Below are 57,671 nucleotides of genomic sequence, written 5' to 3' on the forward strand. Positions count from 1 at the left end.
GGTCTACTTCGACGCGCTCAACGCCGCCGGCGGCGTGAACGGCCAGACCGTGGAGCTGCGCACGCTGGACGACGGCTACGAGCCCGACCGCTGCAAGGCCAACACCGAGCGTTTCATCGACAAGGACAACGTGTTCGGCCTCTTCGGCTACGTCGGCACGCCCACCTGCCTGGCCGCGATGCCGCTGGTGCAGGAAAACCGCACCATCTTCTTCGCGCCCTTCACCGGCGCCGAGTCGCTGCGCGAGCCCTTCAGCCGCAACGTCTTCCACGTGCGCGCTTCGTACTTCGACGAGACCGCGCTGATCGTGAAGCAGCTGCTCTCCATCGGCCTCACCAAGATCGCCGTCTTCTATCAAGACGACGCCTACGGCCAGGCCGGCCTCGCCGGGGTGAACCGCGCGCTGAAGGCGGCCAACCTCGCGCCCGTGGCCACCGGCACCGTGCAGCGCAACACCGTCAACGTGGCCCAGGCCGTGAAGACCATCACCGCCGCCACACCCGAGGCCGTGGTGCAGATCAGCGCCTACAAGTCGTCGGCCGCGTTCATCCGCGAGGCGCGCAAGGCCGGCTACGGCGGCACCTTCTACAACGTGTCGTTCGTGGGCACGCAGGCGCTGGCCGACGAGCTCGGCCGCGAAGCGCGCGGCATCATGATCAGCCAGGTGATGCCCTCGCCCTTCTCCACCACCTCCGCGCTCTCGCGCGAGTACCTGGCCGCCGTGGCCAAGGCCGGTGGCGACGCCACGCCCAACTACTCGAGCATGGAAGGCTACGTGGCGGCGAAGGTGTTCGCCGAGGGCCTCAAGCGCGCCGGCCGCAACCCCACCCGCGACAGCTTCATCACCGCGATGGAGTCGATCCAGAACCTGAACCTGGGCGGCTTCCCGGTGAATTTCGGGGCGCGTGACCACGTGGCCTCGCACTTCGTCGAGCTGTCGATGCTCACCGAGGACGGCAAGGTCCGCCGCTGACCTCTTAACCGCATGGCCGCAGGCTTCATGGCGGGTCAGTAAACTGGCCCGACCCCCAAGGAGCCCGGCATGCAGTTGATCGAATCCATCCTCGCCGACGCCGCCGCCGTCACCGCCCTGCGGCGCGACATCCACGCCCACCCGGAGCTGTGCTTCGAAGAGAAGCGCACCTCCGACCTGATCGCCAAAGCCCTCACCGACTGGGGCATCCCCATCCACCGAGGCCTGGGCACCACCGGCGTCGTCGGCATCGTCAAGGGCACCCGCGGCCACAGCTCGCGAGCGGTGGGCCTGCGCGCCGACATCGACGCCCTGCCCATCACCGAGCACAACACCTTTGCGCACGCGAGCCAGCACCCCGGACGCATGCACGCCTGCGGGCACGACGGCCACACCGCGATGCTGCTGGCCGCCGCCAAGCATTTCTCGAACGAGAAGAACCGCGATTTCGACGGCACCGTGTACCTCGTCTTCCAGCCCGCCGAAGAAGGCGGCGGCGGTGCGCGCGAGATGATCAAGGAAGGGATCTTCGACCTCTTCCCGATGGAAGCCATCTTCGGCGCGCACAACTGGCCCGGCATGCCGGTCGGCCACTTCGCGGTGAAGAACGGGCCCTGCTTCGCGTCGAGCAACGAATTCAAGATCACGATCCGCGGCAAGGGCTCGCACGCCGCCATGCCGCACCTCGGCATCGACCCGGTGCCCGTCGCCTGCCAGATCGTGCAGGCCTTCCAGACCATCGTCTCGCGCAACAAGCGGCCCATCGACCCGGGCGTGATCTCGGTGACGATGATCCACACCGGCGAGGCGACCAACGTGGTGCCCGATTCGTGCGTGATGGAAGGCACCGTGCGCACCTTCACGCTCGAGCTGCTCGACCTTTTCGAGCAGCGCATGCGCGAGGTGGCCGAGCACACCTGCGCTGCTTTCGGTGCGGAGTGCGAGTTCGAGTTCGTGCGCAACTACCCGCCCACCATCAACCACCCGGCCGAGACGGCCTTCGTGCGCGAGGTGATGGCCGAAGTGGTGGGGCCGGAAGGCGTAGAGGAGTTCGAGCCCACCATGGGCGCCGAAGACTTCAGCTACTTCCTGCAGGAAAAGCCGGGCTGTTACTTCCTCATCGGCAACGGCGACGGCAGCCACCGCGTCGGCGGCCACGGCCTGGGCCCGTGCATGCTGCACAACCCGAGCTACGACTTCAACGACGAGCTGATCCCGCTCGGCGCGACGCTGTGGGTGCGGCTCGCGCAGAAGTGGCTGGCCACGCCACGGCCCTGACGACACGCTCACGGCCCTGTCCGGAACTGATCGGTTCTCGTCGCATGCCGCGGCGACAGAACTGATGCCTGCGCCTACGCTGGCAGGCATCATCACTTCCGGAGGATTCGATGCTCGACCTGCGACCCGTCTGCGAACACTGCGCGAAAGCCCTGCCCCCGGCGGCCACCGACGCGATGATCTGCAGCTTCGAATGCACCTTCTGCCGCGACTGCGCGACCGGGCTGCTGCACAACGTCTGCCCCAACTGCGGCGGTGGCTTCAGCGCACGGCCGGTGCGGCCGGCGCAAGACCGGAAAGGCGGCAACTTCCTCGGCGCCTACCCGGCCACCACGAAGGTGAAGCACCGGCCCGTGGACCTCGCGGCACACGCACGACTCGTGGCCCAACTCGAAGGCATCGCCCCGGAGGCCCGCTGATGAACACCGCACTTCTCGTGATCGACGTGCAGGAATCGTTTCGCCACCGCCCCTACTGGCAAGACGAGCACCTCGACGCCTTTCTCTCGCGCAGCAATGCGCTGATCGATGGTTGCCTCGCCCGCGGCATTCCCATCGTGCGCATCCTGCACGTCGACGGTGACGCCTCGTTCTCGCTCGCCTCGGGCCACGTGCGCCCGCTCGACGGGCTGGCCCGATTCGACGCCGCGGCCGAGTTCCACAAGCAGCGGCACAGCGCGCTCGTCGGCACGGGCCTCTCGGTGTGGCTGCAGCAGCAGCGCATCCACCGGCTCATCGTGAGCGGCATCCGCACCGAGCAGTGCTGCGAGACGACCGCGCGCCACGCCAACGACGAAGGCTACGAGGTCGACTTCGTGCCCGAAGCCACATTGACCTTCGACCTCGCGTTCGCCGATGGCTCGACCTTCAAGAGCGCCGATGTCGTGGCCCGCACCGCCGCCGTGCTGACCGGCCGCTTCGCGACGATCTGCACGGTGGAGCAAGCGCTCGCACGCACCACGTGATCCGATGATCGACGTCCTCATCGTCGTGCCGCCCCGCAGCCTGCTGCTCGACGTGGCCGGCCCGGCGGAAGCGTTTCGCCTCGCCAACCAGCAACTGGAACGCCAAGGCGAGGCGGCACGCTTTCGCCTGCGCTTCGCCGGCCCGCGCGCAGAGGCGACCACCTCGGTCGGCCTGCCGCTCGCACAGCTGGAGCCGTTGCCCACGACGCTGCCGCGGCCGACCTGGCTGCTGCTCGTCGGCCAAAGCAGCGACACGCTGCGCACGCCCGATGCGGCCAGCCGCACGACCATCGACTGGCTGCGGCGCGACATGCGGCCCTTGCTCGCCGCACCCGACACACCGCACCGGCTGCTGACCGTGTGCGCCGGCACGCTGATGGCCGCCCGCGCCGGCCTGCTCGACGGGCAACGCTGCACCACGCACCACGACTACCTCGACATGCTGCGCACCCTCGCGCCGGCCGCCGAGGTGGTCGACAACCGCGTGTTCGTGGTCGACGGCCGCGTGGCGTCGAGCGCGGGCGTCACGGCCGGCATCGACCTCGCGCTGCACCTCATCGCCGACACCTGCGGCGATGCCGTGGCCGCGGCGGTCGCGAAGACGATGGTGGTCTACCTGCGCCGCACGCCGCAGGATCCGGAGCTCTCGCCGCTACTGGCACACCGCCACCACCTGCACCCGGCGCTGCACCGCGCGCAAGATGCGGTGTGCGAACGGCCCGAGGCCGAGTGGACGCTGGAGTCGCTCGCCGATGCCGCGCACGTGACGAGCCGCCACCTGCTGCGGCTCTTTGCCGAGCATGCGACGGTGTCGCCGATGGTCTATGTGGAGAAGATCCGCCTGGAGCGGGCGCGCCAGGCGCTGCAGCGCGGGGCGAGCGTGACGCGGGCGGCGGAGGCGGCAGGGTTCAGTTCGGACTTGCAGTTGCGGCGTGCCTGGGGCCGTCACCTGAGCGGCACGCCAAGCGCCGCGAGGCTCTCGCCGCCGCGAGCCCGTTCGGGCTGAGCCTGTCGAAGCCCAAGCTCGAAAGGGGCTTCGACAGGCTCAGCCCGAACGGTGATGGATCACGCCCGCAGCGCTTCGACTTCCTCACCATCGCGCCAGCTGGCGCGCATCTGGTTCGCGTTCGCCGCGGCCAGCTGGTCGCGCACCCGCACGATGCTCTGCGGCTCGCTCAGGAGGCGCATGCGGTGCTCGGCGCTCAGTTGCTCGGCGTCCTGGTTCGCGAGCAGCCCGCTCAGCATCAGCTTGCGCGCCTTGCCACGCGAACCCCAGCTGGTGTTGCGCGGGCCCATCGCGCCGCGCACCACGTCGAAGAGCCACGGGTCGGTGAGCGCATCGCGCCACTGCGGGGCCGGTTGGGCCCGCTTGGCATAGGCCCACGCGCGGCGCAACACCTGCGGCGCGCTGTGCTCTTCGGGGATCAGCAGCAGGCGGCTCGCCAGCAAACGTTGGCCGAGGGCCGAGCGGCTGGTGAGCACCGTCAGCGGCACGGCGAGCATCAGCGGCAGCGCCATCGGCGCGAGCCAGAGCGTGATCTCGGGTTGCAGCGCGAGCACGGCTGCGGCGCCGGCCGCCACCACGCCGGTGGTCGGGCCGAAGCGGTGCAGCGCGTCGCGCCAGCCGATGTCGTTGGCTTCGCGCGGGGGCGACTTCCAGTCGAGCTTGAGGCCGGTGAGCGCCACCACCACGAAGATGGTGTGGGCCAGCATGCGCACCGGCGCTTGCAGCGCCGACAGGCCCGCTTCGAGGACTGCGCCACGGATCAGCGCGCGTGTGCCGCCATAACGGTGCTGCTGCTTGGACATCACGATCACCGCCACGCCCATCACACGCGGCAGCAGCAGCATCAGCACGGTGACAAGCCAGAGGCCGGCGATCTCCATCGGCAGCGCACCGCCCCCGAGCGGGCGCTCGCCGAAGAGCCACAGCCCCGCACCCACCAGCACCGAGGCCAGCCACAGCGGCGCCGAGAGGTAGGCCATCGCGCCGGTGCCGAGCATCGCGCGGTGCACGCCGTGCAGGCCGGGCTCGGCGATGAGGCGGGCGTTCTGCAGGTTGCCCTGGCACCAGCGGCGGTCACGCTGCAGTTCTTCCAGCAGATTCGGCGGCTGCTGCTCGTAGCTGCCGTGCAGGTCTTGCACCAGCCACACGTGGTAGCCGGCGCGGCGCATCAGCGCGGCTTCGACGAAGTCGTGCGAGAGCAGCGTGCCCGAGAGGCCACCGTGGCCCTTCAGCGGCGCGAGCGAGCAGTGCTTCATGAAGGGCTCGATGCGGATGATCGCGTTGTGCCCCCAGTAGTGCGACTCGCCGAGCTGCCAATACGACATGCCGGCGGTGAACAAGCGCCCGGCCACGCGGCCCGAGAACTGCTGCGAGCGCGCGTGCACGGTGTCGAGACCACAGGCCTGCGGCGCCGTCTGCAGGATGCCGGCCGTGGGGTTGGCTTCCATCAGGCGCACGAGCTTCACCAGGCAATCGCCGCTCATCACGCTGTCGGCATCGAGCACGACCATGTAGCGGTAGAGGCGGCCGAAGCGGCGGCAGAAGTCGGCCACGTTGCCCGACTTGCGCTTGGTGCGGCGCTGGCGCCAGCGGTAATAGATGCGACCCGCCGAGCCGCACTCGTGGCGCAGCTGGCCCCACGCGGCCAGCTCGGCCGCGCGGATTTCAGGATCGCTGGTGTCCGACAGCACGTAGACGTCGAACAGACTCGAGGCGCCGGTGGCAGCGAGCGACTCGCAGGTCGCGCGCAGGCCGGCGAAGACGGAGGCCACGTTCTCGTTGCAGATGGGCATGACGATCGCGGTGCGCGCGTCGCGGTGGATGGGCGCGTGGCCCACCGACGCGGCCGACATCGCATGCTTGTCACCGCGCCACAGCACCCAGAAGCCCATCATGGCCGTGTAGAAGCCCGCCGAGACCCAGGCGAAGAGCAGCCCGTAGAGCCCGATCTGCACGCCGCGCGCCAGGCCCGTCTGGTCGCTGGGCAGCATGTTGGACAGGAGCGTGGTCGCACCCGCGGCCGACAGCAGCACGAGCAGCATCAGCACACGGCGGCGCAGCTTGGCGGCGCGTTCCCATGCCTGCGGCTCGTGCGCCACCGGCGCCGGGATGTCGGACGGCCGGCCCAGGAGCCGGTCGGCCAGGCTGCCCCAGAACCCGCGCCACGGCCGCGCGACCATGGACCCACGGAGCATGGCGGGCGTGCTGCGGCCGGGCGCAGCGCTCAATCCGGCTGAATGATGTTGGTCCATGTTTCGGTCAGGGCGCTGTCGCCGTTCTGGAGGAAGGCCCGCAGTTCCACCGGCTGGGTGGGCTGAAGACGGGTGACGCGCACGGTCATGCGCCAGGTGTTGGTGAGCGGGTTGCGGTACGCATTGCGCTCGACGATGCGGCCGGCGGCATTGCTGCTGACGACCGCTTTCACCGGCGCATCGGCCGGCAGGTTGCGCAGTGCGGGGCCGTCGAAGTCGACGACGTACTGCAGCTCGTTCGGGTCGCGCTTGGCCTTGCGGTCGATGAAACCGTGGCCGAGTCGGCTCTGCACCGCCCAACCGGCGGGCGGGCGTTGCTGCTGCTCGCCTTGCCAATGCAGGCGGTAGGCGAAGTCGAAGGGCCGGCCGGGGGCGGGCAACGTCGATGGCACCCAATAGGCGACCACGTTGTCGTCGGTCTCGTCGGGCGTGTGCAGCAGCATCAGCTCGACGCGGCCCGGGCCCCAGGTGCCCACCGGCTCGACCCACGCGCTCGGGCGCTGGTGGTATTGCGCTTCGGTGTCTTCGTAGTTGGCCGCGCTGCGGTCACGCTGCATCAGGCCGAAGCCCTTGGGCTCCTTCGATGCGAACGAGGTCACCAGCGTCCGCTGGGGGTTGATCAGCGGGCGCCACAGCCACTCGACGCCGCCCTGGCCGTCGCCGCTGGCCACCATCAGGCCATCGCTGTCGTGCACCTCGGGGCGGAAGTCGGCCACGCGCGGGGTGTTTTCGCCGTGGTGGAACATGCTGGTGAGCGGGGCGATGCCCAGCGTGGCGACACCAGCGCGCAAGAAGAGGCGGGCCTGCACGTCGGCCACGCTGTTGTCACCGGGGCGCAGCGTGAAGCGGTAGGCCCCGGCCGCGCGGGGTGAGTCGAGCAACGCGTGGATCACGAGCGAGGTGGCGCCGGGCGCGGGCCGCTCGATCCAGAACTCGCTGAAGCGCGGGAACTCCTCACCACTGCCGCCCACGGTGTCGATGGCCAGGCCACGCGCCGACAGGCCGTAGTGCTGGCCCTTGCCCAAGGCGCGGAAGTAGCTCGCGCCGAGGAAGACGACCAGCTCGTCCTTGTAGGCCGGGTTGTTGAGCGCGTAGTGCACGCGGAAACCGGCAAAGCCGAGGTCGCCCCACTTCGAGGGCGTGAGCTTGTTCTTGCCGTAGTCGAAGTCGTTCTTGTCGAACGCGATGTGGCGCACGCCCTGCGGCGTGATCTCGTGGATCTGCACCGGCAACGTCTGGAACTTGCCGAGGTGGAAGAAGGCCAGCTCGAAGGGCAGGCCGTCCTTGCGCCACAGCGCGCGCTCGGGCTTGAAGCGGATGTCGCGGTAGCCGTCGTAGTCGAGGGCTTTCAGCTCGGCGGGCAGCTGCTCCTTGGGGGCCACGTAGGGCTGGGCGGCGAGTTGGCGGGCGCGCTCGGCGACGTCGTCGAAGCCGAAGGCGCGGGCATCCCACACGCAGAGCACGGCCAGCGCGAACAGCAGGAGCGCACGTGTCGCCGTGCGGCGAACGCCCGACTCGGTGGGCGCAAAAAGTGTGAGGGCGAGGAACAAGGGCGCGGGGTGTCGTTGGAAAAAGCACAGCCCCAAACCAGGCTGCGAGCTTCCTTGGGCAACGCCCGTGCCAATTCAGAAAAAGGCTTGTGGATCAAGCACTTGGCCGCATGCGAACGGGGCGCATGCTGCAGCGCACGCCAAACGGGGCGGAATCGGCGGGTTTTTGTCGCCGTGCGGCGACAAGTCCTCACGCCGGCTGCTGCAAGTGCTTGATTTTGCTGAGGTACGCCGCTGTCTCTACTCAGCGACAGGCGGCTCGGCCTTGAACTGGCCGGGGGTCAGGCCGTGCCGCTGCAGCAGCCGGTAGAACTCGGTGCGGTTGCGGTCGGCCAGGCGCGCGGCGTCGGCTGCGTTGCCGTCGGTGAGCTTGAGCAGGCCCACCAGGTAGTCGCGCTCGAAACGCTCGCGCGCCTGCGCGTAGGTGAGCACCTCCACGCTCGGCACGCGCAAGGCCCGCTGCACGAGCGTGAGCGGGATCAGCGGCGTGGTGGTCAGCGCACAGACCTGCTCCACCACGTTGTGCAGCTGGCGCACGTTGCCCGGCCACGGGGCAGTGGTGAGCGCCTTCATCGCATCGGGGGCGAAGCCGGTGAGGCGCTTGTCGTACTTCGCGGTGAGCTTGGCGAGGAAGTGGTTGGCCAGCAGCGGGATGTCTTCGCGCCGCTCGGAGAGCGTGGGCAGGTGCAGCGACACCACGTTGAGCCGGTAGTAGAGGTCTTCGCGGAACTGGCCCTGCGCCATCAGCGCATCGAGGTCGCGGTGCGTAGCCGACAGGATGCGCACATCGACCGGCACCGACTGCGTGGCGCCCACCGGGCGCACCGAGCGCTCCTGCAGCACGCGCAAGAGCTTCACCTGCAGGGCGGGCGGCATGTCGCCGATCTCGTCGAGGAAAAGCGAGCCGCCGTCGGCGGTGACGAAGAGGCCGGTGTGGTTCGTCACCGCGCCGGTGAAGGAGCCCTTCACATGGCCGAAGAGTTCGGACTCGAGCAGCGCCTCGGGAATGGCGCTGCAGTTGACGGCGACGAAGGGCTTGGCCGCGCGCGGGCTCGCGCGGTGGATGGCCTGCGCCAGCAGCTCCTTGCCGCTGCCACTCTCGCCGCGGATGAGCACGCTCGCGTCCGACGCGGCCACCATCTTCGCCTCCGACAGCAGCTCGGCCATGCGGTTGGAGCGGCTGACGATGGCCTCGCGCCAGCCGTCGTGCCCGGTGGCGGTGTCGACGGCGGGAGCAGCGAGCGCGAGCGCTTCGTTGACCTTGTCGAGCAAGGCCTTGCCGTCGAAGGGCTTGGTGAGGTAGCTGAAGACCCCGCGCGCGGTGGCGTCGACTGCGTCGGGAATCGTGCCGTGCGCGGTGAGCAGGATCACCGGCAGCGCCGGGTGGCGCGCGTGGATCTCGTCGAAGAGTGCGAGGCCGTCGCGCCCCGGCAGCTGCACGTCGCTCACCACCAGCTGCGGGCGCGCCACGGCCAGTTGCGTGAGCGCGGCTTCGGCCGACTCGACCGCGGTGACGCGGTGGCCCGCCGCGCTGAGCCGCATGGAGAGCAGCTTCAGCAGGTCGGCGTCGTCGTCCACCAGCAGCAGGTTGGCCATGGCGTCGCGTCGCTCGCGGTCAGGGGGTTTTCGGGGCGGCGGGGGGCTGCGCCGCGGGAGCGGGCGGCGCGGCCGGGGCCGGCCCGCCGCTCGGCGGCCGGTTGGCCATGCTGCGCTCGATGGCCTTGAGCGCTTCGAGCTTTTCGTTGAGCTGCTGCAGGGTGCGCTGCTGCTCGCGGTTGCGCGTGGCCTCGCGGTTGAGCGCGTCTTCGAGGCGGCGCTGCTCCAGCACCCGGCCGAGCAGCAAGCGCGCGAGCGGCTGCCAGGGCGCGAGTTCGGGTGCGCTCGACTTGGCGATCGGCTCCAGCAGCGCCACGGCGCGCGCCACGTCGCCACCGTTGTGCTGCTGCGCGAGCGCGAGCGCCAGTTCGAGCACCGCGTCGGGCGGCGCAGCAGTGGGGGTGGCCGACACCGCGGCGTTCAATCGGTTGATCTCGTTGGCCAGGTCTTGCGGCGACAGCTGGCGGAGCTGCTCGTGGTACGCGAGCAGCCGCCGCGCCGCCACGTCGGCCGGCTCGGGCTGGGCGGGCGGTGCGGGCAGCACCACGACCTTGGGTGCCGGGGCCTCGACCGACACGGGCGCCGCAGGGGGCACGGGCTTGGGAGGCGGCGACATGCAGGCCTGCAGCAGCAGCACCCCCACCACGCTCGATGACAGACCCAGGATTGATTTAACGCGCATGCGGCAATTCGATGTGAAAGTGGGCCCCCGGGCCGTCGTCCTGCAGTTCGACCACACCGCCGTGCGCGGTGATGTACTCGTGCACGATCGACAGGCCGATGCCGGTGCCACGCACCGCATCGCTCGGCTGCCGCTCGCCGCGGTAGAAGGGCTCGAACACACGGGCCCGGTCGGCGGCGGCCACACCGGGGCCCTGGTCGACGATGTCGATGCAGGCACGACCCGGCACGCGGGTCACGCAGAGGCGGATGGTAGCGCCCGGGGGGCTGAACCTGATCGCGTTGGAGAGCAGGTTGCCGAGTGCGGTTCCGAGCTTGTCGGGGTCGACTTCGGCCCAGAGGGCCTCGCCCTCGACCTTCACCGCCAGCTGGCGGGCCTGCCATTGCAGGCGCTGGCGGGCGACCAGGTCTTTCAGCAGGCCGATCAGCTCGACACGCTGGCGCACGAGCTTGCGCGCCTCGAAGGCAGCGGCGTTGAAGCGCAGCAGGTCTTCGATCTGGCTCTGCAGCAGCGCTGTGTTCTGGCGCAGGATGCGGGCGACCTCCTTCTGGTCGTCGCTGAGCGCGCCGGTCACGCCCTCTTCCAGCAGCGACACGCCTTCGCGCAGCGCGGCCAGCGGCGTCTTCAGCTCGTGCGACACATGGCGCAGGAAACGCGACTTGTCGGAGTCGAGCTCGGCCAAGCGCAGGCGCAGCCATTCCAGGCGGCGGCCGAGCAGGCGCACGTCGGACGGCCCGCGGATCTCGATCGGCTGGTCAAGCCGGTTTTCGCCGAGGCCGATCACCGCCTGCTCCAGGCGCTTGAGCGGCCGGGCGAGCCAGAGGCCGAAGATGAACGCCAGCCCGACGGCCACGACGATGGCGATCAGCATCTGCCGGCCCAGCTCGGCGCGGCCGGCTTCCAGCTCGTCCATCAGCACCTGGTTGCGCTGCTCGGTGGTCACGCGCACCTGGTTGGCGATGGTGTCGTTGATGCCTTCGAGTTCGCGGAAGGCGTTGGTGATCGAGGCCTCGCGCTCGCGCAGGTCGGCCGGCGTGCCCTTGAGCTGGTCTTCGATGCCCGACTCGTGCGCGTTCCACTCGGCGGCAAGGTTGGCCGAGACGAGGTTGTCGGCCAGGCGCTTGAGCGCGTCGCGCGCATCGCGGCCGGCTTCCTCGAAGCGCTGGCGCAGCACCGGGTCTTCGAGCACGAGGTACTGGCGGGCCGAACGCTCCATCGCCACCGTGCGCTCGGCGAGCAGCTGCGCATCGGCGGTGTGGGCCACGGCGCGGCGGGCGCCCTCGCTGCTCTGGCGCAGCAGCTTCTCCAGCGTGAAGAGGCCGCGCAGCGAAGCGGCGCTCAGAAGCGCAGCGATCAACAGGAAGGCGACCAGCAGCAGCTGGCGAAAGGAGTAACGATGCACGGGGCCCGACCTTAGTCGAAGACCGGCAGTACGTCGTCTTTCAGGGTACTGCGCACCTGCTCATAGTCGGGCATCACCGAGCGCACCACGTCCCAGAAGCGCGGGCTGTGGTTCATCTCGCGCAAGTGTGCGAGTTCATGCGCGACCACGTAGTCGATCTGCGGCATCGCGAAGTGGATCAGGCGCCAGTTGAGGCGGATCGAGCCGTCGGCCCCGGCGCTGCCCCAGCGCGTCTGTGCCGACGACAGCGAGAGCCGCGTGTAGCGCACGCCCAGCTGCTGCGCGAAATGCGTGAGGCGCTCTTCGAAGATGCGGCGCGCCTGGCGTTGCAGCCAGCTCTGCACCACGTCGCGGATCTGATCCGGCGTGGCGGTGTGCGGCAGGCCCACGTGCAGCGTGAGGCGCGGCACGCCGGGCAGAGCGTCGCCATCGGTGTTGAGCACCGCGCCACCGCGCGTGAGGCCGGCGCGCACGTCGAGCACCACGATCACGGTCTCGCCGAGGAAGGGAATGCCGGTGCCGTCGCGCCAGTCGACCTTGGCGGCCTGCAGGCGCTGGGCGCGCTCCTGCTGCTCGGCGAGCTTGCGCAGGATCCAGTCACCCTTCTCGCGCAGCGCCGATTCGATCTCGCCGAGGCCCACCCACTTGGGCGCGGCCACGCTCAGGCCTTCCACGCCGACGACGAAACCGATGCTCTTGCGCCGCGCACGGCGCAGCGCATAGGCGACCGTGTGCTCGCGCAGGCGGATCTCGCGCTGGGCGTTGGGGTGGCGGAAGACGGCGGGGGCCAGCACGTCGGCGATCGGGACTGCAGGAGGGGCCGCGACGGGCGGCGCGGAGACGATGCGCGGGGCCGCCGGAGCCGGAATGTCTGCCGGCGTCGGCTCATCGAACAGCGAAAGCTGCGAGGTCGATGGGGCCGGGGTGCCGCGGGTCATGGGCCGTGATTCTAGGTTCTGGGTTCCGCGGTTTTCGCTGGGTACGCTTCGGGGTCGAGCCGATGCATCTCGCCCTCGATCCAGGCTTCGACTTCACGCATCAGCTCGTCGGGCTCGCGGCCCACCGAGGGGATGGGCTTGCCGATCGAGACGTCGACGATGCCCGGGCGCAGCAGGAAACTCTTGCGCGGCCAGCAGCGCGCGGAGGTCACCGCGATCGGCACCACCGGCCGGCCGGTCGAGCAGGCCAAGCGCGTGCCACCGGCCTTGTAGGTGCCCTTCTGGCCGCGCGCTGCGCGTGTGCCTTCGGGGAACATGATGACCCAGTTGCCTGCGTCCATGAGGCGCTTGCCCTGCTCGGCCACCTTGCTCCACGCTTCGTTGCGCTTGCTGCGGTCGATGTGGATCATGTCCATGCGTGCCATCGCCCAGCCGAAAAAGGGGATGTAGAGCAGCTCGCGCTTGAAGACGTAGGCGAGCGGGTGCGGCATCAGCGAGGGGAAGAAGAACGTCTCCCACGTCGACTGGTGTTTGGGCAAGAGGATCACGCCGGTGTCGGGCAGGTTCTCCATGCCGGTGACACGCGGCTTCACGCCGCAGACCACGCGGCAGATCCACATCGACTGCATCAGCCAGCCGGCGCAGGCCCAGTACATCTTGTCGCCGCGCACGAAGGCTGAGTAGATGATGACCGCGATGGCCCAGGGGATCACCGTGACCGACATCCACAGCACGAAGAAGGCCGAGCGCAGGGCATACCAGAGGGTGCGCATCAGTCGAGCCTCCCGAAGCCGGAATCGACCTTGCCGCTGCGCGCCGTGCGCTCGCGCTGGATCATGTGTTCGGCGAAGGCCGCGAGGTCGGCGTGCACCTGCAGCTCGGGGATCTGCTGCTCCAGGAGCGCGATCTGCGCATCGCTGAGCGCCGCGCCTTTGCCGGTGCGCACCAGGTGCGGCGGGCAACCGGCGGCCACGGCCGCTTCGAGGTCGCGGGCCGAGTCGCCCACGACCGGCACCTTGCGCAGGTCCACGCCATAACGCTCGCCAATCTGTTCATAGAGACCCGGCAACGGCTTGCGGCAGCTGCACTGGTCTTCCGGGGCGTGCGGGCAGAAGAAGACGGCGCCGACGCGGCCGCCCACGCGCGCGAGCGCGGCGTTCATCTTGGTGTGCATTGCGTTCAAGGCGGCCATGTCGAAGAGGCCGCGGCCGAGGCCCGATTGGTTGGTGGCGATCACGGTCTGCCAGCCGGCCTGGTTGAGGCGGGCGATGGCCTCGAGCGCGCCCGGCAGCGGCACCCACTCGTCGGCCGACTTGACGAAGTCGTCGCGGTCTTCGTTGATGGTGCCGTCGCGGTCGAGGATGATGAGGTTCATCATCGTGTCAGGCCGCGAGCTTGGACAGGTCGGCGACGCGGTTCATCGCGGCATGCAGGGTGGCCAGCAGGCCAAGGCGGTTGGCGCGCAGCGCGGCGTCTTCGGCGTTGACCATCACCTTGTCGAAGAAGGCATCGACCGGCTCCTTGAGCGCGGCCAGGGCCTGCAGCGAGGCGGTCTGGTCGCCGGCGTCGAAGGCGGCATCGGCCTTCGGACCGACCTGCTGCAACGATTCGTACAGCGCGGCTTCGGCCGGCTCCTTCAAGAGCGCGGTGTCGACCTTCGCGTCGACCACGCCCTCGGCCTTCTTGAGGATGTTGCCCACACGCTTGTTGGCGGCGGCGAGCGAGGCCGACTCGGGCAGCGACGCGAAGGCGCGCACGGCGGCGAGGCGCTTGGGCACGTCGCTCGGGGCGGGGCGCAGCGCGAGCACGGCGTCGACCTCGTGCGCGCTGTAACCCTGCTCGCGCAGCGTGCCGGCGAGGCGCTCGTAGATGAAGGTGGCGAGTGCCTCGGTCGGGTCTTCGATCAAGGTGCCGAAGGCCGGCACCGCCGCCTTCACCAGCTCGGTCACCGACAGGTGCAGGTCCTTCTCGATCAGGATGCGGATCACGCCGAGTGCATGGCGTCGCAGCGCGAACGGGTCCTTGTCGCCGGTGGGCAGCTGGCCGATGCCGAAGAGGCCGACGAGCGTCTCCAGCTTGTCGGCCAGTGCGAGCACGGTGCCGGTGTGGTTGCGCGGCAGGGTGTCGCCGGCAAAGCGCGGCTTGTAGTGGTCTTCGATCGCGATGGCCACGCCGTCGCGCAGGCCTTCGTGGCGGGCGTAGTAGCCGCCCATCACGCCTTGCAGCTCGGGGAACTCGCCGACCATGTCGGTCAAGAGATCCGCCTTGGCCAGCTGCGCGGCTTCGCGCACCTTGCTGTCGAGCACGTCGAAGTGGTCCTTGTCGTCGACCGAGTAGGGCACCGTGCTCAGGCGCAGCAGGTTGATGATCGCGTGGCCAATGGCCTGCACCCGCTCGGCGCGCTCGCCCTGGGTGCCGAGCTTGCCGTGGTAGACCACCTTGGCCAGGCCGGGCACGCGCGAGGCGAGCGTCTTCTTGCGGTCCTGGTCGAAGAAGAACTTGGCGTCGGCCAGGCGCGGGCGCACCACACGCTCGTTGCCGCCGATCACGCGGCTCGGGTCTTCGGGGCGGATGTTGCTGACGATGAGGAACTTGTTCGTCAGCTTGCCGTGCGCATCGAGCAGCGGGAAGTACTTCTGGTTGGCCTTCATCGTGAGGATGAGGCACTCCTGCGGCACGTCGAGAAACTCTTTCTCGAACTCGCACAGCAACACGTTGGGGCGCTCCACCAGCGCCGTCACTTCGTCGAGCAGCGCCGGGTCGTCGATGGGGGTGAGGCCGAGCTGGCCGGCTGCGTGCTGCAGCTGGCGCACGATCTCGGCATGGCGGTGCTCGAAGCTTGCGATGACGGCACCCTGCTCCTCGAGCTGCTTGGCGTAGTGGTCGGCGTCCTGCACCACCACCGGGTCGACCTTCGCTTCGAAGCGGTGGCCGTGGGTCTCGCGGCCGGCGGTGAGGCCGAGCGCCGAGATCGGCACCACGTCGGCACCATGCAGTGCGACGAGGCCGTGTGCGGGGCGCACGAAGTTCACGCTGCTCCAGCCGTCGGCCAGCTGGTACTGCATGACCTTGCGGATGGGCAGTTGCGCAAGCGCCTTGTCGAGCGCTTCCTGCAGGCCGGCGGCGAGCGTCATGCCCTTGGCGGTGCTGTCGTAGAAGAGGGCTTCGGCCTTGCCGTCCATCTGGCGGCGAAGCGTCGGCACGACGGACGCATCGGCGCCGACGCTCGCGAGCTTCTTCAGGAGCGCGGGGGTCGGCTGGCCGTCGGCGTTGAGGCCCACGCTCACCGGCACGAGCTTGAGCGACACGGCCTTGTCGTCGGCCTGCGCCCGCACGGCGCTGATGTGCACGGCCAAGCGGCGGGGCGATGCAAAGGAGGTGACGGCGGAATGCTCGGTGCCGAGGCCGTTGGCCTTCAGGCTCTCGGCGAGCACCGAGGAGAACGAGGCGCCGAACTTCTTCAGGTCTTTCGGCGGCAACTCTTCGACGAAGAGTTCGAGCAGCAGGTTCTTGGTGGTCATCAGGCGGCCTTCTTGTTCTTGTCGAGCTGGGCCACGACCTCGTCGGCCCAAGCCTTCGGTGCCATCGGGAAGCCAAGGCGAGCACGGCTGTCGAGGTAGCTCTGCGCCACGCTGCGCGAGATGTTGCGGATGCGGCCGATGTAGGCGGCGCGCTCGGTCACGCTGATCGCGCCACGTGCGTCGAGCAGGTTGAAGGTGTGGCCGGCCTTGAGCACCTGCTCGTAGGCGGGCAAGGCGAGCTGTTGCTCCATCAAATACTTGGCCTGCTTCTCGTGGGCCGCGAAGGCGTGCAGCAGGAAGTCGACGTCGCTGTGCTCGAAGTTGTAGGTGCTTTGCTCGACTTCGTTTTGCAGGTAGACGTCGCCGTAGCTCAGCGTGTCGGTCCACTTCAGGTTGTAGACCTTGTCGACGCCCTGCAGGTACATCGCCAGCCGCTCCAGCCCGTAGGTGATCTCGCCGGTGATGGGCTTGCACTCGACGCCCCCGACCTGCTGGAAGTAGGTGAACTGCGTGACCTCCATGCCGTTCAGCCACACCTCCCAGCCCAGGCCCCAGCAGCCGAGCGTGGGGTTCTCCCAGTCGTCTTCGACGAAGCGCACGTCGTTGCTCTTGAGGTCGAAGCCCAGCGCTTCGAGCGAGCCGAGGTAGAGGTCGAGGATGTTGTCGGGCGCGGGCTTGAGCACCACCTGGTACTGGTAGTAGTGCTGCAGGCGGTTCGGGTTCTGGCCGTAGCGGCCGTCTTTCGGGCGGCGGCTGGGCTGCACGTAGGCGGCCTTCCAGGGCTCGGGGCCGAGTGCGCGCAGGAAGGTGGCGGTGTGGCTGGTGCCGGCGCCGACTTCCATGTCGTAGGGCTGCAGCAGGGCGCAGCCCTGGCGGTCCCAGTAGTCTTGCAGGCGCAGGATGATTTGCTGGAAGGTCAGCATGGGTGGCATTCGCGACGGAAACGCGCGATTTTAGGGGCCACCCTGCCCTGCACCCCTACTCTTTGCGGCGCAAGGGCAAGGTCATCAGCATGAGCGCTACAGCCAGGGCAACCAAAGGCCAGAGCCCATAGCGCGACGCCCACCAGGCATACGGCGTCAGGCCCTGGCGGCCTTCGACCTGCGCGTCGAGCACACCCTGCGTGAAATACGGCAGCGCATGCGTCACCACGCCGTGGTGGTCGATCACCACCGTGGCGCCGGTGTTGGTGGCGCGCACCATCGGGCGCTGGAATTCGAGCGCGCGCATGCGCGAGATGCCCAGGTGCTGGTTGACCGCGATGCTGTCGCCGAACCAGGCGATGTTGCTGATGTTGGCGAAGATGGTGGGCGCTTCGTCCATCTCGGCGAAGCGCGCCGCCAGCTCCTCGCCGAACAAGTCTTCGTAGCAGATGTTGGGCGCGATGCGCTCGCCCTTGAAGGCGAAGGACGGCGGCACGCGCAGGCCACGGCTGAAGTCGCCGAGCGGGATGTTCATCATCTCGGTGAACCAGCGAAAGCCCGTGGGGATGAACTCGCCGAAGGGCACCAGGTGGTGCTTGTCGTAGCGGTAGTAGCCGCCGGGCCACTTGAGCGTGTCGCGCGAGAGGCCGACCACCGAGTTGGTGTAGCCCGCCTCGAAGCTGCCGAGCGGGCGCCCGATCAAGGCGGCCTGCTCGCCCTGGAAGTGCAGCGCGAGCGGCTTCCAGTAGTTGGACGGCAACTGCTCGGGCAGCAGCGGCACCACCGTCTCGGGGCCGATCACCAGCTGACCCTTGGCCGCGAGCAGCTGGCGCTGCGCCCATTCCAGTGTTTGCGGCAGGGTGGCCTCGGCGAACTTCTGGTCCTGCGGCACGTTGCTCTGCAGCAGGGTGAGCGTGAGCGTGCCGGTCGGGCGGGTGAAGGGCACGGGCTTGATCAGCGCCAGCGCCACCAGCGCGGTCACGCTCAGGCCAAGGCCAAGCACGCCACCCGCGGCCTGGTGACCCACGACCCTCATGCCCAGCACCAGGCCGGCCCCGAGCGCCGCACAGACGAAGCCCACGCCGTAGACACCGATCCACGGCGCCAGGTTGGCCACCGGGCTGTCGACGTGGGCATAGCCCGACGCGGCCCATGGGAAGCCAGTGAAGATGACGCCACGCGCCAATTCGGCCAGCATCCAGCAGCCGGCAAAAAGCAGCGCGTCGAGCAGCGCACGGTGGCGGCGCAGCCGGGCGAATACCGCCATGAGCACCGCCAGGTACAGCCCGAGCACCGCGTTCAAGGCCAGCACCGCCATGCCCGACATCCACGACGGCAGGCCACCGTACTGGTGCATGCTGATGTAGAGCCACCACGTGCCGGTGGCCCCCCAGGCAGTGGCAAAGACCCAGCCCACCAGCGCGGCACGGCCGGGGCTCGCGCGGCTGACCTGCCACACGAACCCGGCCACACACAAGATCTGCAGCCACCAGACGGCCGGGTACGCCGTGGGCAGGGCGTGCCCCACGCCAAGCAACACGGCGAGCAGGATGTCGAGCCCGAACAGCAGACCGTCGGAACGCGTGCTGCGAAGCCCCCTGCGCCGCCCGGAAGCGCTCTTGGTCGGCGCCTCGCGGTCACGCGCCATCGGTGCCCACCGCGACTTCCGGTGCTCGCGTGACCTTGAACCAGCGCACCGCGCCGCCGCGGGTGAGCATCACGGTGAAGATGAGGCTGCCGAGCGGCACCGCCTCGCCACGCCGCGGCACGCGGCCGAGCGCCTGAGCGACCAGGCCGCCGATGGTGTCGAACTCGTCTTCTGGCAGCTTGACGACGAAGGCTTCGTTGACGGCCGAGATGTCGGCATCGCCCGCCACGCGGTGGCTGCCGTCGGCCAGGGTGTAGATGCCGGTCTCGCTGCTCTTGTCGTCGAACTCGTCTTCGATCTCGCCGACGATCTCTTCCAGCACGTCTTCGATGGTGATGAGGCCGGCGGTGTTGCCGAACTCGTCGATCACCATCGCGAGGTGGTTGCGGTTGACGCGGAAGTCGCGCAGCAGCTCGTTCAGGCCCTTGGATTCGGGCACGAAGACGGCGGGGCGCAGGAGCGTGCGCAGGTTCAGCTCGGGCGCGCGCTGCAGCTTGAGCAGGTCTTTGGCCATCAGCGTGCCGATGATGTTCTCGCGCTTGCCTTCGAAGACGGGGAAGCGCGAGTGGCCGGTGTCGATCACGACTTCGAGCAACTCGTCGTAGGGGGAGTCGATGTCGAGCACGTCCATGCGGGGCGCGGCCACCATCGCATCGCCGGCCGTGAGGTCGGCCATGCGGATCACGCCTTCGAGCATCATGCGCGACTCGGGCGCGATCAGCTCGCGATGCTCGGCATCGGCCAGCGTTTCGATCAGCTCGTCTTTCGAGTCGGGGCCGGGCGAGACAAATTCGATCAGGCGCTCGAACAGGCTGCGCTTGTCGGCATGGGACGCGTGTTTGTCAGCACCCTTGGGGTATCGACTCGGGTGAGGGTCAGCCATCAGGCCGCTTTGCGGGAAGTTCGGACCCCAAAAGCTTAACTGAAGCCGCGGCCCGCGCCGGCAGATGCTTGACACATCTGGTACCTTGAACCCTTTCCCGCGGCCCCCACGTGGGGCCTTTCCATCGCCAACCCGGGTTTCATCATGAGTCTCATCCCCGCCACCATCCTCACCGGCTTCCTCGGCTCCGGAAAGACCACCTTGCTCAAGCGGGTGCTCACCGAAGCGCATGGCCAGAAGATCGCCGTGGTGGAAAACGAGTTCGGTGACGAAAACATCGACAACGAGATCCTGGTGCAAGACACCCAGGAGCAGATCATCCAGCTCAACAACGGCTGTGTCTGCTGCACGATCCGCGAAGACCTGCGCACCACCCTCTCCGACCTGGCCGCCAAGCGCCGCAAGGGCGAGCTGACGTTTGACCGCGTGGTGATCGAGACCACGGGCCTCGCCGACCCCGGCCCCGTCGCCCAGACCTTCTTCATGGACGATGAGATCGCCGAGAGCTACCTGCTCGATTCCATCCTGACGCTCGTGGATGCCAAGCACGGCAACGACCAGCTCGATTCGCGCCAGGAAGCCCGCCGCCAGATCGGCTTCGCCGACCAGATCTTCATCAGCAAGACCGACCTGGTCGACGCGGCCGCGGTGGACGACCTCACCCACCGCATCAAGCACATGAACCCCCGCGCACCGCAGCGCAAGGTGCATTTCGGCGAGGTGCCGATCGCCGAGGTGTTCGACCTGCGCGGCTTCAACCTCAACGCCAAGCTCGACATCGACCCCGATTTCCTGAAGGCCGACGACCACGATCACCACCACCATCATCACGACCATGACCACGAGCATGGCGAGCACTGCGACCACCCGCACCACCATGCGCACGACGACGACGTGAAGTCCTTCGTCTTCCGCTCCGAGAAGCCCTTCAACCCGGCCAAGCTGGAAGATTTCCTCGGGGCGATCGTGCAGGTCTACGGGCCGAAGATGCTGCGCTACAAGGGTGTTCTCTATATGAGGGGGTCGGACAAGAAGGTCATCTTCCAGGGCGTGCACCAGCTGATGGGCAGCGACCTCGGGCCGGCCTGGGCCAAGGGCGAGAAGAAGCAGAGCAAGCTGGTCTTCATCGGGGTCGACCTGCCGCGCGAGATCCTCGAACAGGGCCTGGAGCAGTGCTTGGCCTGAGGCCCATCGCCTCAGGAAAAAGGGCTCGGAAGATGCACTTTGACCGGCAAACAACGTGGCTACAATCCGCGGCGCCCAAAACGGGGCTGCTGGCCAACCCAGGGCCCTGCAGAGCGGGTATAACCGCCGTTGCGAGGAGACTTCAGTGACCAAGACCCCGGTGAAGCGTCCCACTCCCACCAAGCCAGCGGCCAAAAAGCCAGCGCCGGCCGCCAAGAAGCCGGCCCCGAAAGCTGCGGCACCCGCGAGCAAGACCTCCGCCAAACCGGCCGCTCCTTCCAAGGCCAGCAAGACCTCCAAGGCCCCGGCCAAGGCTCCCGCCAAAACTCTCAAACCCGCCACCAAGACCCCTCCGGCCCCTGCAGCGAAGCCCGTCGCGAAGTCCGTCGCAAAACCTGCTGCGACACCGGCACCGAAGCCGGCACCCGTGAAAGCCGCTGCGCCCGCCAAGTCGGCGGTCAAGGCACCTGCAGCACCGGAAACCGTCAAGCCCCTCACCGTGACCAAGACAGCCGTACCCGCCCCTCCCGCCGAACCGCCCAAGCCCGCCAGAACAGCGCAGCCCAAGATGTCGGCCGCTGCGCGCGCTTCCGCCGCAGCCTCCACCCCGGCCCCGGTGCCGCCCGCCACGTCTCGCTTCGCAGACCGATTCGCGCCTCCGCGCCCTCCGGCCCGCATGGTCGACCCGATCCTGGCCGATGCCGTCAAGGCACCGCAGAAGTCCGACCCCAAGCTGGCCAACGCCTGGAAGTCGAAGTCGGGCCGCGAGTTGACGGAGGCCGAAGTGCTGGCCATGCCCGACTCGGAATACATGAACGAGAAGCAGCTGGAGTTCTTCCGCGTCAAGCTGCAGACGCTCAAGGACGACCTGCTCAGCAACGCCGGTGAAACCACCGAGCACCTGCGCGAAGACACGACCATCGTGCCCGACCCGGCCGACCGCGCCACCATCGAGGAAGAACACGCCCTTGAGCTGCGCACCCGCGACCGCGAGCGCAAGCTCCTGAAGAAGATCTCGCAGTCGCTGGCCCGCATCGACGCCGGTGACTATGGGTTCTGCGATGAAACCGGCGAGCCGATCGGCTTGGGCCGCCTCATCGCCCGCCCGACCGCTACACTGTCCCTCGAAGCCCAGCAACGGCGCGAGCTGAAACAGAAGATGTTCGGCGACTGATCTCGCCGCGCGACAGTCTTTTCTCATGGCGGATTCGAAAGACAGCAACAGCTTCTTCCGTAAGGTAGTCAAGTTCGTGGCCAACCCGGCCACCGACTGGGCGCAACTCGGCACGCCTGCGGAAGATGCTCGCGAAAGCGAATACGCCAAGTCCGAACTCAAGGCGATGATCGAGCGCAAGCGGCGAAACGACTTCGTCCGCAAGCGCGAGTTCGACATGCTGCGCAAGGTGCGCCGCGAAGGCCTGACCGGCGAGCAGCTCGCCGCGCTCGGCGGCTCGTCGCGCCTCGACGACTCCGAAGCCCGCATGCCCGAGTCGGGCGCCAAGCAGGACAGCGGCGTCAAGGCGAAGATCGACGAGATCGAGCAGCAGATGGTGGGCGACGGCCTCGCCTCGCCCTCGCCGCGCCGCACGCCCCAGTTCTACGAAGCGCCCACCCAGCCGGCGGCGATGGGCTATGCCCGCACGCAGCCCGACGAAGGTGGCGCACCACCCGCGGCCGAGCCACGCCCCGCCCCCGCCCGCCCAGCCGCGGCGCCGGTGGCGGCTGCTGCCCCGATGCAGCCCACGATGGCCCCGCTCGACCTCGATGCCGGCACTGGCAGCCAGTTCGCCGAGCTGAGCGAGGTGGCCCACGACCCCGAGCTCGACGAAGCCGTCATCGCGTTTGCCAACGCCGACTTCGAACTGTGCGAACAGTCCCTCGCCGGTCTCACGGGCCAGGGTGGCCCGCGCGCCCAGCACGCCGAGACCTGGCTCGCCCTCTTCGACCTCTACCGTGCGATCGGCCAGCAGCACAAGTTCGAGAGCCTCGCCATCGACTACGCGCAGGCCTTCGGCTGGTCGGCACCGCAGTGGTTCTCGATGCCCAAGATGGTGGCCGAAGCCGCGAGCGAAGAGCGCCAGCCGCGCACGCGTGTCGATGGCCAGGTCGGCTGGGTGTGCCCCGCCGCGCTCGATGCCGAAGCCGTGGCCAAGCTGCGCTCGCAGACGCTGCAGATGCCGCTGCCCTGGGTGTTCGACTGGAGCGGCCTGAAGAGCATCGACGTGGAAGGCGCAGCGCGCCTGTCCGAGCTCTTCCGCACCTGGATGCCACAGCAGCTCGACATGCGCTGGCTGAGCGGCGAGCGCCTGCTGGAAGTGATTCAAGACGCCGCACCCACCGGCGTGCGCGATGCCGACCCGGTCTACTGGCAGCTGCGCCTCGACGTGCTGCGCATCGCCAACCGCCCCGACCAGTTCGACGAAGCGGCCATCGACTACTGCGTAACCTACGAGGTGTCGCCCCCGTCGTGGGAGCCGGCGACCTGCCAGGCGCGCATCAGCGGGGCGTCGGTGAGCACGCAGTCGCCGCCGATGTCGGTGGTGAGCGATGTGTCGACCACCTTCCAGGAGTCGCAGATCATCGATGAGCCGGGTGTCGTCGAGGTGGCTCGCGTGGAACTCTCGGGCCAGCTGGTGGGCGACATCAGCGCCACCTTGACCAAGATGAACAACGAGCTGGGCACCGCCAGCATCGTCACCGTGTCGTGCGCCAAGCTGATCCGCGTCGACTTCATCGCCGCCGGCGACCTGCTCAACTGGGTGCTGGCACGCCGCAGCGAGAACCGCACGGTGCAATTTGCCGATTCGCATCGTCTCGTCGCCCTCTTCTTTGGCGCGATGGGCATCAACGAGCACGCCAAGGTCAAAGTCAGGGTGGTTTAGCCCCCCAGTCGCTCCCGCTCCTGCCCCCAAGGGGCGCCACCCATCGGGCCGGGAAACCCGTCCCTTGGGCGTGGCTTGATAAGCACCTCGCTTCGCTCGTGCGATGTTCTGCTTGAATCGGCACGAATCACCCGAATCTCATACACCATGGACCAATATCACGGCACGACCATCCTGAGCGTGCGCCGCGGCAATGTCGTCGCACTCGGCGGCGACGGCCAGGTGACCCTCGGCAACGTGGTCGTCAAAGCGACGGCCCGCAAGGTGCGCAAGCTCTACCGCGACCAGGTGCTCGCAGGCTTTGCCGGCGCCACCGCCGACGCCTTCACCCTCTTCGAGCGCTTCGAGGCCAAGCTCGAAAAACACCAGGGCCACCTGGTGCGCGCGGCCATCGAGCTGACCAAGGACTGGCGCACCGACCGCGTGCTGCGCCGCCTGGAAGCGATGCTCGCCGTCGCCGACAAAGAGGCCTCGCTCATCATCACCGGCAACGGCGATGTGCTGGAACCGGAGAAGGGCATCGTCGCGATCGGCTCGGGCGGCTCGTATGCCCAGGCCTCGGCCATCGCGCTGCTGGAGCACACGTCGCTCGCACCGAAAGACATCGTGAAGCGCTCGCTGGAAATCGCCGGCGACCTCTGCATCTACACCAACCAGAACCACATCATCGAGACCCTCGGGGACACGGCATGAGCTTCAACATGACCCCGCAAGAGATCGTCTCCGAACTCGACCGCCACATCGTCGGCCAGGCCGCGGCCAAGCGCTCGGTCGCGATTGCGCTGCGCAACCGCTGGCGCCGCCAGCAGGTCGACGAAACGCTGCGCGGCGAGATCACGCCGAAGAACATCCTGATGATCGGACCGACCGGCGTCGGCAAGACCGAGATCGCACGCCGCCTGGCGAAGCTCGCCGATGCGCCTTTCATCAAGGTCGAGGCGACCAAGTTCACCGAGGTGGGCTACGTCGGCAAGGACGTCGACACCATCATCCGCGACCTCATCGAGATGGCGGTGAAGCAGGAGCGCGAGCACGCGATGCGCCGCCAGCGTGCCCGCGCCGAAGACGCCGCCGAAGACCGTGTGCTCGACGTGCTGGTGCCGCCACCGCGCAGCGACTTCGGTCTCTCTCCCTCGCAGCCGACCGACAACACCGCCCGCCAGGTGATGCGCAAGCGCCTGCGCGAAGGTGCGCTCGACGACAAGGAAATCGAGATCGAGGTCGCCGACCCCAAGCCCACGCTCGAGATCATGGGCCCGCCGGGCATGGACGAGATGGCCGAGCAGCTCAAGGGCATGTTCGCCAACCTCGGCGCCGCCAAGCGCAAGCAGCGCAAGGTGAAGATCGCCGAAGCGCTCAAGCTGCTGGCCGAGGAAGAGGCCGCCAAGCTCGTCAACGAAGACGAGATCAAGACCCGAGCACTCGCCAACACCGAACAGAACGGCATCGTCTTCCTCGACGAGATCGACAAGGTGGCCTCGCGCCAGGAAACCGGCGGCGCCGACGTGTCGCGCCAGGGCGTGCAGCGCGACCTGCTGCCGCTCGTCGAAGGTACGACGGTCAACACCAAGTACGGCATGGTGAAGACCGACCACATCCTCTTCATCGCCTCGGGCGCGTTTCACCTGAGCAAGCCGAGCGACCTGATCCCCGAGCTGCAGGGTCGATTCCCGATCCGCGTGGAGCTGGGGTCGCTGAGCGTCGACGATTTCGAGGCCATCCTCACGCAGACGCACGCGAGCCTGGTGAAGCAGTACCAGGCCCTGCTCGCCACCGAAGGCGTGACGCTGGAGTTGAAGCCTGACGGCATCCGCCGCCTGGCGCAGATCGCCTGCGACGTGAACGAGCGCACCGAGAACATCGGCGCGCGCCGCCTGTCGACGGTGATGGAGCGGCTGCTCGATGAGGTGAGCTTCGACGCACCGAAGTTGTCTGGCCAGACCGTGTCTCTCGGCGCCGCGGAAGTCGACGCCAAGCTCGGCGACCTGTCGAAGAACGAGGACCTGTCGCGCTACATCCTGTGAGCGTTCAGCTCACAGGGCCAGACGGTGTGATTGCAGGGCCAGAAGCCCGTCGAACACCAGCCGCTCCACCACCTCGATCTTGAGGTCGGTGACGGGTGACAGCTTGGGCGAGGCCCCGCCCGACATCAGCAGCACCGGCTCCTGGCCGGTCTTCGCGCGCAGCTTGCGGTACATGCGCTCCACCGCGCCCGCCATCGCGTTGACACCGCCGCTCATCAGCGCATCGCTTGTGTTGGTGGGGAAGTCGACCACCTCGCCGGTCGGCACGCGCAGGCCGGCGGTGCCCATCTCCAGCGCGTTTTGCATCACACCGAAGCCCGGCAGGATCAGGCCGCCGAGGAAGTGGCCGGTCTCGTCGACCGCATCGACCGTGACCGCCGTGCCCACCATCACCACCAGCACCGGCCGCGGCGCACCGCGCGAGCACACGTAGTGCCACGCGCCGATCATCGCGACCCAGCGGTCGGGGCCCAGGCGGGCCGGGTGTTCGTAGCCGTTGGTCACGCCCGCAGCGTGGGCGGACGACACGACCCAGCGCGGGTCGATGTCCCAGATCTCCAGTTGCTCCTCGACCCGCCGGCGGATGCTCTCGCCGGCCACCACGCAGCCCAGCATGCTGGTGGGTGCAGGGAGTTTTTTCCAGTCGTGGTCGGCGAGGTGGTCGATGGTCTCGAGAAAGACAGCACCATGCGCCATCAAGGCGGCACCCGGCTGTGGCGAGGCGTACAAGCCCCATTTGAGGCGGGTGTTGCCGACGTCGATGGCGAGAAAGGTCATCAGGAAGAAGGAATGGACAACGGTGGTTGGGTGGCCAGCAGTTCGCGCACACGGGCCATGGTCTGCGAGGCCCACAGGCCCTTGAACGGCTTGAAGATACGGCCCTCGACTTCTTCGAGCAAGGCTTCCAGATCTTCGCGCGTGCGGGCGCGCCGCAACCGGAGCATGGTCAATGAGCCGGCGACCGGGGCTTCGGCCTTCACGGCACGCAGCAGGATGTCGCGCGCTTCTTCCAGCGCTTCGTCCTGTCCGCCCGATTGCCGCTCGGCCTCGATCGCGTCCATCGCCGCACCCGACACGCCCGACAACTCGTTGAGCGAGGAGTCGAGGTGCGACTCCGGCTGCAGGCTGGCGGCGGCGGGCAGGAAGCTGCTGATCACCGAGTCGGCCACGGGCACGGCTTCGGGAGCCGCCTGCGGCGCGGCCACCGCCGCGGCCGGCTCGGCCACGTCGACCTCCACGTCGACCGTCTCCAGCGGCATCGGCGCCGAATCGAGCGGCGCGGGGCGCGAGATCATGCCGAGATCGACCAACTCGTCGTAGCAGGTGTCGGGCGAGCCCGCGGCCTGGGCCAGCTGCCGTACCTCATCTTCCGGCCGGCGCCCGTCGACCAGCAACAGCACCGTGCGGTGGCGCTGGCTGAGCTTGCGCTGGCGGCTTTGCAATTCCTGGACGGCCTCGGACGTCTTGACGGGGACAAATGGCGTGGGCACGGCAACACTCCTCTGACTGCTTTTCTCTCCGGGCGCCCTCCAGCACCCGCTGTGGCCGGGATTTTGAGGCCAAACCCTTCTTTCGAGAGCGCCCGAAAACCCGCCCGAGCCCGCCTGCCCGCCCCGTGGACAGGGGTGTCGGGCCCGAGGGGGATACACTGCCAATTGACGTATACGTCAATTGGAGGCGACGTGCCCGGACCCACCCCGAACCTCAAGCCCTACCAGCACGCGACGGCGAACGGCAAACCCGCCCGCTTCGATCTGGACAAGGTTTCGCCGCAAGCCAAGCCTTACTCCAGCGGCGACAAAGCCGCCGACAAGGCCGCCGTGGAAGCGCTCGCGCAAGAGCTCGACGCGCTGCAAAACCTCTTCTTTGCCGACCGCCGCTTCAAGCTCCTGGTGGTGTTGCAAGGCACCGACACCAGCGGCAAAGACGGCACGCTGCGCGGCGTGTTCGGCCAGATGAGCGCGCTCGGCGTGCACACCGTGGCCTGGAAGGCGCCCACCGAGCCCGAGCGGGCGCGCGACTACCTCTGGCGCATCCACCAGCAGGTGCCGGCCGCGGGTGAGGTGACGATCTTCAACCGCAGCCACTACGAAGACGTGCTCGTGCCGGCGGTCAACCAATGGATCACCCCGGCGCAGGTGAAAGAGCGCTATGCCCACATCAACGCCTTCGAGCGCATGCTCACCGAGACCGGCACGGTGATCGTGAAGTTCATGCTGCACATCTCGAAAGACGAGCAGCGCAGCCGCCTGCAGGAGCGGCTCGACGACCCGACCAAGCGCTGGAAGTTCTCGGCCGGCGACCTCGAGGTGCGCAAGCAGTGGAGCGCCTACCAGCAGGCCTATGCCGACGCGATCTCGGCCACCGGCACGCCCTGGGCGCCGTGGACCATCGTGCCGGCCGACTCGAAGACCCACCGCAACCTGATGATCGCCAGCGTGATGAAGCAGGTGTTCGAGTCGCTGAAGCTGCGCTATCCCCCCGACGACCCGGCGCTCAAGAACCTCAAAGTGGTCTGACCCAGAACCACACCAGGAGACAAAGACATGACCGACCTCTCCGCCGAGCACAAGGCGCTCGCGAATTACCGCCCGACGAACAAGGTGCGCTTCGTCACCGCGGCCAGCCTCTTCGACGGGCACGATGCCGCCATCAACATCATGCGGCGCATCCTGCAGAGCATGGGCGCCGAAGTGATCCACCTCGGGCACAACCGCTCGGTCGACGAGGTGGTGACGGCGGCGCTGCAAGAGGATGTGCAAGGCATCGCGATCAGCTCCTACCAGGGCGGGCACGTCGAGTACTTCAAGTACATGGTGGACCTGCTGCGCGAGCGCGGCGGCGCGCACATCCAGGTGTTCGGTGGGGGCGGCGGCGTGATCGTGCCGAGCGAGATCGCCGAGCTGCAGGGCTACGGGGTGGCGCGCATCTACAGCCCGGAAGACGGCCAGCGCATGGGGCTGCAGGGGATGATCGGCGAGATGGTGATGCGTTGCGACCACGCGCTGTCGTCGCATGCGCCCACCTCGCTGGCTGCCATCCAGGGGCACAGCGAAGCGAACTGGCGGGCGCTGGCGCAACTCATCACGGCACTGGAGAACGGCGCGGCCGAGGCATCGATGAAGACCGCCTTGCACGACGCGGCCAAGAAGACCCGCATCCCCGTGCTCGGCATCACCGGTACCGGCGGTGCGGGCAAGTCGAGCCTCACCGACGAGCTGATCCGCCGCTTGCGGCTCGACCAGGGCGATGCGCTGCGCGTGGCGCTCATCAGCATCGACCCATCACGCCGCAAGAGCGGCGGCGCGCTGCTGGGCGACCGCATCCGCATGAACGCCATCGGCCCGTGGCACGCCCCCGTTCGCCCTGAGCCTGTCGAAGGGCCGGCGCAGGGCTCTGGGGCTTCGACAGGCTCAGCCCGAACGGAGGGAGGGCAGCGTGTCTTCATGCGCTCGCTCGCCACGCGCGACTTTGGCAGCGAGATCAGCCAGGCCCTGCCCGACGTGCTGGCCGCCTGCAAGGTGGCCGGCTTCGACCTCGTGATCGTCGAGACGTCCGGCATCGGCCAGGGCGATGCGGCCATCGTGCCGCTGGTCGACGTGCCGATGTACGTGATGACGCCCGAGTTCGGCGCCGCGAGCCAGCTGGAGAAGATCGACATGCTCGACTTCGCCGAGTTCGTGGCCATCAACAAGTTCGACCGCAAGGGTGCGGCCGATGCACTGCGCGACGTGGCCAAGCAGGTGATGCGCAACCGCGAGGCGTTTGGCCAATCACCCGATGAGATGCCGGTGTTCGGCACGATGGCGAGCCGCTTCAACGACGACGGCGTGACGGCGCTGTACCAGGCGCTGCTGCCGCGCTTGGCCGAGTTGGGGCTGAAGACAAGACAGAGCACGCTGCCCCGGGCCAACACCCGCCACAGCACGCACCAGGTGCCCATCGTGCCCGGCGCGCGTGTGCGCTACCTCGCCGAGATCAGCGACGCGGTGCGCCACTACAAGGCCGACGCACTCAAACAATCGCGCCTCGCCCGCGAGATCCAGCAGCTGCGCGAGTCCGGCCGCATGCTCACCGAAGACAACCCCGACAAGCGCAACGCCGTCAACGCCGTGCACACGCTCGCCGATCAGCGCGAGGCCAAGCTCGACCCGCACGCGAAGAAGCTGCTCGCCCAATGGCCTGATCTGCAGAAGGCCTACGCCGGCGACGAATACGTGGTGAAGATCCGCGACAAGGAGATCCGCACCGCGCTCACCACCACAACGCTCAGCGGCACCAAGGTGCGCAAGGTGGTGCTGCCGAAATACGAAGACCACGGCGAAGCGCTCAAGTGGCTGCTGCTCGACAACGTGCCGGGCAGCTTCCCCTACACCGCCGGCACCTTCGCCTTCAAGCGCGAGAACGAAGATCCGACGCGCATGTTCGCCGGTGAGGGTGATGCCTTCCGCACCAACCGGCGCTTCAAGCTGCTCTCCGAAGGCATGCCGGCGAAACGCCTGTCGACCGCCTTCGACAGCGTCACGCTCTATGGCCACGACCCGGCATTGCGGCCCGACATCTACGGCAAGGTGGGCAACTCGGGCGTGAGCATCGCCACGCTCGACGACATGAAGGTGCTCTACGGCGGTTTCGACCTCTGCAGCCCCAACACCTCGGTCTCGATGACGATCAACGGCCCGGCGCCCACGATCCTCGCGATGTTCATGAACACCGCGATCGACCAGCAGCTCGAGAAGTTCAGGTTCGACAACCACCGCGAGCCGAGCGACGACGAAGCGCAGAAGATCGTGGCCTGGGTGAAGCAGAACGTGCGCGGCACCGTGCAGGCCGACATCCTGAAGGAAGACCAGGGCCAGAACACCTGCATCTTCTCCACCGAGTTCAGCCTCAAGGTGATGGGCGACGTGGCCGAGTACTTCGTGCACCACGGCGTGCGCAACTTCTACTCGGTGAGCATCAGCGGTTATCACATCGCCGAAGCGGGTGCGAACCCGATTTCGCAGCTCGCCTTCACGCTGAGCAACGGGTTCACCTTCGTGGAGGCCTACCTCGCGCGCGGCATGCACATCGACGACTTCGCGCCCAACCTGTCGTTCTTCTTCAGCAACGGCATGGACCCGGAGTACACCGTGCTCGGCCGGGTGGCACGCCGCATCTGGGCGGTCGCCATGCGCGACAAGTACGGCGCCAACGAGCGCTCGCAAAAGCTCAAGTACCACGTGCAGACGAGTGGCCGCAGCCTGCACGCGCAGGAGATCCAGTTCAACGACATCCGCACCACGCTGCAGGCGCTGATCGCGATCTACGACAACTGCAACTCGCTGCACACCAACGCGTTCGACGAGGCCATCACCACCCCCACCGAAGACAGCGTGCGCCGCGCGATGGCCATCCAGCTCATCATCAACCGCGAGTGGGGCCTGGCGAAGAACGAGAACCCGAACCAGGGCGCGTTCGTGATCGACGAGCTGACCGATCTCGTCGAAGAAGCGGTGCTGAAGGAATTCGAGCGCATCGCCGAACGTGGCGGCGTGCTGGGCGCCATGGAGACCGGCTACCAGCGCGGCCAGATCCAGGAAGAGAGCATGCGCTACGAGATGCTCAAGCACACCGGCGAGTACCCCATCATCGGCGTCAACACCTTCCGCAACCCGCATGGCGACCCGGTGCCCACCCACATCGAGCTCGCGCGCTCGACCGAAGACGAGAAGCAGTCGCAGCTCAAGCGGCTCGCCGACTTCCACGCAACGCATGCGAGCGAGGCGCCCGCCATGCTCAAGCGCCTGCAGCAGGCGGTGATCGACAACCGCAACGTCTTCGAGGTGCTGATGGACGCGGTGCGTGTGTGTTCGCTCGGCCAGATCACGAGCGCACTCTTCGAAGTCGGCGGCCAATACCGGCGCAGCATGTGAGCCGCGCCAGGCCGCACCGCCGCGCGCGATTTCCCTAGTCGACGGTCTGGCCTCATCTCGTTACCCTCGCGCCTGAAAACGATTTCAGGAAGCCGGCACAACTGGCTTCCCTGCGAGGAGACACCCCCCATGCCCGCCATCCGTCGACGCCGCTTCGTCAGCACCACCCTGGCCGCCAGCGCCGCACTCGCCGCACCGGCCTGGCTGCGCGCGCAGCCCACGCTCAAGATCGGCCTCACGCTGCCGTTGAGCGGCGCGCCCGTGGTGCGCAACGCCATCCAGGGGGGTGGCACGGCCGACGTGGGCCTCGACTTCCTCGCCGGCTTCCAACAGGCGGTCGCAGCCGAGCGGCGCGGGCAGCCCATCGAAGTGATCGAACTCGACGACGCCTACAAGCCCGAGCAGGCCGCCGCCAACGTGGAGGCGTTGGCCCGCCAGGAGGTCGTCGCGATCAGCGGCCTCTGGTCCACCGCCCATGCGCAGGCGGCCCTGCCGGTGGCCGCGCGCCTGCGCCTGCCAGTGATCGGCATGCGCTCGAGCGCCGCCGAGCTGCGGCGTGGCGACAACCCTTGGGCCTTCCACCTCAAGGCGAGCGATGTCGACGAGCTGAACGCGGTGCTCAAGACCTTCAGCGGCATGAGCCTGCCGCGCGTGGGCGTGCTCTACGTCGACGAGCCTGGCCAGCGCGAGCTGCTCAAGCACATGCAGGCCTCGGGCGCGAGCATCGCCCGCGCCATCGCCGTCGACCCCACCAGCGCCGACAAGCTCGCCGCCGCCGCGCGCGAGGTCGTCGCCACGCCGGGCACGCAGAGCATGCTGCTGCTTCTGCCGACCGAAGCGGTGGTCGACACCATGATGGAGCTGCGGGGCCGCGGCAACGCCTACATGGCGCCGGTGTGCACGCTGTCGCAGGTGATCAGCCGCCCCTTCGCCGAGAGCCGCGAGCGTGCCCTCAACGGCCTCGGCGTGGCCAGTCCGTTCAGCAACCCGGCCTTGTCGCGCACCGAGGTGGCCAGCCGTTTCCGCGACGCGATGATCGACCGCGACCTCGACGCCCTCACCCGCTCCTTCAGCGCCTTCGAAGGCTTCGTGTACGGCAGCGTCATCACCCGCACGCTGGTCGAGATGAAAGCCAAGGCCGCGCCCACACGCCAGGCCCTCGCCGCGGCGCTGCGCGGCAAGCAGATGAACCTCGGCGGGCTGCCCATCCGCTTCGATGAACGACAGGTCGGCCACCAGTCGGTGCACCTGCTCTACAAGTACGCGGCCGAAGGCGCGCTCAAGGCCTGAGCGCCGGGCGGGCCGGCCCGGGTTCCGCAAAGGGAATGCAGCGAAAATCGCGCGCATGCCGCAGCAGACCGCCCCCCTGCCCGCCTCGTCGGCGCTCGCGACGGCGCGCCGCGCCTGGAAGCTGCTGTACCAGGACTCCACCCGCTGCATCGCGCTGGCCGACCAGGCCCTGGCCCGCGCACTCGAAGACGGCGACACGCTCGCCGAAGGCTGGGCCCGCCTCGTGCGCGGCCTGCACCTCATCTGGTACTCCACGCCGCAGACGGCCGCGCACGAACTCGGCCAGGCCGAGGCCTGCTTCGCCACCTTGAACGACCGCCCCGGCCACCTGCTCGCCGAAGTGGGCATCGCCCGCTGCCTGTGGCGCGATGCGAAGTACCAGGAGTCGCTGGCGCGCATCCTCCCGCTGCGCGCCGAAGGCCTGCAGGTGCTCAAGCGCGACGAGCTGGGCATGCTGCTCAACGTGATCGCCGGCTGCTACTCGTCGCTCGGCGAATCGGAGCAGGCCTTCGCCTACATGTACCAGGCGCTGCACGAAGCGAAGCCCACGCGCAGCAGCGGCTTCGAGGTGGTGCTGTACTGCAACCTCGCGCACGAGCTGATCCAGCTCGGCGACTTCCACCAGGCGCTCGCCTACGTCGAACAAGGCATCGCGCGCAGCCACCAGCTGCGCAACCCGCGCCTGCTGAGCGTGCTGCTCATCAACCGCATCATCTGCCTCATGGGCCTGGACCGCGCGCCCGAAGCGCTGCCCGACGTGAAGCAGCTGCTCGAGCTGCCCGCCGACGAGACCGGCCGCGGCCCGACCAACGCCCACTTCGAGACGATGGCGCTCGCGGCCCTGCGTGCCGGCGACCTGGCGCTGGGCCGCGACCTCGCGGGGCGCGCCCGCGGCAATTGCCCCGAGGTCGAGGTGCCCGACGAAGCGCTCACGCTGGTGGTGGCCGAAGCCGAGGTGTTGCGGGCCGACGGGAAACTCGCCGACGCCGTGCAGCACCTGCAGGCCGCCGGGCCCCTGCTGCACCAGGCCGACGCCGGCCTGAGCCTGCGGGTGCGCTGCCTCTACCACGCGGCCCTGGCCGACACCTGCCAGCAGCTCGGCCAGCCCGAGCCGGCGCTGGCCGCCCTGCGCGCGTGGCAACGCTGCCACGTGGCGCGCGGTCACCAGGCCTCGCGGGCGCGCTACCAGGCGGCCTCGCTGCAGACCGAGCTGCGCCGCCTGCAGCAGCACCTCGACGAGACCGAAGCGCGCCGCCGCGCCACCGAGAAAGCGCGCGCCGAGCTGGAGGCCATCAACCAGCAGCTCTCGCAGAAGATCGACGAGGTGGAAGCCCTCAAGTCGCGCCTGGAGCGGCAGGCCACGCGCGATTTCCTCACCGGCCTCTTCAACCGCCGCCACCTCAACGACGTGATGCCGCAGATGCTGGCCTTCGCGCAGCGGGAAGGCCAGCCGCTCGCCGTGGCCATCATCGACCTCGACCACTTCAAGGCGGTCAACGACCGGCATGGCCACGTGGCGGGCGACACCCTGCTGGCCGCGTTCGGCGCGCTGCTGAACGAGAACACGCGGCAGGCCGACCTCGCCTTCCGCTTCGGCGGCGAGGAGTTCTGCCTGCTGATGCCCGGCAGCTCGGCCGAGCTGGCGCAGCGCAAGGTGCTCAAGCTGCTGCAGGCCTGGCGGCGGCGCGCCTTCCATTTCGAGACGGGCTCGCTCGCGGCCAACACCTTCTCCGCCGGCGTGGCCGACTCGCTGGCCGATGCCCTGAGCGGCGGCGAGTCGGTCGAGCGCCTGCTCAAGGTCGCCGACGACCGCCTGCTCGACGCCAAGCGCCGCGGGCGCAACCAGGTGATGTGGGTTGCGGCAGACGCGGCGGAGAGCGGCGCGCGCCTCGGTTGAGCCACCCCTCGGGCCTACCCCCACAGGCCCGCGCACGATCGCCTTATTGCGATCGCTTACACAGTTTTTTAGGACATATGTCTTATTTCTCCATCACTCGAGGCTGGAACTGGCGTTTTCCCTCACCGTTTCGTCATTTCTTTGGCTCACATTTGCACGAGCGTGCATTTACCTGACGCGTGAACACCAAGGAGAGAACAAGCCATGATGAAACGAAGAGATCTGCTGGCCACAGGGGTGGCCGGTGGTACAGCGCTTGCGCTGGGAGGGGGCGCGGTCCTGAACCCTGCCCAGGCGCAGGTCATTCCGCCTGTTTCGGCGCTCGATGCAGCGTCGCTCGCCATCGTGCGTGTCTGGGTGCCGGTGATCCTCGGCAACAGCGCGCTGCCGACCGATCCGACCGCCCGCACCGCCGCGATCACCCTCTGCGCCCAGCGCGCCGGCGAGATCGTCAGCAACTACCCCCCGCTCAACCAGGCCGGCATCGTCGGCCTGTTCAACACCTTGAAGGGCGGCCCGCAGATCTTCAACGCGGCCTTCCCTGCCACCTGGGAAGCCATGCCCGCCACGCTGCTGGCCGCTCTGCTGGACGGCCTGCGCGTGAGCCAGGTCGCGAGCCAGCGTTCGATCTTCAGCGCGTTGATGGGCCTGATCCCCAACGCGTTCTATTCGAACCCCACCAACTGGCCTGCCATCGGTTACGCCGGCCCCCCGAAATTCAACTGAGAGGCACGCCAACATGCCCATTCCTCAAGTCATTCCCATCCCGACCAAGAAACCCACCGACCCGTGGGTCGTCGGCAAGCGCGCCGGCTGGAAGGTCATCGACGCCTCCACCCTGACCGCTGACCGCACCGTCACCTTCGACGTGGCCATCATCGGCACCGGCGCGGGCGGTGGCCTCACCGCCGAAATGCTCGCAGCGAGCGGCCTCAAGGTCGTGCTGATCGAAGAAGGCCCGCTGAAGTCGTCGAGCGACTTCAACATGAAGGAGTCGGAAGCCTATCCGGCGATGTACCAGGAGAACCTGGCACGCCGCACCATCGATGGCGGCGTCGGCATCCTGCAAGGCCGCACCGTCGGCGGCGGCACCACCGTCAACTGGGCGACCAGCTTCCGCACGGCGCCGCAGGTGCTCGAGCACTGGCAGCGTGTCTACGGCCTGACCGACTACACCAAGGCCAAGATGGACCCGTGGTTCGCCGCGGTCGAGAAGCGCCTGGGCATCAAGCCCTGGACCGGCCAGATCAACGCCAACAACAGCATCCTGTCGACCGGCCTGTCGCGCCTCGGCCTCTCGTGGGGCATCATTTCGCCCAACGTGCGGGGCTGCGCCGCGCTCGGCTACTGCGGCCTGGGTTGCCCGATCAACGCCAAGCAGTCGATGCTCGTGACCTCGCTGCCGGTCGCGATGGCACTGGGTGCGACGATGTACACCCGCCTGCGTGCCCAGAACTACACCTTCAACACCGCCAAGACGGCCATCACCGGCATCGTCTGCGACGCGCTCGACCCGTCGGGCCTGAAGCCGAGCGGCCGTAAGGTCACGATCAAGGCGCGCCACTACGTTCAGGCGACCAGCGCCATCAACGGCCCCGCGCTGCTGATGCGTTCGGGCGCGCCCGATCCGCACGGCACGCTGGGCAAGCGCACCTTCCTGCACCCGAGCGCTTCGGTGGGTGGCTTCTACAACAACGACATCGCAGCCCATTCCGGCCTGCCGCAGTCGATCTACTCCGACCACTACCTCGACAACGTGCCGCTCACCGGCACGCCGGGCTACAAGTTGGAAGTGGCGCCGCTGCACCCGGTGCTGGTGGCCGGTGGCCCGACCTACTTCGGCGAGCAGCACGCCTCGCTCATGAAGAACTTCAACAAGTACGGCGTCACGATCTCCTTCGTGCGCGACGGCTTCATGAGCGACAGCGTGGGCGGCACCGTGGTCCTGCGCGCCGATGGCTCGCCGGGCCTCGACTACCCGCTCAGCACCTCGGTGCTCGAGTCGATCCGTCAGTCGATCAAGTCGCAGGGTGCGGTGCACTTCGCGGCCGGCGCACAGCGCGTCTTCATCGGCCACATCGATGCCGCCACGGCGGGCTACACCGACAACGCCTCGTTCCAGGCCGCGGCGGATGCGCTGCCGATGGTCAGCGGCCGCGTGCGCCTGAACTCGGCGCACCAGATGGGCGGCTGCGGCATGTCGGCCGACCCGACCAAGGGCGTGGTCAACCCGAACGGGCGTCACCACCAGATCACCAATCTGTCGGTGCACGACGCGTCGGTGTTCCCCACCAGCCTGGGCCTCAACCCGCAAGAGACCATCTGGGGCATCACGGCGCGCAACACCGCCAAGCTGGCGCTGGACATCTATGGCATCCGCAACTGCGCGATGACCAGTCCGGCAGACTGATCCGTTCTTCGGTTCGTCCAGCTCGAAGCCCGGGGCCTGCCCCGGGCTTTTTTTCGTCTCACGGCGGCGCGGGCCACGGCAACGAGCCGTTGAGCACCGGCTCGGCACGCAACCGCTCGGCGGCGTAATCGACGAAAGCACGCACCTTCGCCGCGGCCCGGCGGCCTTCCACATAGACCAGTTGCACGGGGATCGGCGGCGGCTCGTGGTCGGCCATCACGATGTGCAGGCGGCCGGCCAGCACGTGCTCGGCCACCTGGTACGACAGCGCCCGCGCCAGGCCCTGGCTGGCGAGCGCGCCGCCGATCGACGCGTCGCCTGCGTTCGTCACGTGGCGCAGCTGCGGGTGCGCCACCTCGCCCTCGCCGCGCGAACGGCCCGGTGGATGGAAGACCCACGGCGCGGCCACCGAGCCATGCTGCGAAAAGCCGATGCCGCGGTGCTGCGACACGTCTTGCGGCGTGCGGGGCACGCCGTGCTCGGCGAGGTACTGCGGCGAGGCCACCACCACCCGCCGCACCTCGCCGACCCGCACCGCGACCAGGCCCGAATCGGGCAGGTGGGCGATGCGCAGTGCCACGTCGAGGCCTTCGTCGAGCAGGTGCACGATCTGGTCGGTGTAGACGCTGCGGGCATTCACACCGGGGTGCAGGCCGAGGAAGTCCTGCAGCACGGGCGCCACGTGCAGCCGCCCGAAGATCACCGGCGCGGTGATCGACAAGAGCCCCTGCGGCACGCTGTGGGCACCACTCGCCGACGACTCCGCCTCGTCGACCTCGGCCAGGATGCGCCGGCAATCGGCATGGAAGCGCGCTCCCGCCTCGGTGAGCGCCACCTGGCGGGTGCTGCGGCGCAGGAGCTGCGTGCCGATGCGCGCCTCGAGCGCCGCCACCGCGCGCGTGACGGCCGGGGCCGAGAGCCCGAGCTGGCGCGCGGCGGGCGCGAAGCCCTTCGCATCGGCCACCGCCACGAAGATGCGCATGCCTTCGAGCTTGTCCATCGATTCCTTTCGCTGCGCGGAATTATCAAATGCACGGCGCGGTGATTCCGCCGCGGCGGCGATGTGAGCACCATGCCGGGCATCCCACCACGAGGACTCCCATGACCCCGATCCGCCTCTACCAGCATCCGCTCTCCGGCCACGCGCACCGCGTGAAGCTCTTTCTCTCGCTGCTCAAGCTGCCGTTCGAAGAGACGCTGGTCGACCTGACGACGGGCGCCCAGAAGCGCCCCGAGTTCCTCGCGCTCAACCTCTTCGGCCAGGTGCCGGTGATCCAGGACGGCGACGTCACGCTCGCCGACAGCAACGCCATCCTCACCTACCTCGCCCTGCGCTACGACGACAGCGGCCAGTGGCTACCGCGCGACCCGGTCGGCGCGGCACGCGTGCAGCGCTGGCTGTCGGTCGCTGCCGGGCCGCTGGTCAACGGGCCCGGCAACGCGCGCGTCAACGTGCTCTTCGGCCGGCCGCGAGACGAGCGCTGTGGCGAGATCGCGGCGCAGCTCTTCCAACGCATGGACGCGCACCTGGCCACCTCACCCTTCCTCGCCGCTGCGCACCCCACCATCGCCGACCTCGCGCTCTACAGCTACACCTCGCACGCGCCCGAGGGCGGCGTGTCGCTCGAGCCGTATCCGAACCTGCGGGCGTGGCTGGCACGCATCGAGGCACTGCCGGGCTACGTCTCGATGGTGCGCCAGAAGGCGCTCGCCTGAGGCCCGCCATGCGTCACGCAGGCGAAGCCGCGGTCCAGCGACGTCTCGGCGTCGACGAACGCATGGGCGAGGTGATGGGCGAAGTGGTGCGCACCTGGATGCCCGAGCAGCACCGCGAGCTCTTCGGCAAGCTGCCCACGCTCTTCGTCGGCAGCCTCGACGCCCAGGGGCGGCCCTGGGCCTCGGTGCTGCACGGCGAGCCCGGCTTCATCACCGCACCCGACGAGCGCCACCTGCGCATCGCCGCGAAGCCGTCGCCAGACGACCCCTGGCAACCCGCGCTCGACACGCCTCTCGGCCTGCTCGGCCTGGAGCCGCACACGCGCCGCCGCAACCGCATGAACGGCAGCGTGGTCGCGCTCGATGGCGACGGCTTCACCGTGGAGGTCGACCAGAGCTTCGGCAACTGCCCCAAGTACATCCAGGCCCGCACACCGCGCACGGTCGATCGCGCACCGGCCGCAGCGCGCGCCGAAGGCCCGCGGCTCGGCGACGACGCGCTCGAACTCGTGCGCCATGCCGACACGCTCTTCATCGCCACCGCCTCGCGCACGCCACGCGCGCACGCTGGCGCAGAGGGCGTGGACGTGTCGCACCGCGGCGGCCCGCCCGGCTTCGTGCACATCGAAACCCACGGCGGCACGCACGACGGCCACACCGTGCTCACCATCCCCGACTACGCCGGCAACCGTTTCTTCAACACGCTCGGCAACCTCGTGGTGAACCCACGCGCCGGCCTGCTCTTCATCGACTACCACGCCGGCCACCTGCTGCAGCTCACCGGCGACGCGCAAGCGCTGTGGGACGGCGAGCTGCGCGCCATCCGCATCACCGTGCAACACGGCTGGTGGCGTGCGCAGGCGCTGCCGCTGCGCTGGTCGCCGCCCGAGCCCGCCCCGCAATTCGCCGCGCAGGGTTGACACCGAAGCGACTGACTTCGCACGCCGCACTCGCTAGTCTCCCGGGCTTCATTCCACAGCCCAGGAGACAGCGCATGAACACCACCCAACTCTTCTCGCTGAAGGGCCGCACCGCCCTCATCACCGGCGGCTCGCGCGGCATCGGCCGCATGATCGCGGAAGGTTTCCTGTCGCAAGGCGCGAAGGTCTACATCTCGGCGCGCAAGGCCGACCAGTGCGACGCCACCGCGAAAGAGCTCTCGGCCCTCGGCACCTGCGTCTCGCTGCCGGCCGACGTGTCGAGCATGGCCGGCATCCAAGGCGTGGTCGCCGCCTACGGCCAGCACGAGAGCCAGCTCGACATCCTCGTCAACAACGCCGGTGCCGCCTGGGGCGCCGATTTCGACGAGTTCCCCGAGAGCGGCTGGGACAAAGTCGTCAACCTCAACATGAAGTCGCCCTTCTTCCTGACGCAGGCGCTGAAGCCGCTGCTCGCCAAGGGCGCGACGGCCGGCAAGCCTTCGAAGGTGATCAACGTGGCCTCGATCGACGGCATCGCCGTCAACCCGCTGGAGACGTATTCGTATGCCGCCAGCAAGGCCGGCCTGATTCACCTCACCAAGCGCATGGCCACGCACTTGATCCAGCATCACATCGTGACGACGGCCATCGCCCCGGGCGCGTTTGCGTCGGAAATGAACCGCGCCGCGCGCGACCATGAAGAAGCGGTGGCCGCACGCATTCCGGCCCGCCGCATCGGCAGCGACGAAGACATGGCGGGTGCCGCGATCTTCTTGGCTTCGCGTGCCGGCGACTACGTGCTGGGCCACACCTTGGTCGTCGACGGCGGCGTCATCCTCGGGCGCTGATCCGAGGGGCAGAACGGGGCCCGATCTCTGTCTCGGTATGGCGTAGTTCCCCGGTGAGAACCCTGGCTTGCAGAAAAACAAGTATGTTCGTAGGCTAGGGTCACACTCACTACAAAAGGAGACCCTGGATGAACTTCGCCCCCACCCCGAAGATGCTCGAATGGCAAGAGCGGCTCATGAAATTCGTGACCGAGAACGTCGTTCCGGCCGAGCCGCTCTTCCGCAAGGAGATGGAAGCCAACCGCGCGAAGGGCAACCAGTGGAACCCCACGCACGAGGTGATGGATGGGCTGAAGGCGAAGGCCAAGGCCGCTGGCCTGTGGAACATGTTCCTGCCCGCCTCGCAGCACGGCGCCGGCCTCACCAACCTCGAGTACGCGCCGCTGTGCGAGATCATGGGCCGCTACCCGCTCACGAGCGAGGCCATGAACTGCTCGGCGCCCGACACCGGCAACATGGAGCTGCTCGAGCGTTACGGCACGCCTGAGCACAAGGAGAAGTGGTTGAAGCCGCTGCTGGCGGGCGAGATCCGCTCCGGCTTCGCGATGACCGAGCCCGATGTGCCGTCGTCTGATGCCACGCAGATCCAGTCGCGCATCGTGCGCGACGGCGACCACTACGTGATCAACGGCCGCAAGTGGTGGACCTCCGGCGCGCCCGACCCGCGCTGCAAGGTGCTGATCTTCATGGGCAAGACCGGCACGGTCGACGACCCGAGCCCGCACAAGCAGCAGTCGATGATCATCGTGCCGATGGACACGCCGGGCGTGAAGGTCGAGCGCTGGCTGTCGGTCTACGGCTATGACCACGCGCCGCACGGCCACGCCGAGATCAGCTTCACCAACGTGCGTGTGCCGGCCGACCACCTGCTGCTCGGCGAAGGCCGCGGCTTCGAGATCGCGCAAGGCCGCCTCGGCCCGGGCCGCATCCACCACTGCATGCGCTTGATCGGCGGCGCCGAGCGTGCGCTCGAACTCATGTGCAAGCGTGCATTGGTGCGCAAACCTTTCGGGAAGCTGCTGTCGGACCAGGGTGTGTGGCGCGAGCGCATTGCACACTCACGCATCCTCATCGACCAGGCCCGCCTGCTCACGATGAACGCCGCGTTCGCGATGGACACCAAGGGCAACAAGGGCGCCCGCAACGAGATCGCGATGATCAAGGTCGTGGCCCCGCAGATGGCCTGCCAGGTCATCGACTGGGCGATCCAGATCCACGGTGGCGCCGGTGTCTCGCAAGACACGCCACTCGCCGCGGCGTACACCAGTGCACGCACCATCCGCTTTGCCGACGGGCCCGACGAAGTGCACCTCAACGCCATCGGCAAGTCGGAACTTGCCAAGTACATGGCACCCAAAGTAAAAGCCTGATCCACTAGCCTGAACCGAGGCGCTGCAACATGTCTGACCGTCACTTCGCTTTCTGGCCCGAGCACGCGCCTCGCCATCTCTACGTCCCCGAGACCAACCTCTACTTCAACGTGGAAGTCTCGGCGGCGCGCTTTCCGAAGAAGCCCTTCTTCATCTTCTACGACACGCCCTTCACCTTCTCGCAGTTCAAGCAGGAAACGGAAACACTCGCGGCCTATCTGGAGCAAGTGTGCGGCGTGAAGAAGGGCGACCGCGTGCTGCTCTACACCCAGAACAGCCCGCAGTTCATGATCGGCTACTACGCCATCCTGCGCGCCAACGCGGTGGTGGTGCCGGTCAACCCGATGAACCTCACGGGTGAACTCAAGCACTACGTGAGCGATGCCGACGCCAAGGTCGCGATCACCACGCAGGAGCTCTTCCCGCGCCTCAAGCCGCTGCTGCAGCCGGGGGGCGACGAACACACGCTCGAGCACGTGATCGTCGGCACCTACAGCGACTACCTGCGCGAGAAGACCACGCTCGCCGTGCCCGACTTCGTGGCCGCACCGCGCGCGCCCATCGCCGACAAGGGTGTCACGCCGTGGGCCGATGCGATCGCCCGGGGCCTGAAGCCCGGCCCGCTCACCGCCGGCCCCGATGATCTCTGCGTGATGCCCTACACCTCGGGCACCACCGGCCACCCCAAGGGCTGCATGCACACGCACCGCACCGCCATGTACAACACGGTGTCGGGCGGCGTGTGGGGCCAGAGCAACCAGGGCACGGTGTCGATGGCGGTGCTGCCGCTCTTCCACGTGACCGGCATGCAGGGCAACATGAATGCGGTGATCTACGGTGGCTCCACCGTCGTGCTGCTGCCGCGCTGGGACCGCGATGCCGCGGCCGAGTGCATCCAGCGCTACCGCGTCACCGGCCTCGGCCTCATCACCGCCATGGTGGTCGACTTCGTCTCCAACCCCAAGCTCGACCAGTACGACCTTTCCAGCCTGCGCCGCATCGGCGGCGGCGGTGCCGCCATGCCCAAGGCCGTGGCCGACATCCTGGAAAACAAACTCGGCCTGAAATACGGCGAGGGCTACGGCATGTCGGAAACGCTCGCCGCCACCCACCTGAACCCGCCCGACCGCTCGAAGAAACAGTGCCTGGGCATCCCCGCCTTCGACGTCGACGCGCGGGTGGTCGACCCCAGCACGCTCCAGGAGCTGCCCCCGGGCGAGACGGGCGAGATCATCGTCAGCGGCCCACAGGTGATGCTCGGCTACTGGAAGAACCCAGACGCCACCCGCGATGCCTTCGTCGAGCTCGACGGCAAGCGCTTCCTGCGCACCGGCGACCTCGGGCAGACCGACGACGAGGGCTACTTCTTCTTCGTCGACCGCCTGAAGCGCATGATCAATGCGAGCGGCTTCAAGGTCTGGCCGGCCGAAGTGGAGGCCCTGCTGTACCAGCACCCGGCGATTCAAGAGGCCTGCATCATCGCGGCGAAAGACGCGAAGCGCGGCGAGACGGTCAAGGCCTTCATCGTGCTCAAGCCGAGCCACAAGGGCCAGGTCACCGAGGACGAGATCGTGAAGTGGGGCCACGACAACATGGCGGCCTACAAGAGCCCGCGCATCGTGGAGTTCGTCGACGCGCTGCCCAAGTCGGGCACGGGCAAGGTGCAGTGGCGCGAGCTGCAGGAGCGCGAGAACGCCAAGACGGCGGCCTGAGCACGCGACGACCCCGCGGGCCGGCTATGCTCCGGCCCCCATGACCCGCTTCGACCCCAAGGCGATCATCATCGCCATGCTGCTCTCGCTTGCCCTCGATGTGGTGGGCGGCGTGGCACTCGTCGTGAGCTTCGGCCTGCAGGTCACCGCGCAGATGACACCCGAAGAGACGCAGGCCGCCATCGAGGCCATCACGCGCACCGACGGCTTCATCTTCGCCTCGCTGCTCTGGGGCACCGCCACCACCGTCTTCGGCGGTTTCGTCGCGGCGCGGGTGGCGCGCAGCCACCCCTACTTCAACGCGCTGGCGGTCGGCGTGCTGGGCATCCTGCTCGGGCTCCTGATGGGTGGCCAGGCGCCGTTCTGGTTCGACGCCCTCGCCTTCCTGGTGAGCGTGCCGGCGGCGGTGGCGGGTGGGCACATCGCGCTGCGCCGGCCGCTGCGCTGACACGCAACCAATGAAACACAGCGCCCCCGGCGCTGAAACACACGGGTGACAGTGGCCGGCGACAGTGGCGACACACCATCGCCAGCGAGCTGCACCATGAGCGACCTCTTCCTGCCCCGCGAGCTGTTCCAGGATTCCGCCTCCGGCCCTCGCCCTGCCACGACCGCCACGGCCGCCAAGCCGGCCACGCCCGCCGCAGCCCCGCGGCGCGGCGCCGTGCAGTTCACCAGCGGTGCCGAGGTCGCTGCCGACCTGATGCAGGCGATGAACACCGAGCCCGAGCCGCGCTTCGTCGAGCGCCGCCGCAAGCCGCGCACGGGCAAGCCGTTCAACGTCACGCGCTGAGCCGACAGGCTGCGCCTGACGCGGCACCGCCACACGCGGCATCCAGGCCGCGTCGCCCCGGATGCGCTGTCACGCATCCCCCGGCACACTCGGGCTCCCACCACTGGAGCCCGCATGGCCTTCTTCCCCCAAGATGCCCTCAACGACGGCGTGCGCAAGCGCGAGGTCTTCGGCTGGGCGATGTACGACTTCGCCAACTCGGGCTACACCACCGTCGTGTTGACGGCCGTCTTCAACGCCTACTTCGTCGGCGTGGTGGCCAACGGCGCCCCCTGGGGCACGCTCGCGTGGACGCTGGCACTCGCCGCGTCGAGCGTGATCGTGATGCTGGTGATGCCGGCGCTGGGCGCCTACGCCGACCTGCGTGCCAACAAGAAGAAGCTGCTGGCCGTGACCACCGTGTTGTGCGTGGCCTCGACCACGATGCTCGCGTTCTCCGACCGCGGCGACGTGGCCTGGGCGGTGGCGGCGGTGGTGCTGTCGAACACCTTCTTCTCTTTTGGTGAAGCGCTCACCGCCGCCTTCCTGCCCGAACTCGCGCGCCGCGAGGCGATGGGCCGGGTGTCAGGCTGGGGCTGGAGCTTCGGCTACTTCGGCGGCATGTTGTCGCTTGGCCTGAGCCTCGCCTACGTGCTCGCGGCGCAGGCACGCGGCGAGCCGGCCACCTCGTTCGTGCCGGTCACCATGCTCATCACCGCCGGCGTCTACGGCGTGGCCTCGGTCGCCACCTTCGCCTTGCTGCGCGAGCGCGCCGTGCCGCAGCCGCAGGTCGCGCACACGGCGGGCATCACCGCCTCGCTGCAGCGCCTGGCGGCCACCTTCCGGCGTGCCCGCCTGTACCGCGACTTCTCGTGGCTGCTCACCTGCGCCGTGTGCTACCAGGCCGGCATCGCGGTGGTGATCGCGCTGGCCGCGGTGTATGCCGAGCAGGTGCTGGGCTTCAAGCAGGCGCAGACCATGATGCTGGTCTTCCTCGTCAACATCGCCGCCGCCCTCGGCGCCTTCGGCTTCGGCTACTGGCAAGACCGCATCGGCCACAAGCGCGCGCTCGCCGTCACGCTGGTGGGCTGGGTGGTGATGACGGTGCTGGCCATCGTGGCCACCACGCCGGGGCCGTTCTGGGTGGCCGCGGTGATCGCCGGGCTGTGCATGGGCTCCAGCCAGTCGGCCGGCCGCGCCATCGCCGGCCTCTTCGCCCCCGAGGCGCAGCGCGCCGAGTTCTACGGGCTGTGGACCTTCGCGGTGCGCCTGGCCGCCATCCTCGGCCCGGTGACCTACGGCCTCGTGACCGTGGCCACCGCCGGCAACCACCGGCTGGCCATCCTGTCGACGGCGCTCTTCTTCATCGGCGGCCTGTTGCTGCTGCTGCCGGTCAACGTGGAGCGCGGCGCGGCCGCCGCACGCGAAGCTTCATGAGCGCGCCGCTTCTGCACGGCAAGCGCATCCTCGTCACCCACGCCGACGGGTTCATGGGGCCGACGCTGTGCGAGGTGTTCCGCGCGCACGGTGCCACGGTGATCGAAAGCGTCGACCCGATGCGCGACCCGCAGGCGCCGGCCGCCGTGGTGGCCTCGGCCGGCGAGCTCGACGTGCTGCTCGTCAACCTGGCCCACCCCGCACCCAGCACCGCCGCCAAGGATGTGGGCGACGACGAGTGGCGCGACACCTTCGCCGCACTCGTCGACCCGCTGCCGCGCCTGGTGCGCGCGGTGCTGCCGCAGATGATCGCGCGGCGCTCCGGCAAGGTGCTGGTGATGGGCAGCTCGTCGGCCCTGCGCGGGATGAAGCGCACGTCGACCTACAGCGCCGCACGCGGCGCGCAGCTCGCCTACGTGCAGGCGGTGGGCGTGGAAGTGGCGCCGCACAACGTGCAGGTCAACGCCATCGCGCAAAACTTCGTCGAGAACCCGACCTACTTTCCACCCGAGGTGCAGGCCGACCCGCGCTTCCAGGAGCGCCTGAAGCGCGAAGTGCCGCTCGGCCGGCTGGTCAGCGCCCGCGAAGACGCCGAGTTCGCCGCCTACCTGTGCAGCGACGCCGCCAACTGCTTCGTGGGGCAGGTGTTCCCGGTGTGCGGGGGCTGGGTTCAGCGCTGAACCAGGGCCCAGGCGCCGGCGGTGTCGCGGGCCACGCCGTCGCTGCGCAGCTTGTCGAGGTGCGCCAGCAGCGAGCGCGCCGCCACCGGCAGCATGCGGGGGTCGACGTCGTCATACGCGTGCGGCAGCAGCTGCTCCAGCGTGGCCGGCCCGTGCGCGCGCAAGGCCGTCACGACCTTCGCTTCGCGCTTGAGCCGGTGCTCGATCACGCCCTGCACCGCCTTGTGCGGCTGCGCCATCAGGAAGCCATGCCCCGGGGCGAGCCACTCGATGTCTTCGTCGAGCAGCGCGCGCAAGGTGTGCAGGTACTCGGCCATGTCGCCATCGGGCGGGTTGATGACGACGGTGCTGGCTTGCATGAGGTGGTCGCCGGTGAAGAGGGTCTTCTCTTCTTCGAGCAGGTAGCACAGGTGGTTGGACGCATGGCCCGGCGTGTGCAGCACGCGCAGCGTCACACCGGGCGCGATGGCCAGGCGCTCGCCGTGTTCGAGCACACGGTCGGGAGCGAACGTACCGTCTTGCTTGTGCGGGTGCAGCGCCACGCGCCCCATCACCGGCGCGTGGGTGTGCTGCTTCAGCGGCACGGCCGCGGGCGAGTGGTCGTGGTGCGTGTGCGTGGCAAGGATGAAGCGGATGGGCCCCGGCGCCGCGCGCAGCACCGCTTCCACATGCTCGGGCAGGTCGGGGCCGGGGTCGACCACGGCCCATTCGTTGCTCGCCCCGCCGCCCACCAGGTAGGTGTTGGTGCCGGGCCCGGTCATCACGCTGGGGTTGGGCGCGGTCACGCGGATCACATGCGGCGAGAGCTTCACCGCGCGCCCCGGCACGATCTCGTAAGACGCGGTGCCGTGGCCCAGCGGGTCGATGCGGCCCATCTCGGCCCACGCGTATTCGTGCGGCATCACCGGGCGCAGGCCCTGGCTGCCGGCGCCGATGCGCGGGTTGATGAGGCTCACGGTGCGCGGGCCACGCGCATAGGCCATCAGCGCCTCGGTGGTGTCGAACGCGCCGAGCGCGGTGAGCGTGGCGCGGGTCGGCCCCATGAGCTTGAGCGAATCGCTGCGGGCGAGCGCATCGGCCGGGCGCAGCCAGTGCATGCCGACCATCTCGCTGCCGTCGTGCAAGGCGGTCTGGCCGGCCGGCGCCACGGCGACGAAGAAGCGGGTGTCGTAGCGCTTGGCGCGGCCAAGGGGCGTGAGCCAGTGGCTGAAGTACGCGAGCTCGTCGACCGCCAGCCGGAGGCCTTCAGCCGCGCAGAACTCGCCCAGCGTGCGCTCGCCTCGGTTGAGCGGGTCGCGCCAGTCGAACAGATGCTGCACGTCGCCCACAGGCTCGCCACCTCGCCGCGCGAAGAGCAGGCCGCACTCTTCGAAGCACTCGCGGATGGCGGTGATGGCGTAGTCGAGCCCGCCTTCGGGCAACGCGAGCTGCGCGCTCAGGGCTGCGTCGTCGGGGCCGTCGCAGAGGCTGCGCCACTGCGCATCGGTCTTGTCGACCGTGCCGCCCGGGAAGACCCACGCGCCGCTGTTGTGGTCGCCCCGTTCGGCGCGGCACAGGAGCAGCACTTCGAGGCCGCCGAGGGTGTCGCGCACCACCACCAGCGTGGCGGCGGCCCGCGGCGGTTTGCCGGCGGAACTGTGGTCGAGGGGGGCGACGTCGGGTGAGGTCATGTCAGCACTGTGAGCCTGGCGGAGCGCGCTGCACAGTCTCGCATTCCCGCGCCATTCCGAGGCGTCGCCAAGGTGGCTGCGCGGGGTGGGCCCGTGTGCGCAGAATGAGGGCCCCGAGCAGCCGCCGACCGCCATGTCCATCATCCTCGTTCGCCACGGCGAAACGCCGCTCAACGTGGCCCGCACCCTGCAGCCGGCCGACACCCCGCTGAGCGACACCGGCCTCAAGCAGGCTGAGGCCGTGGCCCGGCGCCTGGCCGACCTGAAGATCGCCGCCATCCTGACGAGCGACCTGCCGCGCGCGCTGCAGACGGCACAGGCCATCGCCGCCGCCACCGGCGCGCCCCTCACGCCCACGCCGCTGCTGCACGAGCGCAACTTCGGCACGCTGCGCGGCCAGCCCTACGACAGCCTGCCCTACAACCCGCTCACCATGACCGAAGCGCCGCCCGGCGGTGAATCGGTGGCCGAGTTCCAGCAACGCGTGGCGCAAGCCTTCGCGCAGATGGTCGAGATGCGCGGCCGCGTCGACGGCCACCTCGCCGTCGTCACCCACGGCCTCGTGATCCGCGCGCTGCTCGCGCAGCACCTGCAGCTCGGTGCCGATGCGCTGCCGCTGCGCGTCGGCAACACCTCCGTCACCATCTGCGGTGCCACGCCGCCGCACACGCTGGAGCTGGTCGACTGCACGCGCCACCTCGACGCGCAGATCGCTCACGACACGAAGAGCCTCTCGGGCGGCTGAGCCGCTCGCCTCAGCTCAGGGCCCGGCCCGCGCCCGCGGCGCGACCAGCACCACGTCGCTCTCGGCCTCGGCCACGCAGGGCAGCACCCAGCCTTGCTGCTTCTCCTCGGCGCTGAGGCCCGGCCAGTGAATGGTGTGGCGCACACGCCCCTGGTCGACCCGGCAGCGGCACTCGCGGCAGGTGCCGTTGCGGCATGAACTCGGCAGCAGCACGCCCTGCCGGCGCGCCGCCACCAGCAGCGTCTCGCCGGGCCCGGCGTCGAAATGCAGGCCGGTGCCCAAGATCGTCACGCGAAACGCCACGACACCCCCGAACGTGCGAGCCCGCAGGCCCGGAGCGCTCCCCATAATGGCCGCAGCCCTGAGGTTTGCCCATGTCCCCACGCCCACACGCTGCCCACACGCCACTTCTTCGTCACCTCGCCATCATGGCACTGAGCCTGGCCGCCGCGCTGCTGCCGGCCACCGCTTCTGCGCAATCGGCCACCACGGCCAAGGCCTCGGCCCGCAGCGGTGCGGGCTACAAGATCGAGCGCACACCGGCCTGGGTGAAGCCGATCAAACCTTCCGCCGCAACGGCCGCGCCGACCAGCACCTCGCCCGGCTATCGCATCACGCTGATGGACTACCAGACGCAGCTCGCCCCCGACGGCGGCGAGCATGCCTACACCCACACCCGCCTCGCCATCAGCGACTCGGCCGGCGTGCAGGCGGTGTCGAAGGTCGAGGTCTACTTCAACCCGGCCTTCCAGACCGTCTCGCTGCACGAGGCGGCAGTGCTGCGCAACGGCGCGCGGCTCGACCGCCTGAAAGACGCCCGCATCGAGCTGCTGCGGCGCGAAGAGGGCCTCGAGCGCATGACGCTCACCGGCGTGCAAACCCTCCTGGTGCTGCTCAACGACGTGCGCGTGGGCGATGCCGTCGAGGTGGCCTACACCGTGCACGGCACCAACCCGATCTACAAGGGCCACTACGCCGACACCTTCCAGCTCGGCCACCCGGCCGCCGTCGACGAGCTGCAGATCCGCCTCGAAGCCCCGGCCAGCCGCACGCTGCACACGCGCGGCATCCGCAGCGACGCCACCGTCGAGCGCAGCACGCAGGGCGGGCGCCAGGTGCTCACGCTCACCCGCCGCAACATCCCGGCCGTCATCGCCGAAGAACACACACCGCCGTGGTTCAAGGTCTACCCCGCGCTGCACGTGAGCGACTACGCCGACTGGCAACAGGTCGCCGCCTGGGCCGAAGACCTCTTCGCCACCCCGGGCGATCTCGGGCCTGATCTGCAGGGCCGCATCGACGCCTGGCGCGCCAAGGGCCTGCCGCGCGAGCGCCTCGCCTCCGAGGTGATCGAGTTCGTGCAAGACGAAGTGCGCTACTTCAGCGTGAGCCTGGGCGAAAGCTCTCACCGCCCCAAGCCGCCTGCGCGCACGCTGGCCGAGCGCCTGGGCGACTGCAAGGACAAGACCGCGCTGCTCAACACCATCCTGCAGCGCCTGGGCTTCGAGGCCAAGCCGGTGCTGATCTCGGTGCGACGCAACCGCGGCGTGGCCGACTACCTGCCCTCGCACGACCAGTTCGACCACGTCATCACCCAGCTCACGCTCGACGGCACCGTCTACTGGATCGACCCGACGATGCAGAAGCAGGGCCGGCAACTGCAGACGCGTGGCGTGGCGTCTTACGGCATGGGGCTGGTGGTGAGCCCCGGCACCACCGGGCTCGTGAAGGTGGGCCCGGGCCCGGCGCAGGCCTACACCCTCGAATGGGATTCGGTGTGGGACGCCTCCGACCTCAAGCGCACCCCCACCTTCACCACCACCCTGCGCGCCCGCGGGCTTGCGGCCGAAGGCTGGCGTGCCGGCGTGGAAGCGGGCGGCGCCGAGCGGCTGGCCGGTGCCATCGCCGGCGCTTATGCGCGCATGCTGCCGGGCCTGAAAGCGGTGGGCTCGCCCACCGTGCGCGACAACCGCGACACCAACACCTTCCAGCTGGAGCTGAAGTACGAGGCCCCGGGCCTGGGCCAGTACGACCGCGGTGCGCTCGCCGTCGAGCTGCCGGCGCTCGAGCTGCTCGACAGCCTGGTCGGCCCGCGCGAGCTGCGGCGCGAGATGCCCTTCCTCGTCGACCAGCCGGTGCAGGTGCGCCAGCGCCTGCGCGCGATCGCACCGCAGCGTTTCACCGCCTCCCCGCCGCCGCCCGCCGACGTGACCGACAAGCACTTCCGCGTGGCCAGCCGCTACGAAGTCAACGGCAACAGCTTCGACTACCTGCTCACCTACGAGCGCCGCAGCGACGAGGTGCAGCCGGCCGACCTGAACGGCTTCCGAGAGAAGCTGCAGACGGCGCGCCGGCTCGGCGGCGTGAGCGTGCGCCTGCCGCTCTTGAGCATGGAGCCGCTGCGCGCGCAGTTCGACGACATCGACCGCCGCGTGACCAAGAAGCTCGGCCGCCAGACCGACACCCTGCGCGAGCTGGTGGTGCGCCAGGAAGTGGAGCGCCTCTTCGCCACCGAGCTGCTGCGCCAGGTGGGCGACAGCGGCCCGCTGGTGGGCCAGCTGCTGGAGCGCCGCGCCATTGCCAACAGCGGCCTCGCCGACCACGACGCCACGCTGGCCGACGCCGAGCGCGCGCTCGCGAGCGCCCCCGAGGCGCGCTACTCGCACTACACCCGCGGCCTCGCACTCATGTCGCTCGGCCGCGGCAGCGAGGCCTTGAGCGCCATGCAGCAGTTCACCACGCCCAACAACCGCGCCGCCTGGCAGATGGGCATCGGCAACGCGCAGTACTACCAGGGCGAGCTGGCCGATGCCGAGCGCAACTTCAGCCAGGCGGTGCAGGAGTCGTCGGGCAACGACCGCGTGTTCGCCCTGTCGTGGCTCTACATCGCCTCGCAAAAGGCCGGCGGCAAGGGCCGCGCGGCGGTGCTGCCGCACCTGCCCGACGTGAGCCGCAGCAGCTGGCCGGGTGTGCTGGTGCACTACCTCGCCGGCGAGGCCTCGCAAGACGAAGTGATCGAGCGCGCGAAGGAAAACAAGTCGATGGAGCGGCTCAACCTGAGCGAGGCCTACTTCTACATGGGCCAGCAGTTGCTGCTCGCGGGCAAGACGTCGGAAGCGAAGCGCATGTTCCGCCGCACCGTCGACCTGCAGGCCACGCCCTACCGCGAGTTCGCCTTCGCCGAACTCGAACTCAAGCGCAGCGAGCCCTGACCCGACACCGCCCCTCAAGATGACCGACCTCACCCCCGCGCCGCTGCTGCTGCTCCATGCCACCGCCGGCGCCGGCCACACCCGCGCGGCGCAAGCCGTCTCGGCCGCGCTGCGCCAGCAGGGCGCCCCGGCCCATCATGTGGTGGACACACTCGCCTGCACCAGCAGCCTCTTCCGCAAGCTCTACGCGCAGGCCTACATCGAGCTCGTGCAGCGTGCGCCCGAACTCTGGGGCCACCTCTACGACCGCTACGACGTGGTGAAGCCGCCGCGCAGCAAGAGCACCCGCGCCCGGCTCGCCTTCGACAAGGCCAACAGCACCCGCTTCAAAGACCTGCTGGCCACCACGCAGCCACGCGCCATCCTGTGCACGCACTTCCTGCCGATGGCGCTGCTGTCGGACCTGAAAGGCCGCGGCAAGCTCGCCACGCCGGTGCACGCCGTGGTCACCGACGTGAGCCCGCATGCCTTCTGGGTCTACCCCCACATCGACCACTACCACGTGGCCACCGAGGTGGGCGCGCGCGAGCTGCAACGCAAGGGCATCGCGGCCGAGCGCATCAGCGTGAGCGGCATTCCCATCGACCCGGTGTTCGCCGAGCGCACGCCAGCTGCCACGATGCGCGCCACGCTCGGCCTGCCCGAGCGGCCCACCGTGCTGCTGCTCTCGGGCGGCTTCGGCGTGGGGCCGCTGGTGGCGATGCTCGACTCGTTTGCGGGAGACGACTGCGGCCTGAGCCTCGTGGTGGTGGCCGGGCGCAACGCCGAGCTCGAAGCCGCCTGCCGCGAGCGCGCGAAGACGCTGAACCTGCCCGTCACCGTGCACGGCTTCGTCACCAACATCCACCAGCTGATGGACGCCGCCGACCTCGTGGTCACCAAACCCGGCGGCCTCACCACCAACGAGGTGCTGGCCAAGGGCAAGCCGATGGCACTCGTGGCGCCCATCCCCGGCCAGGAGCAGCGCAACTGCGACTACCTGCTCGAAGAAGGCGCGGCCGTGCGCCTGCACGACGAGCCCGATGCCGCCTGGCACCTCACGCGCTGGCTCCACGATGCGGCCCGCATGGCTGACATGCGCGCGAACGCCGAGCGCATCGCCCGCCCGCAGGCCGCGGCCGACGTGGCACGACGGCTCGTCGCCGCCCTCGGCGCATGACGATCGACAGACGCCGCCTCTGCCTCGCGCCGCTGCTGGCGCTCGGCCTTCCGCTGCCATCGCAGGCAGACGACGACCCGCTGCACAACATCGTCGACGACGCCTGGGCCACCGCGCAGGGCGTGGTGTTCTCGGGCCGCCTGGTCGAGAAGCGCCGCGGCCCGCGCGCCGACAGCGGCGTGCGCAGCAGCCTCTACCGCAACAGCCGCCTGCTCTTCACGAGCGGCGAAGAAGGCGCGGTGCGCTGGTCCGTCGGTGGCCTGCAGTGGCAGACCCGCGCCGACGACCAGGGCTACTGGGAGCTGCGCGCCAACCAGCCGCTGCCGCCAGCGTCGCTCACCCCCGGCTGGCACCCGATCGACAGCCAGCCCGCGCCGAGCAGCGCGGCCCACCTGCTGGTGCACGACCCGGCCAACACCATCGGCCTCATCTCCGACCTCGACGACACCATTCTCGTGAGCGAGGTCAACCAGACCACGCGCCTGCTGCGCAACAGCCTCACCGTGCCGCCCGAGGCGCGCGCGCCGGTGGGCGGCATGGCGGCGCTCTACACCGCGTGGACGAAGCGCAACCCGCGCCCCGAGGCCACGCCCGTGTTCTACATCTCGGCCTCGCCACGCCAGCTCACCGACAGCGTGCGCCGCTTCCTGCGCCAGCACGGCTTCCCGCAAGGCGTGTTGCAACTGAAGGAAGTGAGCCCAGCCAGCACCGACCCACTCGTCGACCAGCAGGCCTACAAGGTGCGGCGTGCGAGCGCCATATTGCAAGCCTTTCCGCAGACCCGCTTCGCGCTGCTCGGCGACGACGGCGAGCGTGACCCCGAGAGTTATGCGGAGCTGCAGGCGCGCTTTGGTGCACAGGTGCTGGGGGTGTGGATTCGGCGCGTGCACCCTGACCCGAAACGGCCGCGGCTGGCGGGGCAGCGGGACATGGGGGAGTTGCTGGCGAGTGGGCCGCCATAGGAGCCGAGCAGCCGTATTGCCCTCAGCTTGCCCCTCAGTCCCCGACCGCCACCACCGCCTTGCGGTCTGAGCACGCATCAGAGGCGGTAGATCACGATCAGGATCGATGTTGCAAGGCACATCAGCGAGTTGCAGACGTTGACGGCGATGGCTCGATTGAGGCATCGCCCGTTGTGCTCGTAGAGCCAGGCTGCCATCGTGGCATTCGCCCCAACCCATGTGATCCAGGTCAGCAGCGAATGCTGGCTGCTGTCGCCGCTCGTGAAAATGGCCAAGAGGGTCGGCAGATAGGCCAGCACGCGCACCGAGTTGAACAGCGTGAACAGCCACGTCAGCACCGCAAGGTAGGCGTTTGTGGTGGATGAAAGTTGCCGAAGAGCGGAAGTGTTCATGTGGCCCTCGTCGCAATGTCGATGAGCCGCATCATCCGAACTCGGGGCGCCCTCGAGAAGGCTCCATTCGTTGAGGCGGTGCTGAACCAGTAGTTGATCTCGCAGCCGCGGGCATGTCCGCCGCAGACTGAACCGAAAGTTGAGGCAGCCTCTTCCGGCACGGCACTTCCCACGAGAATCTCTCGCGGCAACACTGTGCCCCGGCTCACAGTACGGAGTATCGGGATGAACAAATTGTCGAAAGCCCTCGTGGTTGGCGCAATGACGCTGTCTACGGCGGCGTCAGGCGGGCAGCCGTCCTATCCCAGCCGGCCGATCCGACTGGTCGTTCCGACTCCCGCTGGCGGCCCGAGCGATACGGCGGCCCGCGCTCTCGCAAAGGGCATGGCCGCCAGCCTTGGGCAGGAAGTACTGGTCGAAAACCGGCCCGGCGGCAATACAGGCATTGGAGCGGGCACCGTCCTCAACGCCGCCCCCGACGGCTACACGCTGCTCTTCGCGCTCGCGTCCAACGCCGGTCTGCCACACCTCAGCAAGGCCTCGCCCTACAAGTCCATCGCCGAGTTCACTCCCATCGCCGCAATCGGCGGCAACACGCAGTGCCTCGTGGTGTCGACCAACCTGCCAGCCAAGACACTGGCTGAGTTCGTCGCATACGCGAAGGCAAGTCCGAAGCCGCTGATGCGTGGGGCGAACAACGTCTCGGAAGACATGGTGGCCGGACAGGTGAGCAGCGCGTTCGGCATCGCTTTTGAGCGGGTGCCTTACAAGGGCGCGCCTCAGCTGCTCCCCGACCTGCTTGAAGGTCGGATCCAGGTCGCAGTGCTGCCGGTAAGCGCCAGCGTCCCGCACGTGAAGTCTGGCCGCCTGACCATGCTCGGCTGCAGCATGGCTGAACGGATCCCTGCGCTGCCGACGGTGCCCACGCTGGCCGAGTCCGGCATTTCCGCCGAACCGCTGATCACCGCTCACTTCGTTGTAGGACCTCCCCGGCTGCCGGCCGACATCGTCGACCGTCTGGCCGTGGTCGCGCGTCAGGCGGCGCAGTCGGCCGAGTTCAGGCAGGAGATGGAGCGCCTTCTCATCGTCGGCGGCCCACGATCGTCCGCGGAGACGCGAGAACTGATGCTCAAGGCGGAGGCGCAATACATTCAGTTTGTCCGCGAGACAGGCGCCAGCATCGACTGAGCACCGGGGCTCACCTGTGGCTCAACCAACTGGAGGCGCGTCGACTGTTGCCTTGGTGCCAGGCCGGCCGCCCGTCGACGCTGGCCTGCCCCTTCGCGTTCGTCATCTGGGCAAGCTCGGTGCAGTGCGTGGCGACGAAGTCGGCGAAGACGCGCAAGCGCAAGGTCCGGCGCAGTTCGGGCCGGAAGTACAACGCCAGCGGCGGTGGGTCCATCATCTCCCAGTCCAGCAGCGCTGCGACCAGGCGGCCGCTCGCCAGGTCCGCTTGCGCGGTGGCCGGTGCGATGCGCATCACGCCCCCGTGGTTCAGGGCCAGGGCGAGCAGGTTGTCTCGATGGTTGGAGTTCAGCCACCCTCGAACCACCACCTCTTCGATGACTTCGCCCTGCGGCCCAGCCTGTCGGTAGCGCCAGAGATCGAGCAGCTTGCCATATGGATTTCGGTAGCTGAGGCAGTTGTGGTCAGCGAGGTCGCGCGGGTGGCGTGGAATGCCCTGGCGCTTCCAGTAGTCGGGCGTGGCCGCGGTGACCTGCGCCATCACCGGAAGCTCACGGCGCACCCAGCTGCCAGCCTCGAACCAGCCGTGCAGCAGCAGCAGGTCGCAGTCCTTCGCGGCCGTCCCCTCGAGGTGCAACACAGCGCGAAGATCGAGCGTCAGGTCCGGGTAGGTGGCATGGAACGCCGACAAAGCCGGCACGATGCAGTGCTGCAGCAGAAACGGTGTACCGCCCACGACCAGCGTGCCTTGCGGCCGCTGCCTTGCCTGCCGAAGACCATCGTCGGCCGCTTGCAGCTGCGCGAGCAGCGGGGCGCAGGCGTCAGCGTACTGCGCGCCATCCGCGGTGAGCTGGAGCCCGCGACTGCCGCGCTGGAACAGCGTGGTCCCGAGTTCGGCCTCAAGCGCGCTGACCAGCTTCGCGACGGCCTGCAAGGTCACGCCTTGCTGGCGTGCCGCAGAAGACAAGCTGCCGCCTTGGGCTGCCGCCAGGAAGTATTGAATGGCCTTGAGCTTGTCCATTTGAGAGGAAGTGTCGCGTGAGAGTGCCGCCAAAGGCAAACGTGTCGCCGTCAGCCGCTGACGCATCTGCATTGCCTGCTTTCGTATTCGACGACGGTGCCGCCTACGAGCTGATGATGGGACGATGGAGCGCGCTGGTCGCACAGCCCTTCCTGGAATGGTTAGCGCTTCCGCACGGTCTGGCATGGCTTGACGCCGGCTGCGGCGATGGCTCGTTTACCCGGTCGCTGATGTTGCATCAACGTCCTGCCTCGGTGGTCGGCGTCGATCCGGCCCCGGCCCAACTCAGTTTCGCGCGCCAGTGGGTGACAACCGCCGAGGTTTGCTTCATGGAAGGGGATGCCCAGGCATTGCCGCTTCCGGATGCGTCCGTCGACGCCGCCGTCATGGCCCTGGTGCTCTTCTTCCTGCCTGATCCGCCGAAGGGTCTGCGCGAACTGGTGCGTGTGGTCAAGGGGGGCGGGATGGTTGCTGCCTATCAATGGGACTTGGACGGCGGCGGATTTCCGCTGCAACCGATACTCGATTCCGTGCACGTCGAAGGCTACAGATCGCAGCAGCCGCCGAGCGCCTGGGCGGCAACACTGCAAGCGTCGGTAGATCTCTGGCGAAGCGCCGGCTTGGTAGACGTGCAAACACGCCAGTTCGAGG

Annotated in this window: 50 protein-coding genes (2 of these 50 running past the window's edge); 31 read left to right on the forward strand and 19 right to left on the reverse strand. The window is 68.7% G+C overall.

Features of this window, described 5'->3' with window-relative positions:
- From KF892_12680 to KF892_12700, 5 genes are all read left to right on the forward strand, one after another.
- Positions 1 to 973: the 3' portion of an ABC transporter substrate-binding protein gene (locus KF892_12680; GenBank protein ID MBX3625865.1), read on the forward strand. 161 nt of this gene lie to the left of the window's left edge; the window shows 973 of its 1,134 coding nt (coding positions 162-1,134); its start codon lies off the left edge, out of view; its stop codon occupies positions 971 to 973.
- Positions 974 to 1,042: 69 nt separating this feature from the next.
- On the forward strand, positions 1,043 to 2,251 hold the full coding sequence (locus KF892_12685) for an amidohydrolase (protein ID MBX3625866.1): 1,209 nt from the start codon (positions 1,043 to 1,045) through the stop codon (positions 2,249 to 2,251).
- A gap of 110 nt (positions 2,252 to 2,361) precedes the next feature.
- Positions 2,362 to 2,670, forward strand: a complete 309-nt coding sequence (locus KF892_12690) for a DUF1272 domain-containing protein (GenBank protein ID MBX3625867.1) — start codon at positions 2,362 to 2,364, stop codon at positions 2,668 to 2,670.
- A complete protein-coding gene (locus KF892_12695; GenBank protein MBX3625868.1) occupies positions 2,670 to 3,215 on the forward strand; it encodes an isochorismatase family protein in 546 nt (181 codons plus the stop codon). The genes KF892_12690 and KF892_12695 overlap by 1 nt, the downstream gene beginning before the upstream one ends.
- 4 nt (positions 3,216 to 3,219) lie before the next feature.
- A complete protein-coding gene (locus KF892_12700; protein MBX3625869.1) occupies positions 3,220 to 4,221 on the forward strand; it encodes a helix-turn-helix domain-containing protein in 1,002 nt (333 codons plus the stop codon).
- 59 nt (positions 4,222 to 4,280) lie between these two features.
- Here the strand turns inward: KF892_12700 and mdoH are convergent, their stop codons facing one another.
- The 12 genes from mdoH to KF892_12760 form a co-directional block, all read right to left on the reverse strand.
- Positions 4,281 to 6,473, reverse strand: a complete 2,193-nt coding sequence (gene mdoH, locus KF892_12705; GenBank protein ID MBX3625870.1) for a glucans biosynthesis glucosyltransferase MdoH — start codon at positions 6,471 to 6,473, stop codon at positions 4,281 to 4,283.
- Positions 6,446 to 7,954, reverse strand: coding sequence for a glucan biosynthesis protein G (locus KF892_12710; protein MBX3625871.1), 1,509 nt, complete (start codon positions 7,952 to 7,954; stop codon positions 6,446 to 6,448). The genes mdoH and KF892_12710 overlap by 28 nt, the downstream gene beginning before the upstream one ends.
- A 309-nt stretch (positions 7,955 to 8,263) precedes the next feature.
- Complete coding sequence (locus KF892_12715; GenBank protein MBX3625872.1) at positions 8,264 to 9,619, reverse strand: sigma 54-interacting transcriptional regulator; 1,356 nt, start codon at positions 9,617 to 9,619, stop codon at positions 8,264 to 8,266.
- A 19-nt stretch (positions 9,620 to 9,638) separates the two neighbouring features.
- Positions 9,639 to 10,301 carry a hypothetical protein gene (locus tag KF892_12720; GenBank protein MBX3625873.1) on the reverse strand — a complete coding sequence of 221 codons (663 nt, stop codon included), beginning with the start codon at positions 10,299 to 10,301 and terminating at the stop codon, positions 9,639 to 9,641.
- A complete protein-coding gene (locus tag KF892_12725) occupies positions 10,291 to 11,703 on the reverse strand; it encodes a HAMP domain-containing histidine kinase (protein ID MBX3625874.1) in 1,413 nt (470 codons plus the stop codon). The genes KF892_12720 and KF892_12725 overlap by 11 nt, the downstream gene beginning before the upstream one ends.
- An 11-nt stretch (positions 11,704 to 11,714) precedes the next feature.
- Positions 11,715 to 12,641, reverse strand: coding sequence for a M48 family metallopeptidase (locus KF892_12730; GenBank protein ID MBX3625875.1), 927 nt, complete (start codon positions 12,639 to 12,641; stop codon positions 11,715 to 11,717).
- A gap of 11 nt (positions 12,642 to 12,652) precedes the next feature.
- Positions 12,653 to 13,414: a 1-acyl-sn-glycerol-3-phosphate acyltransferase gene (locus KF892_12735; protein MBX3625876.1), complete on the reverse strand. Its 762-nt coding sequence runs from the start codon at positions 13,412 to 13,414 to the stop codon at positions 12,653 to 12,655.
- Positions 13,414 to 14,016 (reverse strand): D-glycero-beta-D-manno-heptose 1,7-bisphosphate 7-phosphatase, encoded by a 603-nt coding sequence (gmhB, locus tag KF892_12740; protein ID MBX3625877.1) that lies wholly within the window; start codon positions 14,014 to 14,016, stop codon positions 13,414 to 13,416. The genes KF892_12735 and gmhB overlap by 1 nt, the downstream gene beginning before the upstream one ends.
- Before the next feature lie 7 nt (positions 14,017 to 14,023).
- The gene (gene glyS, locus KF892_12745) at positions 14,024 to 16,162 is read right to left on the reverse strand and encodes a glycine--tRNA ligase subunit beta (GenBank protein MBX3625878.1); all 2,139 of its coding nucleotides are present in this window, start codon (positions 16,160 to 16,162) and stop codon (positions 14,024 to 14,026) included.
- Entirely contained in the window at positions 16,162 to 17,085 is a 924-nt protein-coding gene (gene glyQ / locus KF892_12750; protein ID MBX3625879.1) for a glycine--tRNA ligase subunit alpha, read from the reverse strand. Before glyQ ends, glyS begins: the two co-directional genes overlap by 1 nt.
- A gap of 55 nt (positions 17,086 to 17,140) precedes the next feature.
- The gene (gene lnt / locus KF892_12755; GenBank protein ID MBX3625880.1) at positions 17,141 to 18,733 is read right to left on the reverse strand and encodes an apolipoprotein N-acyltransferase; all 1,593 of its coding nucleotides are present in this window, start codon (positions 18,731 to 18,733) and stop codon (positions 17,141 to 17,143) included.
- On the reverse strand, positions 18,723 to 19,616 hold the full coding sequence (locus tag KF892_12760) for a CBS domain-containing protein (protein ID MBX3625881.1): 894 nt from the start codon (positions 19,614 to 19,616) through the stop codon (positions 18,723 to 18,725). The genes lnt and KF892_12760 overlap by 11 nt, the downstream gene beginning before the upstream one ends.
- A gap of 144 nt (positions 19,617 to 19,760) precedes the next feature.
- On the opposite strand from KF892_12760, the gene KF892_12765 reads away from it, so the two are divergent.
- From KF892_12765 to hslU, 5 genes are all read left to right on the forward strand, one after another.
- Positions 19,761 to 20,801 (forward strand): GTP-binding protein, encoded by a 1,041-nt coding sequence (locus KF892_12765; protein MBX3625882.1) that lies wholly within the window; start codon positions 19,761 to 19,763, stop codon positions 20,799 to 20,801.
- A gap of 160 nt (positions 20,802 to 20,961) precedes the next feature.
- On the forward strand, positions 20,962 to 21,975 hold the full coding sequence (gene dksA, locus KF892_12770) for an RNA polymerase-binding protein DksA (GenBank protein ID MBX3625883.1): 1,014 nt from the start codon (positions 20,962 to 20,964) through the stop codon (positions 21,973 to 21,975).
- Positions 21,976 to 22,000: 25 nt separating this feature from the next.
- Entirely contained in the window at positions 22,001 to 23,683 is a 1,683-nt protein-coding gene (locus tag KF892_12775) for a hypothetical protein (GenBank protein MBX3625884.1), read from the forward strand.
- A gap of 147 nt (positions 23,684 to 23,830) precedes the next feature.
- Positions 23,831 to 24,376 carry an ATP-dependent protease subunit HslV gene (gene hslV, locus KF892_12780; GenBank protein MBX3625885.1) on the forward strand — a complete coding sequence of 182 codons (546 nt, stop codon included), beginning with the start codon at positions 23,831 to 23,833 and terminating at the stop codon, positions 24,374 to 24,376.
- A complete protein-coding gene (gene hslU / locus KF892_12785; protein MBX3625886.1) occupies positions 24,373 to 25,707 on the forward strand; it encodes an ATP-dependent protease ATPase subunit HslU in 1,335 nt (444 codons plus the stop codon). Before hslV ends, hslU begins: the two co-directional genes overlap by 4 nt.
- A gap of 9 nt (positions 25,708 to 25,716) precedes the next feature.
- Here the strand turns inward: hslU and KF892_12790 are convergent, their stop codons facing one another.
- Positions 25,717 to 26,484 (reverse strand): type III pantothenate kinase, encoded by a 768-nt coding sequence (locus KF892_12790; GenBank protein ID MBX3625887.1) that lies wholly within the window; start codon positions 26,482 to 26,484, stop codon positions 25,717 to 25,719.
- Positions 26,484 to 27,197, reverse strand: a complete 714-nt coding sequence (locus KF892_12795; protein MBX3625888.1) for a hypothetical protein — start codon at positions 27,195 to 27,197, stop codon at positions 26,484 to 26,486. The genes KF892_12790 and KF892_12795 overlap by 1 nt, the downstream gene beginning before the upstream one ends.
- Positions 27,198 to 27,362: 165 nt before the next feature.
- Between KF892_12795 and KF892_12800 the strand changes: the two genes are divergently transcribed.
- From KF892_12800 to KF892_12825, 6 genes are all read left to right on the forward strand, one after another.
- The gene (locus KF892_12800) at positions 27,363 to 28,226 is read left to right on the forward strand and encodes a polyphosphate--nucleotide phosphotransferase (GenBank protein MBX3625889.1); all 864 of its coding nucleotides are present in this window, start codon (positions 27,363 to 27,365) and stop codon (positions 28,224 to 28,226) included.
- A gap of 27 nt (positions 28,227 to 28,253) precedes the next feature.
- A complete protein-coding gene (locus KF892_12805) occupies positions 28,254 to 31,622 on the forward strand; it encodes a methylmalonyl-CoA mutase family protein (GenBank protein MBX3625890.1) in 3,369 nt (1,122 codons plus the stop codon).
- Between the two features lie 129 nt (positions 31,623 to 31,751).
- Positions 31,752 to 32,912, forward strand: a complete 1,161-nt coding sequence (locus KF892_12810) for an ABC transporter substrate-binding protein (GenBank protein MBX3625891.1) — start codon at positions 31,752 to 31,754, stop codon at positions 32,910 to 32,912.
- Between the two features lie 55 nt (positions 32,913 to 32,967).
- Positions 32,968 to 34,809, forward strand: a complete 1,842-nt coding sequence (locus tag KF892_12815) for a diguanylate cyclase (GenBank protein ID MBX3625892.1) — start codon at positions 32,968 to 32,970, stop codon at positions 34,807 to 34,809.
- A 204-nt stretch (positions 34,810 to 35,013) separates the two neighbouring features.
- Positions 35,014 to 35,535, forward strand: a complete 522-nt coding sequence (locus KF892_12820; GenBank protein MBX3625893.1) for a hypothetical protein — start codon at positions 35,014 to 35,016, stop codon at positions 35,533 to 35,535.
- A 13-nt stretch (positions 35,536 to 35,548) separates the two neighbouring features.
- Entirely contained in the window at positions 35,549 to 37,219 is a 1,671-nt protein-coding gene (locus KF892_12825; GenBank protein MBX3625894.1) for a GMC family oxidoreductase, read from the forward strand.
- Positions 37,220 to 37,277: 58 nt separating this feature from the next.
- Here the strand turns inward: KF892_12825 and KF892_12830 are convergent, their stop codons facing one another.
- Positions 37,278 to 38,219 (reverse strand): LysR family transcriptional regulator, encoded by a 942-nt coding sequence (locus KF892_12830; protein ID MBX3625895.1) that lies wholly within the window; start codon positions 38,217 to 38,219, stop codon positions 37,278 to 37,280.
- A 101-nt stretch (positions 38,220 to 38,320) separates the two neighbouring features.
- Between KF892_12830 and KF892_12835 the strand changes: the two genes are divergently transcribed.
- From KF892_12835 to KF892_12875, 9 genes are all read left to right on the forward strand, one after another.
- Complete coding sequence (locus KF892_12835; GenBank protein MBX3625896.1) at positions 38,321 to 38,935, forward strand: glutathione S-transferase; 615 nt, start codon at positions 38,321 to 38,323, stop codon at positions 38,933 to 38,935.
- Positions 38,936 to 38,943: 8 nt separating this feature from the next.
- On the forward strand, positions 38,944 to 39,855 hold the full coding sequence (locus tag KF892_12840) for a pyridoxamine 5'-phosphate oxidase family protein (GenBank protein MBX3625897.1): 912 nt from the start codon (positions 38,944 to 38,946) through the stop codon (positions 39,853 to 39,855).
- A gap of 74 nt (positions 39,856 to 39,929) precedes the next feature.
- On the forward strand, positions 39,930 to 40,703 hold the full coding sequence (locus tag KF892_12845) for an SDR family oxidoreductase (GenBank protein ID MBX3625898.1): 774 nt from the start codon (positions 39,930 to 39,932) through the stop codon (positions 40,701 to 40,703).
- Positions 40,704 to 40,831: 128 nt separating this feature from the next.
- A complete protein-coding gene (locus KF892_12850) occupies positions 40,832 to 42,073 on the forward strand; it encodes an acyl-CoA dehydrogenase family protein (protein ID MBX3625899.1) in 1,242 nt (413 codons plus the stop codon).
- A 29-nt stretch (positions 42,074 to 42,102) separates the two neighbouring features.
- Positions 42,103 to 43,785 (forward strand): long-chain fatty acid--CoA ligase, encoded by a 1,683-nt coding sequence (locus tag KF892_12855; GenBank protein ID MBX3625900.1) that lies wholly within the window; start codon positions 42,103 to 42,105, stop codon positions 43,783 to 43,785.
- Positions 43,786 to 43,825: 40 nt separating this feature from the next.
- Positions 43,826 to 44,233 (forward strand): hypothetical protein, encoded by a 408-nt coding sequence (locus KF892_12860; GenBank protein ID MBX3625901.1) that lies wholly within the window; start codon positions 43,826 to 43,828, stop codon positions 44,231 to 44,233.
- A 96-nt stretch (positions 44,234 to 44,329) separates the two neighbouring features.
- A complete protein-coding gene (locus tag KF892_12865; GenBank protein ID MBX3625902.1) occupies positions 44,330 to 44,578 on the forward strand; it encodes a hypothetical protein in 249 nt (82 codons plus the stop codon).
- Between the two features lie 114 nt (positions 44,579 to 44,692).
- Positions 44,693 to 45,994 (forward strand): MFS transporter, encoded by a 1,302-nt coding sequence (locus tag KF892_12870; protein ID MBX3625903.1) that lies wholly within the window; start codon positions 44,693 to 44,695, stop codon positions 45,992 to 45,994.
- Complete coding sequence (locus KF892_12875; GenBank protein MBX3625904.1) at positions 45,991 to 46,674, forward strand: SDR family oxidoreductase; 684 nt, start codon at positions 45,991 to 45,993, stop codon at positions 46,672 to 46,674. The genes KF892_12870 and KF892_12875 overlap by 4 nt, the downstream gene beginning before the upstream one ends.
- Here the strand turns inward: KF892_12875 and KF892_12880 are convergent.
- Entirely contained in the window at positions 46,665 to 48,344 is a 1,680-nt protein-coding gene (locus tag KF892_12880) for an MBL fold metallo-hydrolase (GenBank protein ID MBX3625905.1), read from the reverse strand. The genes KF892_12875 and KF892_12880 overlap by 10 nt on opposite strands.
- A 133-nt stretch (positions 48,345 to 48,477) precedes the next feature.
- On the opposite strand from KF892_12880, the gene KF892_12885 reads away from it, so the two are divergent.
- Positions 48,478 to 49,089 (forward strand): histidine phosphatase family protein, encoded by a 612-nt coding sequence (locus tag KF892_12885; GenBank protein MBX3625906.1) that lies wholly within the window; start codon positions 48,478 to 48,480, stop codon positions 49,087 to 49,089.
- A 15-nt stretch (positions 49,090 to 49,104) separates the two neighbouring features.
- Here the strand turns inward: KF892_12885 and KF892_12890 are convergent, their stop codons facing one another.
- Positions 49,105 to 49,437, reverse strand: a complete 333-nt coding sequence (locus KF892_12890; protein MBX3625907.1) for a 2Fe-2S iron-sulfur cluster binding domain-containing protein — start codon at positions 49,435 to 49,437, stop codon at positions 49,105 to 49,107.
- 80 nt (positions 49,438 to 49,517) lie between these two features.
- Here KF892_12890 and KF892_12895 point away from each other — a divergent pair, with 80 nt between their 5' ends.
- From KF892_12895 to KF892_12905, 3 genes are read left to right on the forward strand one after another with little or no spacing between them, the layout of a single operon-like run.
- A complete protein-coding gene (locus KF892_12895; GenBank protein MBX3625908.1) occupies positions 49,518 to 52,301 on the forward strand; it encodes a DUF3857 domain-containing protein in 2,784 nt (927 codons plus the stop codon).
- 19 nt (positions 52,302 to 52,320) lie between these two features.
- On the forward strand, positions 52,321 to 53,460 hold the full coding sequence (locus KF892_12900; protein MBX3625909.1) for a galactosyldiacylglycerol synthase: 1,140 nt from the start codon (positions 52,321 to 52,323) through the stop codon (positions 53,458 to 53,460).
- Positions 53,457 to 54,422 carry a DUF2183 domain-containing protein gene (locus KF892_12905; protein ID MBX3625910.1) on the forward strand — a complete coding sequence of 322 codons (966 nt, stop codon included), beginning with the start codon at positions 53,457 to 53,459 and terminating at the stop codon, positions 54,420 to 54,422. Before KF892_12900 ends, KF892_12905 begins: the two co-directional genes overlap by 4 nt.
- A 77-nt stretch (positions 54,423 to 54,499) precedes the next feature.
- Here KF892_12905 and KF892_12910 read toward each other — a convergent pair whose 3' ends face one another.
- On the reverse strand, positions 54,500 to 54,814 hold the full coding sequence (locus tag KF892_12910; protein MBX3625911.1) for a hypothetical protein: 315 nt from the start codon (positions 54,812 to 54,814) through the stop codon (positions 54,500 to 54,502).
- Positions 54,815 to 55,039: 225 nt separating this feature from the next.
- Between KF892_12910 and KF892_12915 the strand changes: the two genes are divergently transcribed.
- A complete protein-coding gene (locus KF892_12915) occupies positions 55,040 to 56,002 on the forward strand; it encodes a tripartite tricarboxylate transporter substrate binding protein (protein ID MBX3625912.1) in 963 nt (320 codons plus the stop codon).
- 10 nt (positions 56,003 to 56,012) lie between these two features.
- Here KF892_12915 and KF892_12920 read toward each other — a convergent pair whose 3' ends face one another.
- A complete protein-coding gene (locus tag KF892_12920; protein MBX3625913.1) occupies positions 56,013 to 57,020 on the reverse strand; it encodes a LysR family transcriptional regulator in 1,008 nt (335 codons plus the stop codon).
- Between the two features lie 41 nt (positions 57,021 to 57,061).
- On the opposite strand from KF892_12920, the gene KF892_12925 reads away from it, so the two are divergent.
- A protein-coding gene (locus KF892_12925) for a methyltransferase domain-containing protein (protein MBX3625914.1) crosses the window boundary here: on the forward strand, positions 57,062 to 57,671 show its 5' portion. The gene runs 200 nt beyond the window's last position; 610 of the gene's 810 nt are visible here — the first part of the coding sequence; its start codon is at positions 57,062 to 57,064; the stop codon falls past the right edge of the window.

It is taken from the genome of Rhizobacter sp. (genome assembly GCA_019635355.1).
In the GTDB taxonomy this organism is placed as follows: domain Bacteria; phylum Pseudomonadota; class Gammaproteobacteria; order Burkholderiales; family Burkholderiaceae_C; genus Rhizobacter.

Coding starts and splice junctions, on each gene's coding strand:
- KF892_12685 (MBX3625866.1), top strand. CDS start 1,043: ATGCAGTTGATCGAATCCATCCTCGCCGACGCCGCCGCCGTCACCGCC.
- KF892_12690 (MBX3625867.1), top strand. CDS start 2,362: ATGCTCGACCTGCGACCCGTCTGCGAACACTGCGCGAAAGCCCTGCCC.
- KF892_12695 (MBX3625868.1), top strand. CDS start 2,670: ATGAACACCGCACTTCTCGTGATCGACGTGCAGGAATCGTTTCGCCAC.
- KF892_12700 (MBX3625869.1), top strand. CDS start 3,220: ATGATCGACGTCCTCATCGTCGTGCCGCCCCGCAGCCTGCTGCTCGAC.
- mdoH (MBX3625870.1), bottom strand. CDS start 6,473: ATGGACCAACATCATTCAGCCGGATTGAGCGCTGCGCCCGGCCGCAGC.
- KF892_12715 (MBX3625872.1), bottom strand. CDS start 9,619: ATGGCCAACCTGCTGCTGGTGGACGACGACGCCGACCTGCTGAAGCTG.
- KF892_12720 (MBX3625873.1), bottom strand. CDS start 10,301: ATGCGCGTTAAATCAATCCTGGGTCTGTCATCGAGCGTGGTGGGGGTG.
- KF892_12730 (MBX3625875.1), bottom strand. CDS start 12,641: ATGACCCGCGGCACCCCGGCCCCATCGACCTCGCAGCTTTCGCTGTTC.
- KF892_12735 (MBX3625876.1), bottom strand. CDS start 13,414: ATGCGCACCCTCTGGTATGCCCTGCGCTCGGCCTTCTTCGTGCTGTGG.
- gmhB (MBX3625877.1), bottom strand. CDS start 14,016: ATGAACCTCATCATCCTCGACCGCGACGGCACCATCAACGAAGACCGC.
- glyS (MBX3625878.1), bottom strand. CDS start 16,162: ATGACCACCAAGAACCTGCTGCTCGAACTCTTCGTCGAAGAGTTGCCG.
- glyQ (MBX3625879.1), bottom strand. CDS start 17,085: ATGCTGACCTTCCAGCAAATCATCCTGCGCCTGCAAGACTACTGGGAC.
- lnt (MBX3625880.1), bottom strand. CDS start 18,733: ATGGCGCGTGACCGCGAGGCGCCGACCAAGAGCGCTTCCGGGCGGCGC.
- KF892_12760 (MBX3625881.1), bottom strand. CDS start 19,616: ATGGCTGACCCTCACCCGAGTCGATACCCCAAGGGTGCTGACAAACAC.
- KF892_12765 (MBX3625882.1), top strand. CDS start 19,761: ATGAGTCTCATCCCCGCCACCATCCTCACCGGCTTCCTCGGCTCCGGA.
- KF892_12775 (MBX3625884.1), top strand. CDS start 22,001: ATGGCGGATTCGAAAGACAGCAACAGCTTCTTCCGTAAGGTAGTCAAG.
- hslV (MBX3625885.1), top strand. CDS start 23,831: ATGGACCAATATCACGGCACGACCATCCTGAGCGTGCGCCGCGGCAAT.
- hslU (MBX3625886.1), top strand. CDS start 24,373: ATGAGCTTCAACATGACCCCGCAAGAGATCGTCTCCGAACTCGACCGC.
- KF892_12790 (MBX3625887.1), bottom strand. CDS start 26,484: ATGACCTTTCTCGCCATCGACGTCGGCAACACCCGCCTCAAATGGGGC.
- KF892_12805 (MBX3625890.1), top strand. CDS start 28,254: ATGACCGACCTCTCCGCCGAGCACAAGGCGCTCGCGAATTACCGCCCG.
- KF892_12810 (MBX3625891.1), top strand. CDS start 31,752: ATGCCCGCCATCCGTCGACGCCGCTTCGTCAGCACCACCCTGGCCGCC.
- KF892_12815 (MBX3625892.1), top strand. CDS start 32,968: ATGCCGCAGCAGACCGCCCCCCTGCCCGCCTCGTCGGCGCTCGCGACG.
- KF892_12820 (MBX3625893.1), top strand. CDS start 35,014: ATGATGAAACGAAGAGATCTGCTGGCCACAGGGGTGGCCGGTGGTACA.
- KF892_12825 (MBX3625894.1), top strand. CDS start 35,549: ATGCCCATTCCTCAAGTCATTCCCATCCCGACCAAGAAACCCACCGAC.
- KF892_12830 (MBX3625895.1), bottom strand. CDS start 38,219: ATGGACAAGCTCGAAGGCATGCGCATCTTCGTGGCGGTGGCCGATGCG.
- KF892_12835 (MBX3625896.1), top strand. CDS start 38,321: ATGACCCCGATCCGCCTCTACCAGCATCCGCTCTCCGGCCACGCGCAC.
- KF892_12840 (MBX3625897.1), top strand. CDS start 38,944: ATGCGTCACGCAGGCGAAGCCGCGGTCCAGCGACGTCTCGGCGTCGAC.
- KF892_12845 (MBX3625898.1), top strand. CDS start 39,930: ATGAACACCACCCAACTCTTCTCGCTGAAGGGCCGCACCGCCCTCATC.
- KF892_12850 (MBX3625899.1), top strand. CDS start 40,832: ATGAACTTCGCCCCCACCCCGAAGATGCTCGAATGGCAAGAGCGGCTC.
- KF892_12855 (MBX3625900.1), top strand. CDS start 42,103: ATGTCTGACCGTCACTTCGCTTTCTGGCCCGAGCACGCGCCTCGCCAT.
- KF892_12860 (MBX3625901.1), top strand. CDS start 43,826: ATGACCCGCTTCGACCCCAAGGCGATCATCATCGCCATGCTGCTCTCG.
- KF892_12865 (MBX3625902.1), top strand. CDS start 44,330: ATGAGCGACCTCTTCCTGCCCCGCGAGCTGTTCCAGGATTCCGCCTCC.
- KF892_12870 (MBX3625903.1), top strand. CDS start 44,693: ATGGCCTTCTTCCCCCAAGATGCCCTCAACGACGGCGTGCGCAAGCGC.
- KF892_12875 (MBX3625904.1), top strand. CDS start 45,991: ATGAGCGCGCCGCTTCTGCACGGCAAGCGCATCCTCGTCACCCACGCC.
- KF892_12880 (MBX3625905.1), bottom strand. CDS start 48,344: ATGACCTCACCCGACGTCGCCCCCCTCGACCACAGTTCCGCCGGCAAA.
- KF892_12885 (MBX3625906.1), top strand. CDS start 48,478: ATGTCCATCATCCTCGTTCGCCACGGCGAAACGCCGCTCAACGTGGCC.
- KF892_12890 (MBX3625907.1), bottom strand. CDS start 49,437: ATGGGGAGCGCTCCGGGCCTGCGGGCTCGCACGTTCGGGGGTGTCGTG.
- KF892_12895 (MBX3625908.1), top strand. CDS start 49,518: ATGGCACTGAGCCTGGCCGCCGCGCTGCTGCCGGCCACCGCTTCTGCG.
- KF892_12900 (MBX3625909.1), top strand. CDS start 52,321: ATGACCGACCTCACCCCCGCGCCGCTGCTGCTGCTCCATGCCACCGCC.
- KF892_12905 (MBX3625910.1), top strand. CDS start 53,457: ATGACGATCGACAGACGCCGCCTCTGCCTCGCGCCGCTGCTGGCGCTC.
- KF892_12910 (MBX3625911.1), bottom strand. CDS start 54,814: ATGAACACTTCCGCTCTTCGGCAACTTTCATCCACCACAAACGCCTAC.
- KF892_12915 (MBX3625912.1), top strand. CDS start 55,040: ATGAACAAATTGTCGAAAGCCCTCGTGGTTGGCGCAATGACGCTGTCT.
- KF892_12920 (MBX3625913.1), bottom strand. CDS start 57,020: ATGGACAAGCTCAAGGCCATTCAATACTTCCTGGCGGCAGCCCAAGGC.